58 protein-coding genes and 1 tRNA gene (1 of these 59 running past the window's edge) are annotated in these 56,617 nt (G+C 57.3%); 19 read left to right on the forward strand and 40 right to left on the reverse strand.

All coding sequences use genetic code 11. The features are described 5' to 3' along the window. Positions 1–38: 38 nt before the first annotated feature. From FOM92_RS05635 to FOM92_RS05665, 7 genes are all read right to left on the reverse strand, one after another. The gene (locus FOM92_RS05635; protein WP_143775795.1) at positions 39–740 is read right to left on the reverse strand and encodes an ATP12 family chaperone protein; all 702 of its coding nucleotides are present in this window, start codon (positions 738–740) and stop codon (positions 39–41) included. Further along, positions 737–961, reverse strand: coding sequence for a hypothetical protein (locus FOM92_RS05640; protein WP_143775796.1), 225 nt, complete (start codon positions 959–961; stop codon positions 737–739). The genes FOM92_RS05635 and FOM92_RS05640 overlap by 4 nt, the downstream gene beginning before the upstream one ends. Beyond that, a complete protein-coding gene (locus FOM92_RS05645; RefSeq protein ID WP_143776334.1) occupies positions 958–1,620 on the reverse strand; it encodes an HAD-IA family hydrolase in 663 nt (220 codons plus the stop codon). Before FOM92_RS05645 ends, FOM92_RS05640 begins: the two co-directional genes overlap by 4 nt. A gap of 7 nt (positions 1,621–1,627) precedes the next feature. After that, positions 1,628–2,842, reverse strand: coding sequence for an RluA family pseudouridine synthase (locus FOM92_RS05650; protein ID WP_143775797.1), 1,215 nt, complete (start codon positions 2,840–2,842; stop codon positions 1,628–1,630). Beyond that, the gene (locus tag FOM92_RS05655) at positions 2,839–3,216 is read right to left on the reverse strand and encodes a fluoride efflux transporter FluC (RefSeq protein WP_143775798.1); all 378 of its coding nucleotides are present in this window, start codon (positions 3,214–3,216) and stop codon (positions 2,839–2,841) included. The genes FOM92_RS05650 and FOM92_RS05655 overlap by 4 nt, the downstream gene beginning before the upstream one ends. A gap of 117 nt (positions 3,217–3,333) precedes the next feature. Continuing rightward, complete coding sequence (locus FOM92_RS05660; protein WP_143775799.1) at positions 3,334–4,053, reverse strand: hypothetical protein; 720 nt, start codon at positions 4,051–4,053, stop codon at positions 3,334–3,336. Positions 4,054–4,322: 269 nt separating this feature from the next. After that, positions 4,323–4,844 carry a DUF11 domain-containing protein gene (locus FOM92_RS05665; protein ID WP_170226794.1) on the reverse strand — a complete coding sequence of 174 codons (522 nt, stop codon included), beginning with the start codon at positions 4,842–4,844 and terminating at the stop codon, positions 4,323–4,325. 164 nt (positions 4,845–5,008) lie between these two features. On the opposite strand from FOM92_RS05665, the gene FOM92_RS05670 reads away from it, so the two are divergent. From FOM92_RS05670 to acnA, 4 genes are all read left to right on the forward strand, one after another. Then, positions 5,009–5,245, forward strand: a complete 237-nt coding sequence (locus tag FOM92_RS05670) for a DUF167 domain-containing protein (protein WP_143775801.1) — start codon at positions 5,009–5,011, stop codon at positions 5,243–5,245. 107 nt (positions 5,246–5,352) lie between these two features. Then, the gene (locus tag FOM92_RS05675; protein WP_143775802.1) at positions 5,353–7,545 is read left to right on the forward strand and encodes a putative bifunctional diguanylate cyclase/phosphodiesterase; all 2,193 of its coding nucleotides are present in this window, start codon (positions 5,353–5,355) and stop codon (positions 7,543–7,545) included. Positions 7,546–7,651: 106 nt separating this feature from the next. After that, positions 7,652–7,849 carry a hypothetical protein gene (locus FOM92_RS05680; protein ID WP_143776335.1) on the forward strand — a complete coding sequence of 66 codons (198 nt, stop codon included), beginning with the start codon at positions 7,652–7,654 and terminating at the stop codon, positions 7,847–7,849. Positions 7,850–8,133: 284 nt separating this feature from the next. Further along, positions 8,134–10,809, forward strand: a complete 2,676-nt coding sequence (gene acnA / locus FOM92_RS05685; RefSeq protein ID WP_143775803.1) for an aconitate hydratase AcnA — start codon at positions 8,134–8,136, stop codon at positions 10,807–10,809. Positions 10,810–10,818: 9 nt separating this feature from the next. Here acnA and FOM92_RS05690 read toward each other — a convergent pair whose 3' ends face one another. The 7 genes from FOM92_RS05690 to ribB all read right to left on the reverse strand — a co-directional run bounded on the left by FOM92_RS05690 (position 10,819) and on the right by ribB (position 18,136). Beyond that, complete coding sequence (locus FOM92_RS05690; protein ID WP_143775804.1) at positions 10,819–11,670, reverse strand: HpcH/HpaI aldolase/citrate lyase family protein; 852 nt, start codon at positions 11,668–11,670, stop codon at positions 10,819–10,821. 84 nt (positions 11,671–11,754) lie between these two features. Then, positions 11,755–12,210, reverse strand: a complete 456-nt coding sequence (locus FOM92_RS05695; RefSeq protein WP_143775805.1) for a MaoC family dehydratase — start codon at positions 12,208–12,210, stop codon at positions 11,755–11,757. A gap of 68 nt (positions 12,211–12,278) precedes the next feature. Next, positions 12,279–14,135, reverse strand: a complete 1,857-nt coding sequence (locus tag FOM92_RS05700) for an acetyl/propionyl/methylcrotonyl-CoA carboxylase subunit alpha (protein ID WP_143775806.1) — start codon at positions 14,133–14,135, stop codon at positions 12,279–12,281. Next, on the reverse strand, positions 14,132–14,599 hold the full coding sequence (locus tag FOM92_RS05705; protein WP_143775807.1) for an endonuclease domain-containing protein: 468 nt from the start codon (positions 14,597–14,599) through the stop codon (positions 14,132–14,134). The genes FOM92_RS05700 and FOM92_RS05705 overlap by 4 nt, the downstream gene beginning before the upstream one ends. Positions 14,600–14,768: 169 nt before the next feature. Next, entirely contained in the window at positions 14,769–16,370 is a 1,602-nt protein-coding gene (locus tag FOM92_RS05710; protein ID WP_143775808.1) for a carboxyl transferase domain-containing protein, read from the reverse strand. Between the two features lie 45 nt (positions 16,371–16,415). Beyond that, positions 16,416–16,835: a 6,7-dimethyl-8-ribityllumazine synthase gene (ribH, locus tag FOM92_RS05715; protein ID WP_143775809.1), complete on the reverse strand. Its 420-nt coding sequence runs from the start codon at positions 16,833–16,835 to the stop codon at positions 16,416–16,418. Then, positions 16,835–18,136: a 3,4-dihydroxy-2-butanone-4-phosphate synthase gene (gene ribB / locus FOM92_RS05720; RefSeq protein ID WP_143775810.1), complete on the reverse strand. Its 1,302-nt coding sequence runs from the start codon at positions 18,134–18,136 to the stop codon at positions 16,835–16,837. The genes ribH and ribB overlap by 1 nt, the downstream gene beginning before the upstream one ends. Positions 18,137–18,341: 205 nt before the next feature. On the opposite strand from ribB, the gene FOM92_RS05725 reads away from it, so the two are divergent. Further along, positions 18,342–19,421 (forward strand): DUF2855 family protein, encoded by a 1,080-nt coding sequence (locus FOM92_RS05725; RefSeq protein ID WP_143775811.1) that lies wholly within the window; start codon positions 18,342–18,344, stop codon positions 19,419–19,421. Here the strand turns inward: FOM92_RS05725 and FOM92_RS05730 are convergent. The 13 genes from FOM92_RS05730 to FOM92_RS05790 form a co-directional block, all read right to left on the reverse strand. Further along, positions 19,408–20,709 carry a metal-dependent hydrolase family protein gene (locus FOM92_RS05730; RefSeq protein WP_246087156.1) on the reverse strand — a complete coding sequence of 434 codons (1,302 nt, stop codon included), beginning with the start codon at positions 20,707–20,709 and terminating at the stop codon, positions 19,408–19,410. The genes FOM92_RS05725 and FOM92_RS05730 overlap by 14 nt on opposite strands. A 58-nt stretch (positions 20,710–20,767) precedes the next feature. Further along, positions 20,768–21,565: a TIGR03084 family metal-binding protein gene (locus FOM92_RS05735; RefSeq protein WP_143775813.1), complete on the reverse strand. Its 798-nt coding sequence runs from the start codon at positions 21,563–21,565 to the stop codon at positions 20,768–20,770. Positions 21,566–21,572: 7 nt separating this feature from the next. Continuing rightward, on the reverse strand, positions 21,573–22,838 hold the full coding sequence (locus FOM92_RS05740) for an acyl-CoA dehydrogenase family protein (protein WP_143775814.1): 1,266 nt from the start codon (positions 22,836–22,838) through the stop codon (positions 21,573–21,575). A gap of 132 nt (positions 22,839–22,970) precedes the next feature. Further along, positions 22,971–24,299, reverse strand: a complete 1,329-nt coding sequence (locus tag FOM92_RS05745; protein ID WP_143775815.1) for a phosphotransferase family protein — start codon at positions 24,297–24,299, stop codon at positions 22,971–22,973. Continuing rightward, positions 24,296–24,691 (reverse strand): ribose-phosphate pyrophosphokinase, encoded by a 396-nt coding sequence (locus FOM92_RS05750; protein WP_246087157.1) that lies wholly within the window; start codon positions 24,689–24,691, stop codon positions 24,296–24,298. The genes FOM92_RS05745 and FOM92_RS05750 overlap by 4 nt, the downstream gene beginning before the upstream one ends. Before the next feature lie 8 nt (positions 24,692–24,699). Beyond that, entirely contained in the window at positions 24,700–25,641 is a 942-nt protein-coding gene (locus FOM92_RS05755) for an NAD(P)H-dependent flavin oxidoreductase (protein ID WP_143775816.1), read from the reverse strand. Positions 25,642–25,748: 107 nt separating this feature from the next. After that, positions 25,749–25,823: transfer RNA gene (locus tag FOM92_RS05760), tRNA-Val, on the reverse strand. A 53-nt stretch (positions 25,824–25,876) separates the two neighbouring features. Next, a complete protein-coding gene (locus FOM92_RS05765) occupies positions 25,877–26,521 on the reverse strand; it encodes a TetR/AcrR family transcriptional regulator (RefSeq protein ID WP_143775817.1) in 645 nt (214 codons plus the stop codon). Positions 26,522–26,576: 55 nt separating this feature from the next. Further along, positions 26,577–27,692, reverse strand: a complete 1,116-nt coding sequence (dinB, locus tag FOM92_RS05770) for a DNA polymerase IV (RefSeq protein ID WP_281285563.1) — start codon at positions 27,690–27,692, stop codon at positions 26,577–26,579. A gap of 79 nt (positions 27,693–27,771) precedes the next feature. Beyond that, a complete protein-coding gene (locus tag FOM92_RS05775; protein ID WP_143775818.1) occupies positions 27,772–29,454 on the reverse strand; it encodes a long-chain-fatty-acid--CoA ligase in 1,683 nt (560 codons plus the stop codon). 7 nt (positions 29,455–29,461) lie between these two features. Continuing rightward, positions 29,462–30,559, reverse strand: coding sequence for an MBL fold metallo-hydrolase (locus tag FOM92_RS05780; protein ID WP_143775819.1), 1,098 nt, complete (start codon positions 30,557–30,559; stop codon positions 29,462–29,464). A gap of 235 nt (positions 30,560–30,794) precedes the next feature. Next, a complete protein-coding gene (locus FOM92_RS05785; protein WP_143775820.1) occupies positions 30,795–31,496 on the reverse strand; it encodes a DUF1013 domain-containing protein in 702 nt (233 codons plus the stop codon). A gap of 130 nt (positions 31,497–31,626) precedes the next feature. Beyond that, a complete protein-coding gene (locus FOM92_RS05790) occupies positions 31,627–31,908 on the reverse strand; it encodes a hypothetical protein (protein WP_143775821.1) in 282 nt (93 codons plus the stop codon). A 78-nt stretch (positions 31,909–31,986) separates the two neighbouring features. Between FOM92_RS05790 and FOM92_RS05795 the strand changes: the two genes are divergently transcribed. Continuing rightward, positions 31,987–32,946: an alpha/beta fold hydrolase gene (locus FOM92_RS05795; RefSeq protein ID WP_143775822.1), complete on the forward strand. Its 960-nt coding sequence runs from the start codon at positions 31,987–31,989 to the stop codon at positions 32,944–32,946. 10 nt (positions 32,947–32,956) lie between these two features. On the opposite strand, the gene FOM92_RS05800 is transcribed toward FOM92_RS05795, so the two are convergent. Beyond that, positions 32,957–33,955 carry an NAD(P)H-quinone oxidoreductase gene (locus FOM92_RS05800; protein WP_143775823.1) on the reverse strand — a complete coding sequence of 333 codons (999 nt, stop codon included), beginning with the start codon at positions 33,953–33,955 and terminating at the stop codon, positions 32,957–32,959. A gap of 39 nt (positions 33,956–33,994) precedes the next feature. Here FOM92_RS05800 and FOM92_RS05805 point away from each other — a divergent pair, with 39 nt between their 5' ends. After that, the gene (locus FOM92_RS05805) at positions 33,995–34,228 is read left to right on the forward strand and encodes a DUF1192 domain-containing protein (protein WP_425473366.1); all 234 of its coding nucleotides are present in this window, start codon (positions 33,995–33,997) and stop codon (positions 34,226–34,228) included. Between the two features lie 129 nt (positions 34,229–34,357). Beyond that, positions 34,358–36,697, forward strand: a complete 2,340-nt coding sequence (gene clpA, locus FOM92_RS05810; RefSeq protein WP_143775824.1) for an ATP-dependent Clp protease ATP-binding subunit ClpA — start codon at positions 34,358–34,360, stop codon at positions 36,695–36,697. A gap of 45 nt (positions 36,698–36,742) precedes the next feature. On the opposite strand, the gene recF is transcribed toward clpA, so the two are convergent. After that, the gene (gene recF, locus FOM92_RS05815) at positions 36,743–37,813 is read right to left on the reverse strand and encodes a DNA replication/repair protein RecF (RefSeq protein WP_143775825.1); all 1,071 of its coding nucleotides are present in this window, start codon (positions 37,811–37,813) and stop codon (positions 36,743–36,745) included. Positions 37,814–38,206: 393 nt separating this feature from the next. On the opposite strand from recF, the gene FOM92_RS05820 reads away from it, so the two are divergent. Together FOM92_RS05820 and FOM92_RS05825 are read left to right on the forward strand one after the other, a co-directional pair. Next, complete coding sequence (locus tag FOM92_RS05820) at positions 38,207–38,383, forward strand: PspC domain-containing protein (protein WP_143775826.1); 177 nt, start codon at positions 38,207–38,209, stop codon at positions 38,381–38,383. A gap of 73 nt (positions 38,384–38,456) precedes the next feature. After that, complete coding sequence (locus FOM92_RS05825) at positions 38,457–38,780, forward strand: pilus assembly protein PilZ (protein WP_143775827.1); 324 nt, start codon at positions 38,457–38,459, stop codon at positions 38,778–38,780. A gap of 33 nt (positions 38,781–38,813) precedes the next feature. Here the strand turns inward: FOM92_RS05825 and FOM92_RS05830 are convergent, their stop codons facing one another. Further along, positions 38,814–39,953 carry a beta-ketoacyl-ACP synthase III gene (locus FOM92_RS05830; RefSeq protein ID WP_143775828.1) on the reverse strand — a complete coding sequence of 380 codons (1,140 nt, stop codon included), beginning with the start codon at positions 39,951–39,953 and terminating at the stop codon, positions 38,814–38,816. A gap of 120 nt (positions 39,954–40,073) precedes the next feature. On the opposite strand from FOM92_RS05830, the gene FOM92_RS05835 reads away from it, so the two are divergent. After that, on the forward strand, positions 40,074–40,679 hold the full coding sequence (locus FOM92_RS05835; RefSeq protein WP_143775829.1) for a lysophospholipid acyltransferase family protein: 606 nt from the start codon (positions 40,074–40,076) through the stop codon (positions 40,677–40,679). Beyond that, positions 40,676–41,485 (forward strand): DUF1295 domain-containing protein, encoded by an 810-nt coding sequence (locus FOM92_RS05840; protein WP_143775830.1) that lies wholly within the window; start codon positions 40,676–40,678, stop codon positions 41,483–41,485. Before FOM92_RS05835 ends, FOM92_RS05840 begins: the two co-directional genes overlap by 4 nt. A 3-nt stretch (positions 41,486–41,488) precedes the next feature. On the opposite strand, the gene FOM92_RS05845 is transcribed toward FOM92_RS05840, so the two are convergent. Together FOM92_RS05845 and rimO are read right to left on the reverse strand one after the other, a co-directional pair. Then, positions 41,489–42,706 (reverse strand): cytochrome P450, encoded by a 1,218-nt coding sequence (locus FOM92_RS05845; protein WP_143775831.1) that lies wholly within the window; start codon positions 42,704–42,706, stop codon positions 41,489–41,491. Positions 42,707–42,810: 104 nt separating this feature from the next. Continuing rightward, the gene (gene rimO, locus FOM92_RS05850; RefSeq protein WP_143776339.1) at positions 42,811–44,193 is read right to left on the reverse strand and encodes a 30S ribosomal protein S12 methylthiotransferase RimO; all 1,383 of its coding nucleotides are present in this window, start codon (positions 44,191–44,193) and stop codon (positions 42,811–42,813) included. On the opposite strand from rimO, the gene FOM92_RS05855 reads away from it, so the two are divergent. Together FOM92_RS05855 and FOM92_RS05860 are read left to right on the forward strand one after the other, a co-directional pair. Beyond that, positions 44,177–44,773, forward strand: a complete 597-nt coding sequence (locus FOM92_RS05855) for a hypothetical protein (RefSeq protein ID WP_170226749.1) — start codon at positions 44,177–44,179, stop codon at positions 44,771–44,773. The genes rimO and FOM92_RS05855 overlap by 17 nt on opposite strands. 2 nt (positions 44,774–44,775) lie before the next feature. Continuing rightward, entirely contained in the window at positions 44,776–45,177 is a 402-nt protein-coding gene (locus tag FOM92_RS05860; RefSeq protein WP_143775833.1) for a DUF1761 domain-containing protein, read from the forward strand. A gap of 28 nt (positions 45,178–45,205) precedes the next feature. Here the strand turns inward: FOM92_RS05860 and surE are convergent, their stop codons facing one another. Then, complete coding sequence (gene surE, locus FOM92_RS05865) at positions 45,206–45,973, reverse strand: 5'/3'-nucleotidase SurE (RefSeq protein ID WP_143775834.1); 768 nt, start codon at positions 45,971–45,973, stop codon at positions 45,206–45,208. Further along, entirely contained in the window at positions 45,973–47,253 is a 1,281-nt protein-coding gene (gene serS / locus FOM92_RS05870; protein WP_143775835.1) for a serine--tRNA ligase, read from the reverse strand. Before serS ends, surE begins: the two co-directional genes overlap by 1 nt. Positions 47,254–47,473: 220 nt before the next feature. Between serS and FOM92_RS05875 the strand changes: the two genes are divergently transcribed. From FOM92_RS05875 to FOM92_RS05890, 5 genes are all read left to right on the forward strand, one after another. After that, the gene (locus FOM92_RS05875) at positions 47,474–47,761 is read left to right on the forward strand and encodes a hypothetical protein (protein WP_246087158.1); all 288 of its coding nucleotides are present in this window, start codon (positions 47,474–47,476) and stop codon (positions 47,759–47,761) included. A gap of 33 nt (positions 47,762–47,794) precedes the next feature. Then, on the forward strand, positions 47,795–48,367 hold the full coding sequence (locus FOM92_RS05880; RefSeq protein ID WP_246087159.1) for a hypothetical protein: 573 nt from the start codon (positions 47,795–47,797) through the stop codon (positions 48,365–48,367). 12 nt (positions 48,368–48,379) lie between these two features. After that, a complete protein-coding gene (locus tag FOM92_RS16075) occupies positions 48,380–48,730 on the forward strand; it encodes a hypothetical protein (RefSeq protein WP_246087160.1) in 351 nt (116 codons plus the stop codon). A gap of 394 nt (positions 48,731–49,124) precedes the next feature. After that, complete coding sequence (dksA, locus tag FOM92_RS05885; RefSeq protein ID WP_246087161.1) at positions 49,125–49,490, forward strand: RNA polymerase-binding protein DksA; 366 nt, start codon at positions 49,125–49,127, stop codon at positions 49,488–49,490. 164 nt (positions 49,491–49,654) lie between these two features. Then, complete coding sequence (locus tag FOM92_RS05890; RefSeq protein WP_143775837.1) at positions 49,655–50,041, forward strand: PilZ domain-containing protein; 387 nt, start codon at positions 49,655–49,657, stop codon at positions 50,039–50,041. Positions 50,042–50,043: 2 nt separating this feature from the next. Here the strand turns inward: FOM92_RS05890 and pgl are convergent, their stop codons facing one another. The 6 genes from pgl to FOM92_RS05920 all read right to left on the reverse strand — a co-directional run. Next, the gene (pgl, locus tag FOM92_RS05895; RefSeq protein ID WP_143775838.1) at positions 50,044–50,751 is read right to left on the reverse strand and encodes a 6-phosphogluconolactonase; all 708 of its coding nucleotides are present in this window, start codon (positions 50,749–50,751) and stop codon (positions 50,044–50,046) included. Positions 50,752–50,766: 15 nt separating this feature from the next. Beyond that, positions 50,767–51,381, reverse strand: a complete 615-nt coding sequence (gene eda, locus FOM92_RS05900; RefSeq protein WP_143775839.1) for a bifunctional 4-hydroxy-2-oxoglutarate aldolase/2-dehydro-3-deoxy-phosphogluconate aldolase — start codon at positions 51,379–51,381, stop codon at positions 50,767–50,769. After that, positions 51,378–52,349 carry a glucokinase gene (gene glk, locus FOM92_RS05905; protein WP_143776341.1) on the reverse strand — a complete coding sequence of 324 codons (972 nt, stop codon included), beginning with the start codon at positions 52,347–52,349 and terminating at the stop codon, positions 51,378–51,380. Before glk ends, eda begins: the two co-directional genes overlap by 4 nt. Next, positions 52,349–54,172 carry a phosphogluconate dehydratase gene (edd, locus tag FOM92_RS05910; protein ID WP_143775840.1) on the reverse strand — a complete coding sequence of 608 codons (1,824 nt, stop codon included), beginning with the start codon at positions 54,170–54,172 and terminating at the stop codon, positions 52,349–52,351. The genes glk and edd overlap by 1 nt, the downstream gene beginning before the upstream one ends. Next, positions 54,165–55,610, reverse strand: coding sequence for a glucose-6-phosphate dehydrogenase (zwf, locus tag FOM92_RS05915; protein WP_143775841.1), 1,446 nt, complete (start codon positions 55,608–55,610; stop codon positions 54,165–54,167). The genes edd and zwf overlap by 8 nt, the downstream gene beginning before the upstream one ends. A 99-nt stretch (positions 55,611–55,709) precedes the next feature. Then, on the reverse strand, positions 55,710–56,617 hold the 3' portion of the coding sequence (locus tag FOM92_RS05920) for an ACP S-malonyltransferase (protein ID WP_143775842.1). It continues 127 nt past the right edge of the window; 908 of the gene's 1,035 nt are visible here — the last part of the coding sequence; its start codon lies beyond the right edge, outside the window — the gene reads right to left on this strand; its stop codon occupies positions 55,710–55,712.

Genomic DNA, 56,617 nt, shown 5'->3' on the forward strand with positions numbered 1-56,617 from the left:
TAGCCAGATATGAAAGCTTGAGCGACCTAGGCTTTCACCTATGTTTTTGGTCCGAGAAGGTCCAGAAAACGCACCGCCTGCATAAAATCACTTTCACGGTCGCTTCGGTTTTTCTGTGCCCAGTAATCGGCGCCCCACAACTCTTCTTGCCACAATTCATCAAGGCAGGCCGCATTCCATATTTCTTTGGCAGTCCCCACATTTTCAACCACCGCAAGAGTGGCAATGAGCGAACCAGAAAGATGCGCGAGTTTTGCCATTGCGGCGAGCTCGAATGTCCCGCGCGCAGCCACGACAGCGCGTAACTTTTCAAGCGTCGCCTCGGGTTGGGGTTTGTGAATTATGCCTTCGACCACGACAAAGCTGACATCATAACGCCGACGCGCCCAATCCAGCCAAGGGTCCCAGATTTCGGACTGTCTTTCTGCAAGCGCTTCGCCTTGTGCCGCACGATAGCACATCAAATCTGTCTCGCCATATGCTGCTATGGCTGCGGCAAACGCGTCTCGATCCGGAGCAACGCGATCAATTGCCGCATTTGCAAAGCCGGTCATTGGCATTTGTGTGGGGTCAATATCTTTTTCGACAGACTCCCATTCTACCACCACAGCATCGGCCAACCGCTGTGTAGGCAGCGCCAGTTCGTTGCGGGTCGGGGTTTTAACCGCTCTCCTGTCGAGCCGAATGGCATAGCCATATGTGCCCTGTTCAAGCGTTACTTCTTTCCAAAATCGCTTCATAACTTTGGCGTGCTCTTCCATCGCTTTGACAGAAATACCGGCACCAGCAGAAAATCGACCATACCGACGAGAAACAACAGATATCCGGCCGCCTTCGGGAGGCCAAATACGCCGCGCGCAATAACCGCCAGACCAATAACCAACATCACCGCACCAGTGATGCGGCAGATGTTTATGACCAGAAAGCGGTATTGTGCTTTTGTTTCGTCTTCAGGTGTCATGCGAAATCTCCCAGTAGGGCGGCAAGTTCATCCATGGATTCGGCGATGGCATCGGCACCTGCAGCGCGCAATTCGTCTACAGGGTGATATCCCCAATTTACACCGATCGTGCGTGTACCGGCGGCCCGGCCCATATGAATATCATAAACTGTATCGCCAATAACGACGGCTTGCCCTGCTTCTACACCTGTGTCTGCCAATGCTTGATACACCATAGACGGATGAGGCTTTGAAGGATGGCGGTCTGCAGTCTGCAAAGTAACAAACAGCCCCTTTATAGCATGATGATTCAGGCAGCGTTCGAGCCCACGATCGGATTTTCCTGTCGCAACGCCCAATAACCAGCCGCTTTCATCCATCGATGCCAAAAGCGCGGCCATGCCATCATAAAGCGGCTCATGCTCCAAACCGTTGTTTCGCAAAATGAGATAGGATGCCCGGTAACGATCGGCCATTTCGGAATGCAGCAACGCATCGGAATCGGGCAGTAATACCCGCATGATTTCAACCAGGCTGAGACCAACAATTCGGCGGATGGCATGCCGCGAAGGTGGCACCATTCCCGCTTCCTGAAAGGCATGCTCCATTGCGAGGCAAATGTTAGCCTGACTATCGACCAATGTCCCATCACAGTCGAAAATCGCTAGCTTTCCTGTCACTGTCACGTCACTTCTTTACCATCGGCTTTTTGCGGACAGCCTTTTTGATGACGGGCTTCTTCAACGCGATTTTCTTTGCCGTCGCCAACTGGCTACGCTTTTTGTCCTTTGGCTTTTCCGATACTGTCCCGCGAGAACGACGTTCTCCCTTCCGTTCTTTCCGCGCGGATTTCGCAATATTTGCTGCGAGACGTTTTTTCCCTTCCGCCGTCTCTGAAAATTTTGGCGCATCAAGGACGAGCGCGTCGCCTAGCTCGATGTCAAACCCCAGGTCGGCAAAACTGTCCTGCATGTGCGGCGGCAAATCGGCACGTACGTCAATCTGATGCCCCTGCGGATGATCAATTCGCAAACGGCGCGCGTGCAAATGCATTTTACGGCTGATGGTCCCGGTTAGAAAAGCATCCTTCCCGCCATATTTACCGTCGCCAACGATCGGATGCCCGATGGCCGCCATATGCACGCGCAACTGGTGCGTCCGTCCGGTATAAGGTTGCAATTCCACCCACGCGCATGTGTTGCCCGCTCTTTCGACGATACGGTAACGGGTACGGGCGGACTGACCATTTTGTTCATCGACATGCATCTTCTCGCCGCCGCTGCCCGGCTGTTTGCCAATCGGCAGGTCAATAAATCCATCCGCGATATCCGGGACGCCAACAACCAGAGCCCAATAGACCTTGCGTGCCGTGCGCGACGAAAACGCTTTCGAGAAATGCCCCGCCGACCGCGACGTCCGTGCCAGTAACAATGCCCCTGACGTATCCTTATCCAGTCGATGGACAAGCTTTGGTCGGCTATCCAGCTCGAAAAACAAGGCATCCAATAAACCGTCAACGTGGTTTTCAGTCTTTGTTCCGCCCTGTGTCGCCAATCCTGCCGGCTTGTTTATGACGAGCGCGGCATCGTCCTTATGGATGACCATGGATAGCGCGAATTCCATTTCATCTTCGGTAAGCTCCCGGCGTCTGCGGACTGGCCGCGCATTTGCCGCAGCTGTTGGGTCCGCTGGCGGGACGCGGATCGCCTGCCCTGCCGTTAACCGGTCACCGGGCGTTGCACGCTTGCCGTCCACCCGCAACTGCCCAGTGCGTGACCAACGTGACACGACGTTGAAAGACGCGTCAGGCAGATGCCTCTTGAACCAGCGGTCCAGCCGGATGCCATCATCGTCGGGTTCAACGACAAACTGCCGTATCCCTTTCTCGTCGTTTTTGCTCATGCCCAAAATGCCTTTGCTGCCGTCATTCCGGCAAATAACGCCGCCAATGCAAGAAGCACCGACGCCACCGCATATCCTGCAGCCAATCCCGTATGGCCCTGTTCAATCATCCGAGCCATTTCCAGGCTGAACGCACTGAATGTCGTAAACCCGCCCAGCACCCCGACGCCCACAAACAGGCGTAAAGGTTCAGCCGAACTATCACCCCGAAAGACCCATGCCGCCAATATTCCCATGGCCAGACCGCCTAATATGTTGGCGACAAATGTCGACCATGGCCAACCTTGCCCCGAATAAGGCAATGCCTGTGACAGCCCAAAGCGCAACCCCGCCCCGATGGCGCCGCCCGACATGACAAGAAGGATGGAATACATCCCGCCGCCTTAGCGGGCGAAGGCCAATAAGGGAAGCGGGACAGACGCGGCGGGAATTTGGGTAAAAAATAGGGCGGCACCTCTGCCGCCCCAGGCGCTTCGGTCTGAAAATTCTTTTCAGCGGCCGTTATTGGCCACAATATCTACCGCCGTGCCGCCACCGGATGCCTTGTTAAAGGTGATGAAATAAGCGCCGCCATCATTGTCGCGGGTACCACCCAGCACATGTTCGCCTGCACGGATCTGATGCTCGGCATTGTAGCCCGATTTCCGTGCGCGGGTGTAATAATAGTCGATGACATTTTGCATTGCTGCGGATGTTACAAACGAGACCACTCGGATATCGCAAATGCCACCATCAACACCACCAGCCTCTTTTACGCGACCGCGCGGATAAACCGGAAATTCCGGAGGCATACGATTTGCCCAACCGGCACCATATTGCAGCTTTGCATCGCAGGTGCCTTTGCCACGAGTGACGCCTTGGTCTGCAGCAAGTCCGCCTAATGTAGCGGCGCGACGATCACCGCAATCGGTGCATTCCTCGGCAGCCACAACGGTCGCCTTCGGAGCCCGCATCAATTTAGCGCTATCGAGCGTTTCAATCGATGCGTCACCATTGTAACCGCCATTTGCAGGTGCAGCACCCCCGAGCGGCTTGTCCGACCCTTTGACGCTGTTGACATTGGCATTGTCAGTTAGGTCAGGGTCGACGAGAATTCGGTCGTTCAAAGCCGCGTTGGCTTCAGGGTCGCTGCCCTTTCCAACAAGCTTGTTATCCAGATCCGCAACCGCAACATCATTCGCATTTTCATTGCTGCAGGCAGCTAATGGCAAAGCAAGCGCCATTCCCAGCAAAAGCGGGAATGTGAGGCGTGGAAAAGCACGTTTTATGCGGAATCCTGATTTCTTCATCCTGTAACGCTGCGTCCAGAATTCGGCAAAAGCTAGTCCGAAAGGTGGTTAACAGACGTACCGAGTCGCATTTACCCTACGCTTCTGGCCGCTTTGTGCCAGTGCGGGACAGACGCGATGGAGAAGTTAACGCCGAACGCCATTGCGACGAGGTCACATGCATTAAAATTTCCAGATCAGGGCGGGTTAATCTATTTGACCACACCGCGATAGCTGATCGTCTTTTTTGCCCCGGCGGCGATAGGATCGACAAAGACCCAGCGTACATGTGTCACATCTTCAGGACCTGCGGCTCGCTCAACTTCAGCCGTGCCCGCTGCGTCTTTCGTTTTGACCTTTAGATTGGCCAGCTTTCCCCAAGTAAGGCCCCCATCCACGGATACGTCGGCCCAGCTTTCTGTCGCCGATGTGAAGCGTACAGGAGCGGGCATGGGATTAGTTGCGACAAAACCCGGCACGGGTTCCACTCCGGAATTCTGTACCTGCAACGTGAAAAGCACCTTGTCACCAGGCACTACAACAATATCATTCGGCGTGAACAATTTTACTATTTCGCGACCGTTCGGTCCCACTTCGACTCGTTCAATCTTTACATCACTTGTCAAAGAAATAGGCGAACGAGCCAATTCCTGTGCTGCCAGTTGAACCGGGCTCATTACCACGCCGATTGAAATTGCCGTCAGAGATACAAATCGAAATACGGCTTTCAACATCCTCTTATTCATTGCTTTCCTGTCTTAATCGAATGATTACCAACCGGGTCGTTCCCAGTGTATCTCGGTACAAGGGTGAATGGGTAGCAAAATCTGCATTTCTCTTATGTTAATCTGGTGCCCTCATGTCAGCCACGCCATCGTTTCAAGATATTGTCGCTTTGATGAATTCTGACGGAGAACTGCGCTTACGCGTTATTCCGGGCGCCAAGGTTGAAAAGCTCGGCATCGAAAATGAAACCCTCAAAATCTGGATCCCCGCAGCACCGGAGGATGGCAAGGCAAACAAAGCTGTAATTGCACTCCTCACCCAGAGGCTGAAACTCCCGAACAATGCCGCGACGATCATTTCAGGACAAACAAGCAGGGACAAACGGATAAAAATAACCTTGTCCGAATGATTTTGTCCCCGAAAACCGCCATTTATTAGCGTTATGGTAACCAACCCGGTTTAGGGTGTATTTCTTATGAACCGGTTTCTTTTACCCTTGGCTGATGTGGATTGACGATGGCCGTCGCAAAACTTTTCCGTAGTTTTCCCGGTGTGGGCTCCAGCGATAGCGCACGTTATGGCTCTGTTGCCGTCATCACCGCGGCCGACGCGAACCGCAGGCTGGAGGTTCTGGACGATTTCGAACATGCCGGCATTGGCTGGCTATGGGCAACAGATGCAGATTATCGGCTGATCTATATATCCGAAAATGCTGCGGAAAAGCTGAGCCGTCCGATTGAGGAATTGCTCGCACAGCCATTGACCGCCTTGTTTGAAACCGACAGCAGCACAAGCGGGGAACGTTCCGACAGGTCGCTCAACTTCCAATTGACCGCTCGAAACAAAATTATCGATCAAACTGTCCGCTTTGCCTTGAATTCGGAACAGGATGAAGGGCGTCACACATGGTGGTCGATTTCGGGTCATCCCAAATTTGATAAGTCCGGCCACTTTCAGGGCTATCGGGGCAGTGCGAAAGACATCACGGTCGAATATGAACGCAAACTGGTTGATTCCCGTTTGGCGGAGTTTGACTCGCTTACCGGACTTGCGAACCGCCATCGCATGGACAAGAAACTAGAAAGCATTTTGTCGGCTTACAAATCTGCCAAGCGCAGTTGCACGCTCATCATGCTCGATCTCGACCGGTTCAAACATGTCAACGATACCCTTGGTCACCCTGCGGGCGATGATCTGCTTTGCCAGGTTGCGCGGCGGCTGGAGCGCGTTGTCGGGGCACGTGGCGAAATAGGCCGCTTAGGCGGCGACGAATTCCAGATCATTCTGCCCGACCTTGATGACCGCGGCAAACTGGGTGAACTTGCGAATAAAATTATCCAAATTGTATCCCAACCATACACAATCGAAGACAAGCGCGCGACGATAGGAACCTCGGTCGGTATTGCCATCGCGCCCTATGACGGCATCGACAAACTGGACCTGATCCATAACGCGGACCTTGCACTTTATGCTGCCAAAAATGGTGGGCGTGGGCAGTTCCGTTTTTATTCCGCCGATCTTAAGGATGAAGCTGAAGAACGCCGATTACTGGAAGAAGGTCTGCGCGACGCGCTCGCGAATGAATTGCTGGAACTGCATTATCAGCCAGTCGTTCGCACCGAAGACAATATGGTGGTGACGTTCGAGGCACTGATGAGGTGGGAGCATCCTGAGCGCGGTACCATTGGGCCCGATGTTTTTGTCCCTATTGCAGAGGAATCCGACCTCATAAACCAGATCGGTGCCTGGGCCTTGAACAAGGCATGCCAGGATGCAATGAAATGGCCGAAATCGGTTCGCGTCGCTGTTAATGTTTCTGCTGCCCAATTCGCACATTCAGATTTGATCGAAATCGTCACACATGCGCTTGAATCTTCTGGCCTGGAACCCAATCGCCTTGAACTTGAACTCACGGAAAGCGTGTTCATGGGGGATGGAGAGACGATCGACGATATCTTCCGGGCCCTGAAAGAACTGGGGGTCCGCCTGGCACTTGACGATTTTGGTACCGGCTATTCGTCACTTAGCTATCTGCGTTCGGCTCCGTTCGACAAGATCAAAGTCGACCGTACCTTTGTTGATAGCTGCACGCAAAAAGACCAGAATAGCGCCAAGATCATCGCAGCCATTATTGGCCTTTCGGACGCGTTGGGAATGGAAACTACTGTCGAAGGCGTCGAAGCTTTCGATCAGTTGGAAGTTGTAAAATCCAAGGGTGCTCGGTTCATTCAGGGATGGATCTATTCCAAGGCACTTCCCCAGGAAATGGTTCTGCATCGCCTGAAATGCGGCGATCTTAGCATCGAACCGGATGGCCCTGAACGTCATCGACCTGAACGGCGTTCGGTTTTCCGCCGAATTGGCGTCATCCATGACGATCATCGTTATGATGCGTTGATGCGTAATCTTTCGAAAACCGGCGCGCTTATTGATGGCTTGCTGGGGGTACCGGAAGGTACGGGGCTGGTACTCGATCTCGGTGGCGGTCAACTCGTTGTGTGTACCGTTACCCGGGCGCAGGATGCTATGATTGCAGTCGAGTTTGAAACCCCGCTCGTCAGCGACGGTGCAGGCGGTCTGTGCACCCGCCACCGCGTATCGCCCTATATCTTGGCGGCTGCAAATGTCCCCGGCGTGCCCCAAACGAAACCGCAATTCATTCAGGTCGCCGCAGTGTCCGGACATAGCGTCATGGATTTTCAGGACTGAATGAAAATTCAAGTCCGGTAAAATTGGGCTCCGCGATTGCAGAACAAATAAAGAACATTTATCCTGCGGCTCCGAATCAAGCTAAAGGAGACCCGCCGTGCCCGCTTTGCAGCACGACCACCAACTGCGCGCCGCCGCGAGGGCCATTTATGAAACAGTTTATCCCGGCGAGGAGTGGCCCCCTATAAATTTCGAGGAGGCTGAGCGTTTTGGCACGGTGCATTATCGCAATGCGGTTGCAGCCGCCCAAAATGCATTGGCGCAGCTCCGAAACGACCCCGCGCGCCAGATGATATTGATCTGACCGCTTAGTTCGTCCGAAAAGTATATCTCAGTTGGTAAGGGCTTCACGGCGCCCGGACAGTTAAACCATATCTTCTTTTCCAAACAACTTCTTGGATTAAACTCCCCTTCCCTTTCCTTTCCCTACGCGCTAAGGCGCGCGCAGCAATCGAATCTCCCGCTTTTACGCTGGTTTGGCTGCCCGCTGACAACTGTAATGTAACCTTCGACATGCAATTGTCGAAGGGAGCGGGAGTAGCCGTTCCCCATCCGGCAAAAAGCCCAACATCAAAGGGGTATATATCAATGACTGCAATCGGATTAGACAGCCTGCAAACCCGTACAACGCTCTCAGCTGGTGGTAAAACGGTAGATTATTTCTCCATCAAGAAAGTCGCTGAAAAGCTGGGCGATGTATCCCGCCTGCCTTTTTCGATGAAGGTGTTGCTCGAAAATCTGCTGCGTTTCGAAGACGGCGGGTTCACGGTTTCGGTCCATGATGTTCAGGCACTGATCGATTGGCAAAAAGATCCCAAATCCACTCGCGAAATTCAGTATCGCCCTGCCCGCGTTCTTCTGCAGGATTTCACCGGCGTGCCCTGCGTAGTCGATCTGGCAGCAATGCGCGACGCCATGAATAAACTGGGTGGTGACGCGCAGAAGATCAACCCGCAGGTTCCGGTCCATCTGGTTATCGACCATTCGGTAATGGTCGACGAATTCGGCCACCCCAAAGCCGCAGAGCAGAATGTGGAGATCGAATATCAACGTAACGCAGAGCGTTATGATTTTCTGAAATGGGGATCTAAATCACTCGCCAATTTCAAGGCGGTTCCGCCCGGAACGGGAATTTGCCACCAGGTGAACCTTGAACATATTGCGCAGGCCGTATGGACCTCTGTGACGGACGATGGTGCTACAATTGCATATCCCGATACATGCGTAGGCACCGATAGCCACACAACGATGATCAATGGCCTAGGGGTGCTCGGCTGGGGCGTAGGCGGAATTGAAGCTGAAGCCGCGATGTTGGGCCAGCCTGTTTCGATGCTGATCCCTGAAGTTGTCGGATTCAAACTTACCGGCGCACTGGCGGAAGGCGTTACCGCAACCGACCTGGTGTTGACTGCAACCCAGATGTTGCGCGCAAAGGGCGTTGTTGGTCGGTTCGTCGAATATTATGGCCCGGGCCTTGCTTCGCTCAGCCTAGCTGACCGCGCGACACTTGCAAATATGGCGCCGGAATATGGTGCAACCTGCGGTTTCTTCGGCATCGATGAAAAGACGCTTGACTATCTGCGTCTGACTGGACGCGACGAAGACCAGATCGCGCTGGTCGAGGCATATGCCAAAGAACAAGGCCTGTGGGCTTATGCTGACATGGAAGACCCTGTGTTCACGGATACCTTGTCACTGGATATGGGTACCGTTGTTCCCTCGCTCGCTGGTCCGAAGCGTCCGCAGGACAAAGTGATCCTGACCCAGGTCGACGACGTGTTCAACGGCGACCTGACCAATGTCTACAAACATGAAAGCGCTAAGCGCGTGGCGGTTGAAGGAAAGGCACATGATATCGGCGATGGCGATGTTGTCATTGCTGCAATCACATCGTGCACCAACACGTCAAACCCGTCGGTACTGGTGGCCGCAGGACTTGTAGCCCGTAAAGCCAATGCCTACGGGTTGAGGCCAAAGCCCTGGGTCAAAACATCACTCGCGCCCGGAAGCCAAGTGGTGACCGATTATCTCGACCGCGCCGGTCTGACCGCCGATCTCGATGCGGTTGGTTTCAACTTGGTTGGTTATGGCTGCACCACCTGCATCGGCAATTCTGGTCCGTTGGCAGAGCCAATTTCCAACGCGATCAATTCCAATGATATTGTGGCAGCCTCGGTGATTTCGGGTAACCGCAACTTCGAAGGCCGCGTATCGCCCGACGTGCGCGCTAACTTCCTTGCTTCGCCACCGCTCGTCGTTGCTTATGCCCTGAAAGGCACTGTTACAGAAGATTTCACAACCACCCCGATTGGTCAGGCGACCGACGGGACTGATGTTTACCTGCGCGATATCTGGCCGACTAACCAGGAAGTTCAAGATGTCATGACCGCCAATATCGACCGGTCGATGTTTACCGCACGCTATGCCAAAGTATATGAAGGCGATGCGCATTGGCAGAAAATTCAGGTCGAAGGTTCGGATACATACCAGTGGCGCGCCGGTTCTACCTATGTTGCTAACCCGCCTTATTTCGAAGGGATGAGCATGACGCCGGCCCCAGTGACCGATATTATCGAGGCCAAGCCGCTCGCAATTCTCGGCGATTCCATCACCACGGACCATATTTCGCCCGCAGGTTCGATCAAGGCCGACTCTCCTGCAGGCAAGTTCCTTATGGAACATCAGGTGAGCAAGGCGGATTTCAATAGCTATGGTGCGCGTCGCGGCCATCACGAAGTGATGATGCGCGGTACCTTTGCCAACATCCGTATCAAGAATGAGATGGTTCCCGGCATCGAAGGCGGCATGTCAAGCTATGCAGGCGAAGTTATGCCAATCTACGACGCCGCCATGCGACACAAAGCAGACGGCACGCCGCTCGTGGTCATCGCAGGTAAGGAATATGGCACAGGTTCCAGTCGTGACTGGGCCGCCAAGGGCACCAATTTGCTCGGTGTGCGTGCGGTAATTGTCGAAAGCTTCGAGCGTATCCACCGTTCGAACCTCGTCGGCATGGGCGTGCTCCCGCTTCAGTTCATGGAAGGTCAGGACCGCAACAGCCTTGGCCTGAAAGCTGACGATAGCTTTACCATCACAAGCGTTTCCAGCCTGCAGCCGCGTCAGACTGTAACGGTGCATGTAACCCGCAAGGATGGCTCGACTTTCACCTTCGACACATTGTGCCGGATCGATACCGCGAACGAAATCGAGTATTTCATGAACGGCGGCATCTTGCATTATGTGCTGCGGAAACTCGCGGCTTAATAGAGGCGCCTAGGCCCGGGCAAGGATCGATAGCGCCGCCTTCAAGTGCGGCGCATCGATCATTTTGCCTTCTAGTTGCAACACGCCAGCGCCCGGGTTGGCGGCAAATGCCTCCACGATGGCCTGGGCATGTGCCAATTGCTGCTTCGACGGCGTAAACCCGTCATTGATCGCCTGAACTTGCGATGGATGGATTGCGAGCATTCCGGTGAAGCCGTCTCGCGCAGCACGCGCAACATATCTGCCCAACGCATCCGTATCGCTGATATTTGGAAACACGGTGTCAATCGCAGCAACACCTGCGGCATGTGCCGCAAACAGCGTAAGCGAGCGAACCAGTTCATATGGGGCGGTGTAACTGCCGTCAGGCTCTCGCGACGTGGCCGCACCGACGGCAGCAGGCAAATCTTCTGCCCCCCAACTGACGCCGACCAGCCAGGGCGCGACTTCACGCAAACTGCCCAAATCGAATACGGCACCGGGCGTTTCGGTGGCGATGGGCAAAATGGGTGGTGCTTCGCCGTCGGGATTATCCGCAACTGCGGCCGCTTCAGCGCGCAACCAATTTACCGATCGGGCTCCCTCCGCCTTCGGAAGTACAATACCATCTGGCAAAAATGGCAAAACTGATGCGAGATCATCATGCGTCAGATGACTGTCTTGCGGATTGACGCGGACAAATACGGGGACAGGTCGGTCACCAGACAAATACTCGGCTGTCGCTTCTCTAGCAGAGACTTTCCGGTCAAGAGCGACTGAATCTTCCAGATCTATGATGATTGCATCAGCGCCGCTACCCGACGCTTTGGCAAAACGTTCGGGCCGGTCACCGGGGACAAAAAGGAGAGAGCGGAGCTTCATGCGGTTGAGCCTTATATTTATCACCAATGCCGGCCTTTTCGAAAATTGCTTCTACTAGGGCTTTCGCTTGGCCGGTTCTGATAGTTACGCGCTTTCGTCCTTCTTTAACAGAGCCGCCCGCTCGCAACTGCATACAACCTCGTCACGCTGGTTCAGACAACGATGAAGGAAGGTAACTACCCCGGCATCTGGTCGGGACTTGCTTTCTTTCAAACCAACGACTTCCGTTTCCGCGCGCAGTGTATCCCCGATAAAGACGGGCTTTGGCATGACCAACTTGTCATAACCGAGATTAGCCACCAGCGTACCCAGCGTCGTGTCGCCCACCGAAAGTCCGACCATCAGGCTGAAAGTGAAGGTACCATTGACCAAAATCTGCCCGAATTCGCTTGCGCGCGCAGCTTCTGCGTCAATATGCAATGGTTGCGGATTGTGGGTCATAACCGAAAACAGCAGATTATCCGTTTCGGTTACGGTCCGGTGGATTTCGTGCGCGATCGTATCGCCGATCTGCCATTGGTTGAAATATTTGCCTGCCATCGCCTTATCCCTATGCTGTCCTATCAAACTTGTTTCAGCATCTTACTTCTCTGCAGTCGCCCGTTCGTTCACTCGGCCAATTCTATCCGCGCCAACAGAGCTTCGACTTGTACCTGCGCGCCCACTTCGCAGTTTAGCTCTGCCACCATTCCGTCAAATGGGGCTGTAAGGCTATGCTCCATCTTCATCGCTTCTAAGGTAAGCAGTTTCTGGCCCTTGGCGACGCGATCACCCGCGGCAACATCGACCGCGATGATACGGCCTGGCATTGGGGAAAGAATTACGCCGTCGCCGACCCCTCCCACGCCAGATCCTCGCGGTTCAGCTAGGACGTACCGGCGTGCGAACCCATCTACAAAGGACAAGACATCGGCCGCCGGATAATCTTCTGCCACTTCTGAAAAGAGCACGTCGTGTATTACGCCGCTATCGTCCTTTATGCGTGCTTCGGCCTGCGAAGAAGCATTTAGACGGAAACCTAACGCCGCACTGACCGGACTTTGCCCCGGACTTGCGCACAGCAAGGCCGCTGCTTCGCGCAGTTCTTCCGGCTCGGGCTCCGGTGGCGTGACGAGGGCGTCGACTGCGCGTGCGATGAGGCCTGTGTCGACATCACCGGCGGCGAATTCTGGCAAATCCAGCAGCCTACCCAAAAATCCAGCGTTGGTTTTCACCGGCCAGACTTCGGTACCGTCAATGCCGTTTCTTAACTCGGCTGAAGCTTCGTCGCGGTTTGAGCCGCGGGCAATCAGTTTGGCGATCATGGGGTCGTAGAAGGGGGAGACTTCGCCGCCTTCGGTCACTCCGGTATCGACCCGCAAGTCTTCGGGAAATACCAGATGATCGAGCGTGCCGATGGACGGCAGAAACCCGGTGGCCGGATTTTCGGCATAGAGCCTTGCCTCCATCGCCCAACCGTTGATGCTTAGCTCATCCTGCCGCTTTGGCAGTGCTTCGCCACTGGCAACCCGCAACTGCCATTCCACCAAGTCCACGCCGGTGATCTCCTCCGTCACCGGATGTTCGACCTGCAGCCGTGTGTTCATTTCCATGAACCAGATGCGATCCGCACGCAGGCCTTCGGATGCATCGGCGATAAACTCGATCGTGCCAGCGCCCACATAGTCGACCGCCTTGGCCGCCCGGACCGCTGCCGCGCATAGCTGCTCGCGCGTCTCCTCGTCCATTCCCGGCGCAGGTGCCTCTTCGATGACCTTCTGGTGACGGCGCTGCAACGAACAATCGCGCTCGAACAGATGGACGATATTGCCCTGCATATCGCCAAATACCTGAACCTCGATATGGCGGGGTCGCTGGATACATTTTTCGATCAGGACATGGGCATTGCCGAAGGATGCACTTGCCTCACGCTGGCACGAAAGAAGAGCGTCGGCAAATTCCGAAGGCGCATCGACCTTGCGCATCCCCTTCCCGCCGCCGCCTGCAACGGCCTTGATGAGAACGGGATAACCGATATCGTCCGCCTGCCGGGCGAGGAATGCCGGGTCCTGATTTTCACCCATATAACCGGGGGTCACAGGAACGCCTGCCTCGGCCATCAGCTTTTTCGCCGCATCCTTCAGCCCCATGGCTGTAATGCTCGCCGGTTTGGGCCCTACCCAGACGAGACCTGCATCCATGACGCTCTGCGCGAATTCGGCATTTTCCGACAAAAAGCCGTACCCGGGATGGATCGCTTCCGCACCGGTCGCCTTTGCAGCAGCAATGATCTGCGCGCCCACAAGATAACTTTCCCGCGCAGGCGACAGACCAATGTGCACAGCCTCATCGGCCTGCTGCACATGAAGCGCCGTTGCATCCGCATCCGAATATACTGCAACAGTGCGAATACCCAAAGCACGTGCCGTTCGAATAATGCGGCAGGCAATTTCGCCGCGGTTTGCGATGAGGAGCGATTTGATCATAAATCCTCCCCAACATGGGGAGGGGGACCATCCGAAGGATGGTGGAGGGGCACGTGCAGGGCCTCATGCCCTCGCCGTTCAGCCAACTTAGCTACCCTCTGCTCACAAATCTGAATTATTCGCAAAACCGCATCTTCCAAACTACCCAAAACCGCGCTGACAGGCACCCGCAAGGTTGCCACACCCTGTGACCGCAGGAAATGACTTCGCGCCGCACCGGCCTTTGCGGCAACAAGACCATCATGTGAACGTCCGTCAACTTCAATGGCGAGCTTGGCCGCAGCACAATAGAAATCTAGGACGTACCTACCCGCCGGATGTTGCCGGCGATATTTGAATCCGCCAGGGCGCTTGCGCAACTCGCACCACAATATTGTCTCGGGCAAGCTCATCTCGCTCCGCAATTTGCGAGCGCGTTTGAGCGTGTCAGTGGGACCAGTTATCAAATCGTTCCTCCCCAGCATGGGGAGTGAGACCACCGAAGTTGGAGGAAAGGCACCTTTAGGATTACCGGCCCCTTCAACTTCGCGCGACTCCTCCCGTGCCCCTCCACCATGCTTCGCATGGTCCCCCTCCCCGTTCCGGGGAGGATTTGGGTGTGGTGTGCGTTTGGAAGGGATTTGATCATCGAACTCACATCCGGAACACCCCGAAGCGGGGTGCCTCCTCGACTGGGGCGTTGAGGGCTGCTGCAAAGGCCAGCCCCAGTACGTCCCTGGTTTGCGCCGGATCGATTATCCCATCGTCCCACAGACGGGCGGTCGCGTAATAGGGATTTCCTTCGTCTTCATATTTTTGGCGGATCGGTGCCTTAAAGGCTTCGGCTTCTTCGGGTGACCATTTGTCCGCGTCACGATGCACCGTCGCCAATACCGACGCCGCTTGTTCGCCGCCCATCACGCTGATCCGGGCATTGGGCCAGGAAAAAAGGAAGCGCGGGCTGTAGGCCCGGCCACACATGCCGTAATTGCCGGCACCAAAACTTCCGCCGATCAAAACAGTGACTTTGGGAACGCTCGCGGTCGCTACGGCTGTGACAAGCTTCGCGCCATGCTTTGCAATACCTTCTGCCTCATATTTGCCGCCAACCATGAAGCCGCTGATATTTTGCAGGAACAGCAAGGGAATCCGGCGCTGGCAGGCAAGTTCGATGAAATGCGCGCCCTTCACTGCACTTTCCGAGAATAATACGCCATTATTGGCAAGGATCGCCACCGGCATTCCCCAGATATGGGCAAAACCACATACCAGTGTCGTGCCATAAAGCGCCTTGAATTCATGAAATTCGCTGCCGTCGACGATGCGCGCTATTACTTCGTGCACATCATAGGGTGCACGCACATCTTCGGGGATAATCCCGTATAATTCCTGGGCATCAAATTTAGGCGGGCGTGGATCCCGCAAATCAATATCTGGCTGATGAACCCTGCCCAGATGACTAATGATATCCCGGACAATCGTCAGCGCATGTTCGTCATTTTCGGCCACATGATCGACAACGCCTGATTTGCGGCCATGCAAATCACCACCGCCGAGATTTTCGGCACTGATTTCCTCACCCGTGGCCGCTTTGACAAGCGGTGGCCCCGCCAGAAAGATTGTGCCCTGATTGCGGACGATAACCGTTTCGTCCGACATGGCCGGAACATAGGCACCACCCGCGGTGCAGCTGCCCATGACACAGGCGATCTGCGGGATGCCCTTGGCGCTCATATTCGCCTGATTGAAAAATATCCGCCCGAAATGCTCACGGTCCGGGAAAACTTCGTCCTGGTGCGGCAGGTTCGCGCCGCCGCTATCGACCAGATATATGCAGGGCAAGCGGTTCGCCTCGGCAATCTCCTGCGCACGCAGATGTTTCTTGACCGTCAACGGGTAATAGGTGCCGCCCTTGACCGTCGCATCGTTGCACACAATCATGCACTGGCGACCTGAAACACGCCCGATACCGCAAATCAGACCGGCGGCGGGGACCTCATCACCATATAGGCCATTTGCCACCAATTGGCCGATTTCCAGAAACGGGGAACCGGGATCCAAAAGACGTTCGACCCGATCTCTGGGCAAAAGCTTGCCGCGCGCCGTATGGCGTTCCCGCGACTTTTCATTACCGCCCAAGGCTGCTTCGGCCACTTTGGCCCAAAGCGCATCTTTCAAGGCGCGGTTATGGTCGCTCCGTTTGCGGAATTCCTCGGCTTCGAGATTGATCTGGCTGGATAAAGTGGGTGCGGTCATAACGCGGCTTACCCTGCCAGAAAATTTGGTGCAATTGAAACTATATTACGCAAACCGTCCCTGTAATTCATAGAGCGCGAGCGCCGCTTTTGCGGCTTCCCCGCCCTTGTCCTTTTGCTTGGGATCGGCGCGTACCAGGGCCTGCTGCTCGTTTTCGACGGTCAATATGCCATTTCCGATCGCAATTCCGTCCATGGTCAGCGCCATGATGCCGCGCGCACTTTCGCCGGCGACGATTTCAAAATGATATGTCTCGCCGCGGATCACGACACCGATGGCGACGAAACCGTCATATTGATGACTTTCGGCGGCCATTGCGATCGTGCCCGGAATTTCCAGAGCGCCCGGAACGGTAACCACTTCAACCTCATGCCCTGCAGATTTCAGTGCCGCCTTGGCGCCAGCCACGAGCATATCGTTCAAATGATCGTAAAAACGCGCTTCAACTATAAGAAATTTTGCCATTATTCGCCTCCGGTGCCAGGTATCGGCCGCTCGCCAACAATGGACAAACCATAGCCTTCAAGTCCGACTAATGTGTGATGTGTGTTTGTGAGCAGGATCATATCCTGCACACCCAATTCGGTCAGTATCTGTGCCCCGCCGCCATAATCGCGCAATTCTTCGACTTCAGGGGCTCCGGCTTGTTTGCCTTCGGCGCGCAACTGCATGAAACGGGTGACAATACCCTTCATCGGCTTGTTAATGACCACAACAACGCCAGCACCTTCCGCGGCGATTGCTTCCATAGACCGCGACAACAATCCTGCCCGCTCATTTTCTTCGCCGAATACATCCACGAACATCGACATGGTATGCATCCGCACCAATGTAGGTTTGGAAGGATCGACATGACCTTTGACCAAGGCCATCGTTTCGTCGCCTGTCGCCTTGTTATAGAATGTCATCGCCGTCCATTCACCGCCCCAACGGCTGTTGAACCGCATCTCTGCGCGTTTTTCGACCAGATGATCATGCTTGCGGCGATATGCAATAAGGTCCCTGATGGTGCCCATCTTCAGTCCGTGCAGCCGTGCGAACGACACCAGATCATCCATCCGGGCCATGGTGCCGTCATCTTTCATGATCTCGCAAATGACGCTGGAGGGATTAAGTCCGGCCAGACGTGAAATGTCACAGCCGGCCTCGGTATGGCCTGCCCTTACCAGCACACCACCTTCGCGTGCGATTAACGGGAATACGTGCCCGGGCGTTACGATGTCGTCACGGCCTTTGGAAGCGTCAATTGCCACAGAAACCGTACGCGCGCGATCCGCGGCACTGATGCCCGTCGTTACACCTTCCCGCGCTTCGATCGACGTTGTGAAGGCCGTCTCATGACGCGTGCCGTTCGCACGGCTCATCAGGTCGAGCCCCAATTGCTCCACCCGCTCTTTCGTAAGGGTAAGGCAAATCAGCCCGCGACCGTGCGTTGCCATGAAGTTGATGGCATCCGGAGTCGCCATTTGCGCCGGGATGATTAGGTCGCCTTCATTTTCCCGGTCTTCATCGTCGACAAGGATATACATACGGCCATTACGCGCTTCCTCGATGATTTCCTCGATCGGCACCAAGGTGGGCGTATCGTCATTGGAAAAGAGATAGCTTTCCAGTTTGCGCAACGTATCTGCGGTCGGATTCCAATCCGGCTGATCAAGGTCACGGAGCGTGTTTGCATGAAGACCGGCCGCGCGGGCCAGACCAGAACGCGAAAGGCCGCCCTCATGGACGAGCGTGCGAAGTTTGGTGATAAGTTGTGTAGACATGATTCGCTGATTTCACATTGCAATGTGATTGTCAAAAGATAGATTCACATTCTGACGCAAGCAAGCAGGTCAATGGTCGAAATTGTTGCCCTGCCCCAACAGCTTGCCACACAAAAGCTTACCTTGCGGACGGCGAGAATTCGGGCTTAGAACATCTGCAAATCACATGTAAGTGATAGCCAACAATATATTCAGGAGAAGAAAAGTGGCATCGACGGTCTGGGTAAAGAAGACATCATTGGCCGAACACCAAATTCACGAGGAGGAACTGCCTCCACTGGGTAATGGTGAGGTCCGCCTCAAGATCGAGAGCTTTTCCATCACCGCGAACAACATCACCTATGCGGTGATTGGCGACATGTTCGGCTACTGGAATTTCTTCCCAGCCCAAGGTGATTTCGGCGTCGTACCCATGTGGGGTCATGCCATCGTGGAAGAATCCCTTCACCCCGAAATCGCCGTTGGCGAACGCGTTTATGGATACCTGCCTATGGGCAGCCACCTCGATGTACTACCCGGTAAAGTCAGCAGCGGCGGATTTACGGACATGGCCGCCCATCGCCAGCCGATGAGCCCGATCTACAATCAATATTCCCGTCTGAACGCAGATCCCGAACATGATCCGGCCAAAGAAGATGAGCGCATGCTCTTCGGCCCGTTGTTCAAGACCGGCTTTCTGATTGAATCGATGTTCCGCCGTGAAGACTGGTTTGGCGCCAAAAACCTTATCATGACGAGTGCGTCATCAAAGACAGCCATGGGATTGGCGAGCGTCGCGAAAGATCTTTCGCCAGATATCAGGCGGATCGGCCTGACATCAAAAGGCAATGTTCCATTTGTCGAGAAAAGCGGCCTTTATGACCAGACCCTTGCTTATGAAGACGTCGGCAATCTGGATCAGGTCCCGTCCGTCTCCGTCGACTTTGCGGGCAATAGCCCTTTGCTCCATCAAATACATGCCGTGCTTGGGGAGCATCTGAAATATAGCTGCCTCGTGGGGGCAACCCATGTCGATGCCCGTGGAATCAGCGGCGGCGGGTCTGAAATCGCGGGACCAAAGCCGATCCTGTTCTTCGCACCTGATCATGCCGTCGCCGCGGTTCAGGAACTGGGGCCAAAAGGCTTTGGCGAGGCTGTGGCCAAAAGCTGGAAAAGCTTTCTGGATGCGGTCGATGGCGTCCTTACATTTGACAAACGTCAGGGGCTAGAAAATGCCGCGGACAGCTTTGTCGAAACATTGGAAGGACGCACGGACCCGAATAAGGGGATCATCATTCATCCTTGAAGACTTTGCCGTCCTTCATCACAAATTTCACAGCTTTTAACACCGTAACGTCGACCGTAGGGTCGCCATCAACGGCAATAAGGTCGGCGGCCTTGCCCGGTTCGAGACTGCCGACTTCTTTTTCAACGCCCAGCAATGTGGCGGCATTGACGGTGGCCGCTTGAATGGCGGCGCTGGCGGGCATGCCATGCTTCACCATCAGCTCAAATTCGTCCGCATTGCGGCCGTGCTTGGAAACGCCCGCATCGGTTCCAAAGGCGATCTTCACCCCTGCGGGATAGGCTTTGGCAAGGCTTTTTCCGGTCACACCAATGCGCCATTTCACCTTCGCCAGCACGTCGGGCGGATATGCATTCGGGTTGGCGGCCAGGCGTTCGATATATCCATTTACCGTCGACAGGGTCGGCACATAATAGGCGCCCGATGCCTTGAACAGCTTGATGCTCATATCGTCCAGCATCGTGCCATGTTCAATGGAGTCCGCGCCCGCAGCCAGAGCCGCATTGATGCCGTCTTCGCCATGCGCGTGCACCGCCATTTTCTTTCCGTAGAGGTGCGCCGTATCGACCAGTGCCTTAACCTCGTCGTCAAACAACTGGCGACCAAGACCGGCCCCGATCCGGCTGTTCACGCCGCCTGTGGTCGCTATCTTGATAACATCAACGCCCCGGCGGATTTGTTTGCGCACAGCCTGACGACAGCTTTCGACGCCATCGCACAGATTTTCCTGACCGATGCTGCCATGCAGGTCTTCCGACAAGGACAAGGTCGCGTCCATATGGCCGCTCGTCGTTGAAATCGAACGGCCGGCGTCAATGATACGCGGCCCGGGAAGTTCGCCCGCCGCGACCGCGTCGCGCAGCGCAAGCGTCGCTCCGCTGCCGTCGCCCAGGTTGCGCACGGTCGTAAAGCCCGCCATCAACGTTTTCTTTGCATTTCCCGCGGCGCGATATGCAGCTCGTGCCGGGCTATCCGTGACGGCCTCGATCAGCGCCGCATTGCCACCTGCATCACTGTCGAGATGGACATGGCTATCGATCAGGCCGGGCAGCACGAATTTCTGTTTCAGATCGATGATCTTGGCGCCATCGGGTCCGGCTTGATGACCGCTCAGAACCTCGGCAACGCGGCCGTTCCGAATGATAAGCGTGGACGCGCCACGCGGCGCGCTACCGGGTTTGTCCAGCAATTGTCCTGCGTGGATAACCGTCACCTGCTCGGGCGTTTGAGCCGCAAGGGCTATGGGCAATGCCAGAAACGAAAGACCAATTGCGGTAGCTATTTTCACGCTGCACTCTCCTCTTTTCTGCATTCCTTCTAAGCCGTTGCCACATATGAGCAAGACACTAACGCATGTTCCTGCGCCGAACTCCGGGGCCGGGTGGATCTTGCGGGGGGCCGGCGAAGCATTGCGCGACGGCCATCCATCGTTCCGCTATTTCACCCGTGACGGATAAACCGGTATCGGCGACGTTCCGGCATTGCGTTACCACCTGGCAAAAGTCCGTTGCACTTCCTTCGATTAGGCCGCTGTCCGAAGTCTCCCCATATTCCCACAACGCACCCGAAGGCGCAGTAAGTTTAAGGCGCGGCATCGGCCCGGGCGGGTCCAGCCGGCGGTTCTTCCAGGTCCACTGCCAAGTGTTGACGCCCAGACGCACGATGTTACCAATCCGGTCGCCGTCTTTGCGGTCCACACCCAGAACATCATAGATTGCCTGCGCATGGGCCCAGCTTTCCATGAGGCGCGCGGTTACCGAACTCAGGGCGCTCATATCCGGCCCGACCCACTTCAGCCGCTGCTTGGGGTCGGCAATGGCAAAATGGTCCGCCATGACCTTGGCGCGCGCAATCCACGTCTGCCGCAATTGCTGTCCCGAAAGATTGCCGAGATAGGCGGCCTCAAAGTCAGGCAACCGCCCGCCCCGGATACCCGCTGCCATCTGCTTCAGAAAATCGGTAAAGGCGGACTCGTCTTCGATCGACAGATCCGCGGCAATGTTCCAGACATGGAGGTGGCGGATAATATTGTTGATCGTCCAGTCCTTGAACAAGGTAACGGACTCAAACTCGCCGTCGGAAAGCGGTTCGAGCAGCGCATTCAGCGCCAAACTTTCGTCGTAAAAATCCTGTGCCTGTTGCATTGCGCTTCTACCCCATAAACCCGAACATATGCCCCGCGACTTTGCGCATCTGAATTTCCTCTGCGCCTTCGGTAATGCGATAGCGGCGGTGATGGCGATAGATATGCTCAAAGGGTTTGTGACGCGAATATCCGATGCCGCCATGGACCTGCATTGCGAAATCAGCGGCGTTGCACACCAGGCGGTTGGCCTTGTAGTTGCACATGCTGACCTTGTCGGACAGACGAACGGCCACTTCCGGCTTGGACATGCTGTCCATCTCAGCAGCCGTTTTGTAGATGAGCAGGCGGAGCATTTCCGCGTCGGTCTGCAACTCCACAAGCGGAAACTGGATTGCCTGATTTACGGCAAGTGCTTTGCCAAAGGGCTTTCGTTCCCGCGCATATTTGACCGCCTCATCGATACAATATTGTGCCGCCCCTAAGGACGACGCTGCCTGGCGGATCCGATTTTCATGCACAAAATGCTGCGCCACGGCGAGGCCATTGTCCAGCTCCCCCAAAATCGCACTTTCGGGAACCCAAACGTCGGTATAGCGCACCTTCGGATGATCCGTGGGCATGTTAAACGTCCACATATATTCGCCAATTTCAAAACCGGCCGCATCTGTCGGCACGATGAAACAGGTAATCCCCCGCGCCTTGCCGTCGTCGCCGCTTGTGCGGGCAAATGTCATGACATGGGACGTATAAGGCAGGCCCGTTGTCCACATCTTGTTTCCGTTGATGCAAAAACCCGGCACGCCATCGCGCACCTCGGGTACGGCACGCGTATCCATATGGGTTGCATCACTGCCATGATGTTCTTCGGTCAGACCGAAACTCCACCCCATTTTGCCTTCGAGCATCGGCGGAATGAAATCACGCTTTTGCTGCTCGGTCCCAAAATCCCTGAGCATCAATACCTGAACAAGGTTGCCGACAATGCTGCTTTCATTTTGCAGATCGTTATGAAGGCCTAAGCCCTTATGGGCCAGATGATGCCGAATGACGGCCATCGCCAGATTGCTTCCATCCTGCCCTCCAAACTCCTTTGGAATGGCATAACGATAATGCCCCGCACGATCCGCAACTTGCCGCATTTCCGCCAATAAAGCCCACCAGTCCGCGCGAGGATGTCCATCATTGTCCCAGTCCGTTCGGGCATGTTCACGGCGATGATCGAAAAAGCGGATATTGTCGTCGCGATTTTCGATAGGCTTGATTTCGCGTTCAATAAATTCGTCAAGGGTGGCGAGATATTCGGTGATTTCCGTCGGTATTTCAAAAATCATAATGCTCTCCCCTATATTACCGACGCACTAAGCCTGCATCACCCCGCAAATATCCGCCTGTTTCGGATCGCAGGCCAATGTGACCTACGTTACAGGTCCACTAATGCAATTCAAGCGTATTTAATTGCACGATTAAACCCACTGCTGGATTGCCTTTGCGAGCGCGGAGTATTTCGGCTGGTCAGCCATCAGCTTGCGTAAGGATTGCTGCCGTAACCGGTCAAAAAGCCCCGGTGTGGCCAGGCTCATGGCACCTGAGCGCAACTGTTCGGACAGCCGCTTGTCGTGGACCGAAACGGGTTGTTCGGCTTCGCGTCGCAACATGCCTAAGGCATTTAAGGCAACCGACGCCATAAAACGGTCCCTGCCTTGCGCGTTCGGTTTTATGTCGCTCTCAATCCAGCTCGCTATCGCGGCGAGCATTTCTGCGGCCGATGGCTCTCCATTACCCGTCGCATGCTGCGGAGTGTCCAGATTGACTGGACCACGTTCCTGGTCAGGAACAAATTCCTCCAGCAACATCAAAAGGTCGACTTCCGTTTCCGACGCGCGCCGTCCAATCACCGCACGCTCAAGCCCGGCATCCAGACCTTTGCGCCAGATATCGGCCATCTGCAGACAGCATACACCCCACCATAAGGTGGCGTAGATCAGCCACCAGCGGAAACGATCCGGTTCGACAGCGACACCGCTTGCCAGTTCATATTCGGACCAAAATTCTTCAAGGGAACCGAGACCGAATGCAGGACGATCTATGTGTCCGAAGCGCCAGCTATTGATGCAGCCAAATGCCAGATCCTGATGACGGTCGCCCAAATGTGCAAGTTCCCAATCCAGCACCCCCGCCAGACCGTCGGCGTCGGCCATGATATTGCCCATGCGAAAATCGCCATGGAGAAGAACGGGATCAACCGCCGCCGGACAATGCTCCTCAAGCCAGCATATTGCGAGCGCCATAACCGGGCGGTCACCGCCGAAAGACAAAAAGCGTTCTTTCAGCTCCGAGAGCAGACTGCGCGACGATGTAACGGGAAGTGCAGGCAGGTTGCCGATGGGTATCTTGTGAATCTTCGCAAGTTCGCGCGCAAGATCGGACAGCAATGTCGGCGCTGGCGCGGCCAGTATCTTTGCCGGATTCACTTCCGCATCAATCCGCCGCATGAGATATCCGGTTCCCAAATCGTCATCGGGGGTGATTTCCGCGACTATTTCAGGTGCTTTAACGCCCGCTGCATAGGCAGCGCGGACGACCGCAGCCTCTGCATCATGGCCATATGCCCGGCCTGCCATCATTTCAGCAGATCGCGACAATCTCAGGACATAGCCGGATCCTGCATGATCGAAGGACCAGCTTTCCATATTCGCGCCACCCGAAAGACGCTTCAGATTTTCGACACTGCCGCCACCATTTATTCCACGCTGGACAAAGCGAGACATCTTGGCCGGGAAATCCGCACTCATTTTCTGCGATCCTTCCAGTAGGAGAAAACCTGCCGCTGAAGTTTTGCTATGTAAACCTGAGCATCCGGACCGGTCCACTGACCCTGATAATCTTCACGGCCGACCCACCAGCCTTGCCCCGGCAACCCATCACCTTCACGAACCACGAGAACCGCAAGAGCGGGAGCGCCTTCTTCTGCATTCAACTTATCAATCCGGTCCAATGTCTTGCAAACGGCGCGCATTTTTGGACGTGTGAAGCGAAATCCGAGGTTGAGGAGCAGTTCGGAATAACTGATTGCGCGTCCTTCCTTCGCGCAATTTTCCAAGAGCGCTTTTATCCGGGCCACATCGTGCAGCGCCGAAATATCAGCGGACGGATCGCTCAGAAAATCTTCAAGGATCGGGTCCAACTTTCCTCCTACAGATAGGTCTTGGCCATCTGCCCCATGATGGCGTGAAACTCCGATACGACCTCGTCAATAATGGCCTTGGCCGGTTTCACCTCGTCAATGCGTCCGGCAACCTGACCCGACAAAGCAATCGCGGCTTCCATGTTACCGCCGAAATAGAGGTCCAGCACACCACGCATTTCACCCATGATATTGTCCGTGGGCTCAAGATCCAGTTTTGTCGTCCGTTCCGTTCGTAACGCTCTTAATGCCGGACCGGGACCATGCCGGTTCAGGAACAGCGTGTCCGTTTCCTTCGCGGCAATTATTGCATCTTTCCAGTTCTGGTGGACCGGAGATTCCGCGGCGCTGACCATACGGGTTCCCATCTGAACACCTTCGGCACCAAGGGCGAAGGCGGCTGCCATCGTGCGTCCGCAGACCATTCCGCCGGCAGCGATGATCGGGACGTCAACTTTGCTGCGGATCAACGGCAAAAGTACCATCAGGGCGACATCTTTGGGGTTTTTGAAACCACCACCTTCGCCGCCCTCAACCACCAGCCCGTCGACCCCGGCTTCGATCGCCTTCAATGCACCGGCAAGCGTCGGAACGACGTGGAAAACTGTCAAACCTGCCGCCTTTAGCGGGCCGCAATATTTGTTGGGATCTCCGGCAGAGGTCGTGACAAATTTCACGCCCTGATCGACGACGAAGTCCACTATTCCAGGATCGCGAACAAAGGCCTGGGCGATGTTCACGCCGAATGGTTTGTCGGTCAGCTCGCGCATTTTGACGATTTCCGCGCGGACCTCTTCCAGTTGGCCGGATGAGGTTTCGATAATTCCCAGACCACCGGCATTGGAGACTGCCGACGCCAGTTGGGCACGGGCGATCCATCCCATAGGAGCCTGAATAATCGGATATTCGACGCCCAGTAATTCTGTGATGCGGTTGCTGATCTTGGTCATGCGGCTCTCCTCTTTGAAGAGGCATAAGGCCCGCGTTCCGATTGGCAAGTACGTGTTTAATCAAGCGACTAAATTTATGCCTATCAATGTGAAAAAGATTGGAAAAATGGTGGGCGATACAAGGTTCGAACTTGTGGCCCCACCCGTGTGAAGGGTGTGCTCTACCACTGAGCTAATCGCCCGGTCCTTCTGGACTGGTGGGTGCTTTGCCAGAGCGTTGGCGGGTTGACAAGGATTAGGAGACGATTTTGAAATGAGGTTCTTTTGTTACCCTGGCCGACGCCTGGGCACCGAGCCCATTGAAGATGGCGTCGATGATCCGGGACAGTTTTTCGACGCGTAACTTATTGACTCCAATATATATTATCGCCTCCGGATTGGTATAGCAGTGCACCATCTGGTTAATCAGCGACACAGCCTCGTCAATGGACAGGCCGGTGAAATAGCCCTGCTCCATCGCCTCGGCGACGATCAGCGCGAGATAATGGTCGCCAAGGTCGACATAGCCGCGCACGACTTCAAAATATTGCTGCCCGATTTCGAGATAGCTTTTGAGCAGTTCGGGCTCCGCCTCATATTTTTCGACCATCACAACGAACCGGCGGGCGAAATATTCGTACATCTTGTCCCGCACCGGAAGGTCGGATTCGGTGACCTCGACCATGATGCGCACCTTTTCATCGAAAAAGCGCTCGGCCACGGCCTCCAGCAGCGCCTCTTTGCTGTCGAAAAAGCGGTAGAGATTGGAAGGCGACATGCCCGCCGCAGCAGCCAGGTCCGACATGGAAATATCGACCGCGCCGCGCTTGCGGATCAGGTCATCGACGACTTCAAGCAACTCGGCTCTTCCAGCCTCAATATCGGTTTGGGGGCGGGCCATGGGGGGATCCTGTATTAGCGGTGCATAACAGTTTTGTGATATATGTCGGGAATCTTCAATCTTCAATGCTGTCGAAGGCAAAACGTTGTTGCGCAGAGTCGGATTCCGCACCACCCCCGTCGTCGACCAGACTGCCCAGCGTCAGCCCCAACAAACGGATCCCCATTTCCGCCGGTAATATCTGGTCCAGCAGGGCATGGCCGACCCTCGCAAACTCGGCGCGGTCGGCCAATATATGCGGGACGGTGCGCGAACGGGTGATGGTACGGAAATCGGAATAGCGCGCCTTCAGGACAAGGGTCTTGCCCTTCGCCTGATAGCGTTCGATCCGGTCCCACACGATGTCGATAATTTCGTCGAGCGCCTCGCGCAGTTCATCCTCGCTGCGCTTGTCGTCAAAATAGGTGAGCTCTCCGCCCAGGGATTTGCGTACGCTGTTGGCGTTGACCGGCCGGTCATCAATCCCCCGCGCCGCCTTGTATAGATAGCTGCCCCAACTGCCGAAATGATGCGCCAGCCATGCCTCGTCCTTTTGCGCGAGGTCGGCGCCTGTATGCACGCCCAGTTTCGCCATCTTTTCCGCTGTGCGCGGACCCACACCATGAAAGCGCCGCACCGGCAGGCCAGCGACAAATCCGGGTCCCTGTTCCGGCAATATGACGCAAAGCCCGTCGGGCTTGTTCTGGTCACTTGCCAGCTTGGCGATAAATTTGTTGTAGCTGACCCCTGCACTCGCCGTCAGGCCGGTTTCGGCACGGATCGCGGCACGGATGGCCTTGGCAATCTTGACGGCCGAGCCAATGCCCTGCTTGTCATGGGTGACATCCAGATAGGCCTCGTCCAGCGACAAGGGCTGGATCATGTCGGTATGCCGGGCAAAGATATCCCGGATTTGCCGCGACACCGCCCGATAGGCTTCAAAACGGGGTTTTACGAAAATCAGGTCCGGGCACTGCCGCTGCGCCGTGATGGAGGGCATGGCCGACCGCACGCCAAAGGCCCGCGCCTCATAACTCGCAGCCGCGACCACGCCCCGCTTTGAAGACCCGCCCACCGCAACAGGCTTGCCCCGCAATTCCGGATTATCCCGCTGCTCCACGCTCGCGAAAAAGGCATCCATGTCGACATGGATGATCTTGCGGACAGGCGGCGGGACGTCGGGATCGGACACCCTTTTGGATTATGGGGAAGTTTTGGGGATTGCTATCGGAATTCTTAGGTGGGTGATTTTTCGCTGGAAGGAAGACCCCCTAACCCCCAATCTCCGCCCGCAAAGCCTTCCGGTCGAGCTTCCCGATCATCGTCTTCGGCAAAGCCTCCCGCACCACAACGGACTGCACCCGTTCGTGCTTGCCCAATTGCGGGTTCAGCCATTTGGTCAGGGTTTCGCCGTCTTCCGTAGCACCATCCTGCAGGGTCACATAGGCGCGCGGCATTTCGCCGTGATAGGGGTCGGGAACGCCAATCACCAGCGCCTCTTTGACCGAGGGGTGCTTGTACAGCACATCTTCGACCTGGCTCGGAAAAACCTTGAATCCGCCGACCGCGATCATGTCTTTGAGACGGTCGACGATATGGATGAAGCCATCCTCGTCAATCGTCGCCACATCGCCGGTGCGCAGATATTTTCCGACAAATACTTCGGCATCGGCATCCGGCCGGTTCCAATAGCCGCACATGACCTGTGGCCCTGCAAAGACCAGTTCGCCCGGTTCGCCTTCGGGGGCGGCTTTGGTGGGGTCTTCCTTGTCGAGCAGTTTCACATCGGTGCCGGGAATCGGCTGCCCGATGCTGCCCAGTTTGTTGAGGCCCTCATAGGGATTGCACGACACGACGCCGGAGCTTTCAGTAAGGCCATAGCCCTCAATCACCACCGCACCGCTGCGTTCTTCAAACCGGGCTTTCAGCTCGGCCGCCAATGGTGCGCCACCGGAAATACACGCCCGCAGGCTGGTGAAATCGGTTTTGGAGATATCCGGGCAATCCAGCAGTGCCTGATACATGGTCGGCACACCGGGCAAGGATGTGACCTGCGTCCGGTTTACCGCAGCCAGCGCCGCCTTCGCCTCGAACCGTGGCAACATGACAATTTCGCCGCCATTGAAAATGGTCCGGTTCAAAACCGTCGCATTTGCAAAGACATGGAAGAAAGGCAGCACACCCAAAATCCGGTCCTCGGCCGGATTGTCGGGCTCGTTGATACGGCTGTGCGGGTCCAGCATGTTGATCTGCCGCGCATTGGCGGTGATATTCTGGTGGCTTAGCATGGCGCCCTTGGGCACGCCGGTTGTCCCGCCTGTATATTGCAGCTGGGCAATGTCTTTTTCAGGGTTGCAGGGCTGCGCCACATAATCGCCGGCATTGGCCGTCAATTCGGCGTAGGAGGTGATGCGGCTGTCTGCCGGTATGGGGGCGATATCCTTGCGCTTGAACAGTCGGTAGGCCCAGCTTTTAGCACGGGGCAACGCCTCGGCCACGCTGCCGACGACCAGTTCCTTCAGGTTCGATTTATCGAGCACCTTGATCGCGGTCGGCAAGAGCGCCGCTGCCGAAACGGTGAACAGGATCGACGTCCCGCTGTCGGCCACCTGGTGCGCCAGTTCATCGACCGAATAGAGCGGCGAAAAATTGACCACCGTCGCACCGGCCGCCAGCGCGCCATAATAAGCGGCGATATAATGGGGTACATTGGGCAGGAACAGACCGATATGGTCGCCCTTCCCTATCCCCTTATTCTGCAATCCTTTTGCCACGCGCCGGACGCTTGTCGCCATTTCGGCATAGCTATATTTGCGGCCCATAAAGTCCGCCAGTGCCGCCTTGCCCATCCGCTCGGCAGATTGGAAAAACATGTCGTGCAGGGCCAGCGGCGCAAAATGCTGGTCCCATTTGGCGGGGTGGAGATAGTGGCTTTGCCAGATGCTGGTGGTCATGGGTTACTTATGCCGCGTGATACCAGCCAACGCCATCGCGGATTTCGCATTTTATGCGCCCCGTGAAATGTAGATGCCGCAAATGCGCCTGCGCCTCGCCTGTGGCCAGACCGTAGACACTGTCGTCAATTTCGCGGTCAAACAGCAGGCCAAAGGTATCAACCGCCCGCATTTCCCTGTCCCGCAATGCGATCTCCAGCTTTTCCAGCCGTTCATGATGTCCCGACGCCAGCTTGTCGAGGCGGACATGGACGCCGGTGAAGGGCTCCCCATGCGCCGGCAGCACCAGCATATCGGCAGGCAGGGCGGCGCGGAATTTGGCAATGGATGCCAGCCATTCGCCCAGCGGGTCGGCCTGTGGTTCGCTGTCCATGACCGAAACGTTCGATGTAATGCGCGGCAGAATCTGGTCGCCGGCGATAATCATGCCGTTGTGGAAATCGACGAGGCTCGCATGTTCGGGCGTATGCCCGCCGCCGGTGATGACGGTCCAGTCGCGCTGGCCAATGCGGACAACCTGCCCGTCATCCAGCCGGACATGCCCGGTCGGCAGGCGGGACACCGCGCGGGCAAATTTACCCCAACCGCCTTTACGCACCTGCTCGATCCGTTCCTCGTCATAGCCGGCAAAACGGCGGCTGTTCAGCACCTCTTCGGGCGGTTCATCCAGCTCTTCATTGGTCAGCATCCGGACCATCAGCCATTCCGTCCGGTTCATCCAGATCGGCACCTTGAACTTGTTGGCCAGCCATCCGGCGCAGCCCGCATGATCGGGATGGAAATGCGTCACAAAAATGCGGGTCATGCGCCGGTCCGACAGCACGCCCGCAAACATCGCTTTCCAATGCTCGATCGTCCCCGGCATGAACAGCCCGGTATCGGCAATCGCATAGCCGTCACCGTCATCCAATATCCATAAATTGATATGCGCCAGATTGCCGGGCACCGGCATCCGCGTCCAACCCAGATCGGGCGCCAGCGGATAAATCTCGCCATATTGCGGGGCATGGTCGCCCAGGGGATAGGTCAATCCCTTGAGTTCCTTTGCTTCAAAGCCATGATCGGCCAGGGAAGCGTCATAAGCGGGGGGTGTTTTGGGTGCCATGGCACTGCCGTGCCTTAATCATGCGGTTAAGGCAATGCTGACGTTAGGGAAGGTTGCCGGATCTAAGATAAATGCGCCGCAATCAAGCATCCGTCACCCTGTACTTGTTTCAGGGTGACGGGAGCGGGATTATAAATTTTTGGTACTGAGTCCGAGATGGCTACTCCATATCCTCTCCCCTGCACGGGAGGGGTTACGGAGCCTTATCCGCCGAGCCTTGCGGCCCTAAGAACGCTTACTCGCCCGCTTTTTTGAACAGCGTGTCGGCTGTCAGTTCCGGCTTTGCTGCGGTGTCGTCTTCACCGTTCAGCGCGGCTTCCGCCTTGCGGGCGGCTTCGGTGCGTTCGGCGCGCAGTTCTTCGATCAGGGCTTCGCGGTCGGTGCCAAGACGGGCATCGTCGGCGGCGCTGTTATCGATGCCGGCCTTCTTGGCTGCACGGCTGACAATGGCGTCCAGTTCGCGCTGCGATGTCAGGCCAAGGGTTACCGGATCCTTTGGCTGGATTTCGGCGATGTTCCAGTGGCTGCGTTCCCGGATGGCGGTAATCGTGTTGCGTGTCGTACCGATCAGCTTGCAGATCGCACCATCCGAAATTTCGGGGTGGTTGCGCAAGAGCCAGGCGATGCCATCGGGCTTGTCCTGACGCTTCGAAACCGGCGTGTAGCGTGGCCCCTTGGTGCGACGCACCTGCTCGGGACCTTTGCTCATCTTCAGGACATAATCTTCGTCAGCCTGGCCTTTTTCGATTTCTTCCATCGACAGTTCGCCGGCATGGACAGGATCGCGTCCGGTATATTTCGAACCGGTCATATCATCGGCCATTGCCTGCACTTCGAGGATGTGAATTCCGCAGAATTCCGCAATCTGCGAGAAGCTCAGGCCGGTGTTGTCAACAAGCCATGCGGCTGTTGCATGAGGCATCAAAGGGGTGGCCATCTACTCTACTCCAATAATAAGGGCCGCCCCTTACCGGAGCGGCCTGAATGTGTTGGGACGCGGTTTAGGCCAAATTGACGGCGGCGTCTAGTCGCTGTTTTGCGGCCTGCCGCTTCCGTTCCGCCAACAGTCAGCGCTGGACGGGAAACACACGCAGCCGTGGCTTGCCGACATCAAGGCCCGAAAGGCCGGTCACCGAATAGGCAATGGAGATATCGTTGCAGGGATTGTCGTTGGGCCATTTGCACCGCCGCGCGCTCAGTTTTTCGCCTTCGCCGCCGCTCCATTCCTGATCCTTGGTGGCCGGACCGTTGAATATTTCTTCCATGTCCTCCCACCGCTGCGCGCCGCGTCCCTTGCGCACTTCGACATGGCTGTTGTTCTCCGAAATTCTCAGCAAAGGATAACTCATAGGATATCTCCCCCATCGCTTCGCTTGCTTTACGCCCGTCTTTGCAGCATTTCAACGCCACGAGGGGAGAGACGGACGATGAAAAGATTCCTGAAGTGGCTGGCGATTCTGATCGTGCTTGCGGTCGCGGCGCTCTTTATCTGGGGCTATGCACCGGACACCGATGCGGCCGAGATGAAGGCAAAATATGGTGGCGAAACATCGCGCTATGTCGAACTGGAGCCCGGATTGACCGTCCATTACCGTGATCAGGGGAAAGCGGACGGCCGTGTGGTCGTGCTGATCCACGGGTCGAACGCCTCGCTGCACACATGGGAGCCCTGGGTAGCCATTTTGGGCAAGGATTACCGGATCGTCTCGCTCGACCTGCCAGGACATGGCCTGACCGGAAGCCATCCGGGCGGCGTGTATGACTATCCTGTCTTTGTCGATGTCGTCGACAAGCTGATGACGCGGCTCGATATTCCCAAGGCCGTAATCGGCGGAAACTCTATGGGTGGCGGCACAGCGTGGATGTTTGCCCTTGCCCATCCCGACAAGACCGAAGCGGTCCTGCTTGTCGATGCGGCAGGTGCACCGCAATGGCAGGCGCGCAAGGTGCCCATCGGTTTCCGGCTGGCGCGGATGCCGGTGGTCAAGGAACTGGCTCGCTTTATCGCCCCGCGCAGCATGTTTGAATCAAGCATCAAGACATCGATGAGCGTCCAGTCCAAAATCGACGACGCGCTTGTGGACCGTTATTGGGAACTGAACCGCTATCCCGGCAATCGGGAGGCGACCATGAAGCGATTCTCCCTGCCGCATAACAACCGGCAGGCGAGCAAGGAAAAGCTTGCCGCCATCAAGGTACCGACGCTGATTCTATGGGGCGAGGAAGACAATCTGATCCCCGTAAAATCGGCGAACTGGTTTGCCGAAGCCATTCCGGGGTCGAAGCTGATCGTCTATCCCGCGGTCGGCCATATTCCGATGGAGGAAATCCCGGAAAAGAGCGCTGCGGATGTGAAGCTGTGGCTCGACGCGCTGCCGACGCCTTAAGGGTCAGGACCTAGATTTCGAGCACGATTTTGCCGACATGGTCGCCTGATTCCATATAGGCATGGGCGGCCGCGGCTTCCTTCAAGGGGAAGATGCGGTTCATCTCGGGGCGGAGCGCGCCGTCGGTTACCATCGGCCAGACGGACTGGTAGATTTCCTGCGCCAGCAAGGCCTTGAACGCGGCGGAACGGGGGCGCAGGGTCGATCCGGTCAGCGTCAGGCGGCGCATCATCACCTGCGCCATGTTTATTTCCGCAACCATGCCGCCCTGCACGGCAATGGTGACGTGACGCCCGTCCTCGCGCAGGCATTGCAGGTTCCGGGGAACGTAACTGCCCGCGACCATGTCGAGCACCATATGCACCCCTGCGCCGCCGGTGATGGCCTTTACCTCTTCGACAAAATCCGTGCTGCTATAGTTGATGGCATGGTCTGCGCCGATGGCCTTGGCCGCATCGCATTTCGCGTCGGACCCGCAGGTAACGATAACCTTCAGTCCGAACAGCTTGCCCAGCTTGATCGCCATGGTCCCGATACCGCTGGTCCCGCCATGGACCAGGATCGTCTCGCCATCACAGGCATAGCCGCGCTCGAACACATTATGCCAGACGGTCATCAGCGTCTCTGGCAAGGCCGCCGCCTCTGCCATACTGAGCGACGCGGCAACGGGCAGGCACTGGTCGTGGCGGGCGATGCAATATTCGGCATAGCCCCCGCCCGAGACGAGCGCGCAATATCGGCTGCCGATCTCGCTGGCATCGACATCCGGACCGGTGGCGACGACGGTTCCCGACACCTCCAGCCCCGGCAGGTCGCTCGCGCCCGGAGGAGGCGGATAAAGTCCCTTGCGCTGGACAACATCGGGGCGGTTGACGCCGGCATAGGCGACCTTCAGCAGCACCTCGCCGGGACCGGGGACCGGCACCGGACGGTCGCAGGGCTTCAGTACCTCGGGGCCACCCGGCGTGGAAATCTCGATCGCGGTCATAATTTGTGGCAAATCTGCCATGTCAGTCCCCATTTCCGCCCCTTTTTCGGCGGGAACTTATTGACAGCAACCGCTCTCCAGTCAACACTGCTCACCATGGATAGCGACGAGAATTTACCGCTGCGCCGTGACGACCCCCTGACCCTGCTGGTCCGGCAGGATCTCGACCCGCTTTCGGTCGACGAGCTGGAAGCGCGGATAGCCGCCCTAAAGGCCGAGATCACGAGGTGCGAGGGCAAAATCGCCTTCGCCACCAGTCACCGCAGCGCCGCCGATGCATTATTTAAAAAATGAAAAACCATGGCACAGCATGAATTTTTCACGCTTTTGCCGTTAACTTCAGAAATGCAGTTGAAAGCACAAAAGACGAAACCGATATAAAGTAAACGGACCCCAGCGACCCCCAGTTTAAGGAACAAAACCATGCCATCATTTGCGGAATCGCTGGAAGCAACGCTTCACAATGCGCTCAAGCATGCCGGCGACCGCGCCCATGAATATGCGACTCTGGAGCATCTTCTGCTTGCGCTGATCGACGATGCCGACGCCGCCAAGGTGATGCAGGCCTGCGGTGTCGATCTGGGCGAACTGTCCGACGTCGTCATAACCTATCTCGACAGCGAGCTCGAAAGCCTGCGCGTCGAAGGCAAGGTCGACCCTTCCCCCACCAGCGGATTCCAGCGGGTGGTGCAGCGGGCGATTCTGCACGTCCAAAGCTCCGGCAAGGATGTCGTGACCGGCGCCAACGTGCTGGTCGCGCTTTTCTCCGAACGGGAAAGTTACGCGGTATATTTCCTGCAGCAACAGGATATGAGCCGCCTCGATGCTGTGTCCTATATCAGCCACGGCATTGGCAAGGATGGCAAGTTGGCCGAACCGCGCCAGGTGCAGGGTAGCGAGCAAAAGGGCGAAGAACCCGAAGACAACAAGTCGAAAAAGGACAAGAAAGAAGGTGCGCTGGAACAGTTCACCGTCAATTTGAACGAAAAGGCGATGCAGGGCCGGATCGATCCGCTGATCGGTCGTTCGGCTGAGGTGGACCGCACGGTCCAGATCCTGTGCCGCCGGTCCAAGAACAACCCGCTTTATGTGGGTGAACCCGGTGTGGGCAAAACCGCCATTGCCGAAGGGCTTGCACGGCGTATCGTTGAAAAGCAGGTTCCCGAAGTGCTGCTACCGGCTGTCATCTATTCGCTCGACATGGGCGCATTGCTGGCCGGCACACGCTATCGCGGCGATTTTGAAGAGCGTTTGAAGGCTGTTGTATCGGAGCTTGAAAAGCTGCCCGATGCGATCCTGTTCATTGACGAAATCCACACCGTCATCGGTGCCGGTGCAACCAGCGGCGGCGCGATGGATGCGTCGAACCTGCTGAAACCGGCTTTGTCGGGCGGCACGATCCGGTGCATCGGGTCCACGACCTACAAGGAATTCCGCAACCATTTCGAAAAGGACCGCGCCCTGCTGCGCCGGTTCCAGAAAATCGATGTGAACGAGCCGACAATTGACGACACGATCAAGATTCTGGCCGGTCTGCGCAGCGCCTTTGAAGACCATCATAAAGTCAAATACACGCCCGACGCGCTGAAAGCCGCCGTGGAACTGTCGGCGCGCTACATCAACGACCGCAAATTGCCGGACAAGGCGATCGACGTCATTGACGAGGTAGGTGCCATGCAGATGCTGGTTGCGCCGTCCAAGCGCCGCAAGCTGATCACCGCGCGCGAGATTGAGGCCGTTATCGCCACAATCGCCCGCATCCCGCCGAAAAATGTGTCGACCGACGACAAGACCGCTTTGGGCACGCTCGAAGCCGATCTGAAGCGCGTGGTCTTCGGGCAGGACAAGGCGATCGAAGTGCTCGCCAGCGCGATCAAGCTGTCGCGTGCCGGTTTGCGCGATGGCGACAAGCCGATTGGCAACTATCTGTTCTCCGGCCCCACCGGCGTCGGCAAGACCGAAGTCGCACGGCAACTGGCCACGATCATGGGCATCCCGCTCAAGCGGTTTGACATGAGCGAATATATGGAACGGCATTCGGTATCGCGCCTGATCGGTGCGCCTCCGGGCTATGTCGGCTTTGACCAGGGCGGTCTGCTGACCGATGCGGTTGACCAGAATCCGCACTGTGTCCTGTTGCTCGATGAAATTGAAAAGGCCCATCCGGACCTGTTCAACATCCTGCTGCAGGTGATGGATAATGGCCGCTTGACCGACCATCATGGCAAGACCGTGGATTTCCGCAATGTCATCCTGATCATGACGACCAACGCCGGCGCGAGCGATATGGCGAAGGAAGGTATCGGTTTCGGCAATAATATCAGCAAGGAAGATGCCGGCGACGAAGCAGTCAAGAAGCTGTTCGCCCCCGAATTCCGCAACCGCCTCGATGCGCAGGTGCCGTTCGGTTATCTGCCGACAGAGGTTGTGGCACGTGTGGTCGACAAGTTCATCCTGCAGCTCGAGCTGCAACTGGCCGACCAGAATGTCCATATCAAGCTGGATGACGAGGCACGTTCCTGGTTGACCGAGCGTGGTTACGACAAACTCTACGGCGCCCGCCCGATGGGCCGCCTGATCCAGGAAAAGATCAAGCAGCCGCTGGCCGAAGAACTGCTGTTCGGAAAACTGGTGCATGGCGGCGAAGTCGCGGTCCACATGAAAGACGGCGCCCCCGCCTTCGAAATAACCCCCGCCCCGCCCAAGGCCACCAAGCCAAAGGCACCCAAAAAGGCAACGGGCAAGGCCAGCAAGGCAAAGTAACCGGCATTGAGGAGAGTCCCTGAAAGGACAGTCCCCAAGCTCGTTTCAGCCTCCGCCGTCCCTGCCCGGCACCGCCACCAGATGTGCGGCGGGGCCTATCGCGTCGAACAGGGCGGCTTCTGTTCCAGTCATCCACACCTGGGCGCCGGTTTCACCCAATCGGGCAAATAAAGCTGCGCGGCGGTCGGGATCGAGGTGGGCGGCCACTTCGTCCAAGAGCAATATGGGTGGCGCGCCACGCTGTTCGGACACCAGCGCGGCATGCGCGAGGATCAGTGACAGCATCAACGCCTTCTGCTCGCCGGTGGAGCAGCGGTCTGCGGGCTGGCCATTGGCGCGGTTGTGGACGATCAGGTCGGCCCGGTGGGGGCCGGTCAGGGTCCGCCCTGCCCCGGCATCCTTGCGCCGTGCCGCGCGCCACCCTGCCTTCAAATCTTCAGCCGAAACCGGCCCATCCATCGCCAGAATGATTTCAGGAACCGGAAAAGGGTGCGTCGGCGCATGTTCCAATTGTCCGGCCAGCGCCTGCAACATCCGCGCCCGTGCCGCGATGATCGCCGCACCGGACTCCGCCATTTGGGCCTCGATCGCATCCAGCCAGAGGGGGTCGGGGCCCTCGGGCGCAGTCAGGATGCGGTTGCGTTGCTGCACCGCCTTTTCATAGCGGCTGCTGTTGCGCGCATGATCTGGCTCGAGCGCAAGGACCAGCCGGTCCAGAAAACGTCGCCGCGCCCCGGCACCATCGACAAACAGCCTGTCCATCGCCGGGGTCAGCCAGATCGCCGAAATCCACTCTGCCAGATTGTTGATCGTGGCATTTGCGCCGTTGATGCGCACCTTGCGCCGCTCCGGCTGGGCGGCATCTATTCCGGTACCGATAACCGTCCCGTCGATTTCGGCCGAAACCGAAAAACCGCCACTCCCCTGGCTATAGGCCATTTCGGAAAGCGCAGCGCGGCGCAGGCCCCGCCCGGGCACCAGAAGGGACACCGCTTCCAATATATTTGTTTTACCGGCCCCGTTCGCACCATGCAGGGCAATGAAGGGCGCCTGCGGCACCAATGACAGATGCACATGATTGCGAAATTCGGTCAGGGTCAATCGGGAAAGGGCCATCTGCCGTTTCTGCTATATCATGATAGCCCCGGGTCAACCCGATTATTTGGTGAAATTTCCATCCCAAATATTGGGATATTTCACCAATTTATGAAATGTTACAACACTGACGATTGCTTCATAATTCGCTTATCTATCTGTATTACATATATTTTTCAAAACTGGCACACCCCGTGCAAAGTAGTGTGCATAGCCGGAATGGTCCGGCAGATTAAAAAGGAACTTAAAATGACACAGTCTTCGCGTAACCAAATCGTCTCGGTCTTTGCAGCAGTTGTATGCGCATTCATCACCATCGGACTGAGCGTTGCACCCGCCGTTGCTCCCGTCGCAAGCCTCGTTGCTTAAGACGGGACAACCCACCCACATCATCTTGTTTAGGGAGTTTTAAAAATGGCACGTTTGGTTCTGGATAAAGCCAATAAGAAGATCCTCGGCGTATGCGCAGGATTGGCAAATTGGTCCGGGATTGACCCGATGATCGTACGCCTGATCTTTGCGGTTGCCACCTTGATCGGCTTTGGTTCTCCGATCCTGATCTACATCCTGCTGGCCATGGTCCTGGATTGATCGCCACCTGACTTAAAGAACGCCTCTTGCTGCCGTTAAGGTTAATAGAATTCCATCGAGCAGGAGGCAGCCATTGGCTGGAGACGAACATCTCTTCAACTCGCGCCTGTTCCGACGGGACGAGGTCCGCATCGCCGGAGAAGTCCGGGAAAGGGGCGGAGCGAAGCAGAAAATATCCGTGATCGATTTGTCCCAGGCAGGTTTCCGGATGCACTGCGTTTTCCTGATACCCAAGGATCGCACCATTTTCCTGACCATGCCCGGTCTGGAAGCAATGGAAGCCCGGATCGCCTGGCATCAGGACGATTATTATGGCTGCGCGTTCGCGCGGAAATTATACCCCGCCGTCTTCGAGCATATCATCAAGACAAATCCGGCGCTGGCCTTGCACCGCTGACATCAGCGCCGGACGGAAAATAGCAACGGGTGCTCAGGCAACTTTGCGCACAAACACTGTGCCGGCAGAATAGCCCGCACCAAAAGAACAGATCAGCCCCACATCCCCTGCCGCAAGATCCGCATTATGCTTGTGGAAAGCGATAATCGAACCGGCACTTGATGTGTTGGCATAGGTATCGAGCACGGTGGGGCTTTCATCCTCGCTTGCCTCATGTCCCAGCACCTTGTGTGCGATCAGACGGTTCATGCCGGTATTCGCCTGATGCAGCCACATGCGGCGCAAATCCGATCCGGAAAGCCCCAAAGTTTCGGCATGCTCCAGGATCATCTGGCCGACCATCGGCACCACTTCCTTGAATACCTTGCGCCCTTCCTGCACAAAAAGCTTGTCGTTGCGCGGGCCGCTTTGATCCACCGGGCCGTTACCATGCGCCCGGTTGAGGAAACCGAAATTGTTGCGGATATTGTTGGAAAACTGCGTTTTGAGGCGGGTACCGAGAATTTCCCAATGCCGGGCTGGCGCAATATCGCGCGCCTCGACCAATATTGCCGTTGCAACATCGCCGAAAATGAAGTGGCTGTCACGATCGCGCCAGTTCAAATGGCCCGATGTGATTTCCGGATTAACCACCAGCACCGATTTCGCGTTGCCGCTTCGGATATAGTCAGCCGCGGTCTGGATACCGAAGGTCGCCGACGAACAGGCGACATTCATGTCAAAGCCAAAGCCGCGCTGCATCCCCAATTCATGCTGGATTTCGACCGCCATCGCGGGATAGGCGCGCTGCATATTGGACGCCGCGCACAGCACGGCATCAACATCCGCAACGTCGCGTCCGGCGGCGGCCAAAGCCTCGCGACAGGCGGCGACGCCGATCTCCGCCATGATTGAAACCTGTTCGTTGGACCGTTCGGGATAGCGCGGCTCCATGATGTCGGGATCCAGAATCGCGCGCTTGTCCATGACGTGGCGCGATTTGATACCGCTCGCCTTTTCCACAAATTCGACCGAGCTGTAGGTCAGCGGTTCAGCGTCGGGATTGGCCGCATTATAGCGGTCCACATAGGCGTTGAAGCTGGCAACCAGTTCTTCATTACTGATCGTGTCGGTCGGTGTGAACAAACCCGTTGAGGATATAACCGGTATTGCAGCCTGAGCGCTTTGCGACATTATTTTTCCCGCTTGTATGTTGTCATTGCGTCCGGATGCCTAGCGCCTGCGTATCTTCGAAACAAGCCGTTTGCACGAGGCGGTAACTTCGTTAAGCAGAGACCCGGGGGGAGGACAGGAATGTCATTTGAAGAACGGAAGCCAAGCTGGATTTCCCGGCTGTTCCGAAAAGCACTGGTCGGAATATACCGGCGCAACGGCTGGCACGCGCACGGCGTCGTGCCGGAACCACGGAAATTCGTGCTCATCGCCGCGCCGCACACGTCGAACTGGGACTTTGTCTATTTTCTTGGCCTGACCGACGAACTGGGTATCCGGCCACATTTCATGGCCAAAAGCTCGCTATTCCGCTGGCCGTGGAAAAATTTCATGCTCGACATGGGCGGGGTGCCTGTCGACCGGTCGTCGAGCAAGAATTATGTGCAGCAGATGATCGATGAATTCCATCGGCGGACCGAATTCATGCTGACCATCGCGCCCGAAGGAACGCGCGATACGGTCAAGGCGTGGAAGACGGGTTTCTACCATATCGCGATGGGTGCAGGCGTGCCTCTGGTGGTCGGCATGATGGACTATGCCTCCAAATCCGGCGGGTTGGGACCGGCGATCTGGCCGACGGGCGACTATAAGGCCGACATGGCCAAAGTCGCCGAAATCTATTCCAAGGTGACGCCCAAGCACCCTGCAAAGGGGATGACAGCGGTTTTGGCGAAGGACGAAGAATGACAGACGTGGTTTCTACTCTTGCCCTGAACGGCGTGGCGCTGATGGCCGCGATCCTGCTGCTATGGGCCTATTCGGTGCGGATCCGGGATGTGTCCTTCATCGATGCCTTCTGGGCATTCGGCATGGTCGTGCTGGCATGGGCGACCTGGGCGCAGTCCGCCAACCCCGGCGCGCGGTCGAGCCTGATCCTGGCTCTCACGACGCTCTGGGGGATGCGGTTGACGATCCACCTCTGGATTCGCTGGCGCGCACATGGCGAAGACCCGCGCTACACCAAGATCATGGCCAGCCGGATGGAGAAAAAGGGCTGGAGCTGGGCGAAGACGTCGCTGATCGCAGTGTTTCTGACGCAGGCGCCGCTGCTGTTCATCACCTGCCTTCCCGCGCAGCTCGGCATCTGGGCGAGCGAGGGCGGACGCACCGTCATCGGCCCGCTGGGCGCCATTGGCGCGGGCATAGCGCTGATCGGCATCGCCTTTGAAACAATCGGCGATGCGCAGCTAAACGCCTTCCGCAAGGACCCTGCGAACAAGGGCAAGGTGCTCGACACCGGCCTGTGGCGCTATACCCGCCACCCCAATTATTTCGGCGATGCCTGCACCTGGTGGGGCATCTGGCTGATTGCGGCAGAGACAGGGATTCCCGGCTGGATCAGCATCATCGGCCCGCTGTTCCTGACCTTCACCCTTACCAAATGGTCGGGCAAGCCGCTGCTGGAATATGGCATGAAGAAAACGCGCCCGGGCTATGCGGACTATGTGGCCCGCACATCCGGATTCTTCCCGCTGCCGCCCAAAAAAGGATAAAGGCTATTTCACCAGCCAGATTTCGCCATATCCGTTAAAGGCAGGCGCAATCTTGTGCTTCACCTCCCGCCCCGGCGCGAAGGCGAGGTTTGGGAAGCGTTCGAACAGCATCGGCAGCGCAATCTTCGCCTGCGCCTTGCCGAGCCCGGCGCCTAGGCAATAATGCGCGCCGCCGCCAAAGGCGAAGTGCTGGATATTCGGACGCTCGATATCAAATTTCAGCGGATCGGGATTAACGGCCGGATCGAAATGCACGCCAAAGAGCGACATGTGGATCGTATCCCCCTGCTTCACCTGTTTGTCGGCAACCTGCATATCCTGATGCGCACTGCGCAGGACTTGCGTGACCGGTGGTTCAACACGCAGGATTTCGTCCATCGCATTGTCGTGTAGGTCCGGCCGCGTCCGGAATTTGGCGAGTTGGTCCGGATTTTTCAGCAACTGCACCACCCCTGCCCCCAGCATGTCGGTGGTGGTCGAATTGCCCGCGATCAGCAGCAAGCGGATCAACAGCACGATATCCTGCGTGGTCAGCGTATCGCCCTCCTCCTCGGCCTGCGCCAGTCGGGTAATGAGGTCATCGCTGGGGTTGGTACGTCGCAGGTCGACTTCGCGGGCAAGATAATCGGCCAGAACCGTCGTCGATTCTTCATATAGGGCCGTCTGCTCCGGCGTGCGGAAGGGATTGAGCGCCTGCATACAACCCAGCGACCAGCGGCGGAAATCCTTGCGATCGGCGGGATTGATGCCCAGCAATTCCGCCATCACCGTAGTCGGCAGCGGCGATCCGAAAAGCTGCACAAAGTCAAATTCGCCCTCGGCTGCCTCAATATCCGCGATCAGGTCACGCGCAATCTGCTCAATCCGGGGCAGCAGGGCATCCACCGACCGCTTGTTGAACGCCTGCAATACCAGCGTCCGCTGCCGCTTATGCTCGGGATCGTCGAGCATCAGGATCGACAGTTCCTTGCTGTTGTTGCCGTAGAGCGTTTTGGAAAAACTGCCGTCATTGGCCTTGCGCGGGTCGGCGTTCAATTCACGATTCTTGATCAGCTCCGACACTTCTGCGCCGCGCGTCAGGAAATAACGGCCCAGTTGCTGGTCATGATGCACAGGGTCCGCCGCGCGCAGCCGGTCAAGCGGCACCCAGGGCGTTTCACGATAGGTCGGATCCAAGGCCGAGAGCTGGTAGCCGGTGGGAAGCGGTGTATCGTCGGACATGAGGGTCTTTCGCTTGTCGGGTTTCGTTCCGACTATCGCAGATATTTTTGCGCGGCAAGCGGTGTGTGGTCGTCAGGGGACAGTCCCGAGCCCGATATGGTCCCCTACCCCGCAATCACCCCGAACAGGTCATGCTCATCCGCGTCCTCGATTGCGACGGCAACGATATCGCCTGCCTTTACGCTGTCCGCAACGTCGCGCAGATAGACATGGCCGTCAATTTCGGGTGCATCGGCCTGGCTTCGGCCGGTGGCGCCGATGCTGCCATCTTCGTCGGGTTCGCCGACTTCATCGATGATGACCGGCAAGGTGCGGCCCACCTTGGCCGCAAGCTTTGCCGCGCTGATGGCGGCGGTTTTCGCCATGATCCGCTGGAAACGTTCTTCCTTAATCTCTTCCGGCACGGGATTCGGCAGGGCGTTGGCCTGCGCGCCTTCGACCGGTTCAAACCGGAACGCACCCACGCGGTCAAGCTGGGCTTCATCCAGCCAGTCGAGCAGATACTCGAAATCCGCCTCGGTTTCGCCGGGAAAGCCGACGACGAAGCTGGACCGGATGGCGATGTCGGGTGCGATGCTGCGCCATTTGCGGATGCGTTCAAGCACCTTGGCTTCATTGGCCGGCCGCTTCATCGCCTTCAGGACATTGGGGGCGGCATGCTGGAACGGAATATCGAGATAAGGCGTCAGCAACCCTTCGGCCATCAACGGGATTACGTCATCCACATGCGGATAGGGATAGACATAATGCAGGCGGACCCAAGGGGCGACGCCTTCACTGGTCCGCAATGTGCCGAGTTCCCGGGCAAGATCGGTCATATGTGCGCGGACTTCACGGCCCTTCCACTCCCGGCTTTCGTGGCGCGTATCGACGCCATAGGCCGACGTATCCTGGCTAATGACCAGCAATTCCTTGGTCCCGGCGGACACAAGCTTTTCCGCCTCCCGCAATACGGCGTCAATCCGGCGGCTGGCCAGTTTGCCGCGCAGCGACGGGATGATGCAAAAGGCGCAGCTATGGTTGCAGCCTTCGGAAATTTTCAGATAGCTATAATGGCGGGGCGTCAGTTTCAGGCCGCCTTCGGGCACCAGATCGACAAAGGCCCCGCGCGCAGGCGGCGCTGCGGCGTGGACAGCGGTGACCACATCTTCATATTGATGCGCGCCGGTAATCGCCAGAACATCGGGAAAGCGGGCGCGGATCGCCTCGGCCTCGTTACCCATGCAGCCCGTGACAATCACCCGGCCATTTTCGGCAATCGCTTCGCCAATTGCCTCAAGACTTTCTTCCTTGGCGGAATCGAGAAAACCGCAGGTATTGACCAGCACCACGTCCGCACCCGCATAATCGGGCGAAAGACCATAACCGTCCGCCCGCAGCTTCGTCAGGATACGCTCGCTATCGACCAATGCCTTGGGACAGCCAAGGGAGACCATGCCCACCTTGGGCGCTGCTTTGATTTGAGTTGCCATGATGGCGCCGCGCATAGCGGGTTTATGCGCGCTTGTCACGGCGCCAGTACAATGGCATCCGGTGCAGGTTTTCGAAGAAGAAGCAGCCATGTTGAAAATTGAATTCACAAAGGGATCGGACCGGGACTGGATTGTGGCGACCCGCGATGATGGTTCGGTGGAAAAGCTGAGTTTCCCGAAAAAGGGACTCACGGTGCACGATGCTGTGCACTTCTTTGTCGAACGCGATCTTTCCTTGCATGATGCATTTTGGGGCAAAGTGGAAAAGGGTTCAAATCCCGAAGAAATTCAGGTTCTGGCCAAAGCGGGGGGCCATGCCAGCGCGACACGGGCTGAACAACCCGACGATAGTATTATCGAGCTGTTGCAGGCCGAGCGGCTGGTCGAATGCTTTGAAGCCGACGCCTGGGGACAGCCTGCTGACGCAGAATCCTTTTTGGAGATTGCAAAAGCCGCATGCGAATCCGCGCTGGTTCCGATGCCCGAGATGGATGCGGCAAAGGTGGAGCAGATACGCGAGAATATCGCAGCTTTTCATGCTGACTGGATTAAGGCACCTGCGGGGTATACAAGCTGCCTCCATTGGAGGAGGTAATCATGGCAAACGCAAATTTGCTGGCGATATTGGTCGCCGCAGCAGCGGGCTTTCTGGTGGGTGGAATTTGGTATGGTCCGTTATTCGGCAAAGCCTGGATGAATGAAAACGGCTTTACCGAGGAAGAGTTGAAAAAGGCCAATATGCTCAAAATCTATGGGCTGACTTTCGCATTTTCGGTGCTGTTGGCGGTATTTCTGGGGCATTTGCTGGCGGCGGTTCAGGCCGGCACACGGGCTACGATGATGATTTCGACGGGCATTGCGCTTGGCTATATCGCGCCTGCCATCGGCACCAACTATCTGTTTTCACGCAAGTCGGGAAAGCTGTTTGCGATTGATGCCGGATATTGGGTGGTGTTCTACGCCGCGATGGGGCTGGTATTCGTATTTCTGGGTAGTTGATGACGGTTGGGGCCTGGCCCCAACCTAGTCACCCCCCATAAGCCTGATGCAAGGCCGCAAGCGACTCGCGGTGCGTGAGGTCGAGTTGCAGTGGCGTGACGGCGATATAGCCGTCTTCGATCACCTCAAGATCGGTATCATGTCCCGATGTGTGCACCATGCCGTGCAACCCGAACCAGTAATAATCATAACCGCGCGGGTCGGTGCCTTTGACGATCGAGCCGCGGCTATAATCATGGAAACCCTGCCGCGCGACCTGAATGCCTTTGACATCCTGTGGAAGGCGCGCGGGGAAGTTGATGTTGATCAAAGTGCGCGGCGTGGCCGGCATGTCCAGCAGAGGCCGCAATACGCGTTCCCCCCATGCCTCAGCCGCGGAAAAAGGCACACTGTCGGCCATGCCTTCCTTGCTGTAGACCTGGCTCATTGCAATTGAGCGCACGCCTGCAAGCGCGCCTTCCATCGCGGCCGACACTGTGCCGGAATAGGTGATGTCGTCACCCAGATTGGCACCCCGATTGACGCCGGACAGGATCAGGTCCGGCTTGGCATCCTTCATGATCACGCCCAGGCCAAGCATCACCGAATCTGTTGGGGTTCCCGAAACCGAATAATGCTTTTCCCCATGCTGCCGGATACGGACCGGACGGGTCAGCGTCAGCGAATGGCCAGCGCCCGAATTTTCTTCAGCCGGGGCGACAATCCAGACATCGTCGCTTATGCTGCGCGCAATCTGTTCAAGCACCTTCAGCCCCGGCGCATTCACGCCGTCGTCATTCGTAAGCAAAACACGCATCAGGCCATTGGCTCCAGTCGGGTGACACCACCCATATAGGGCAGCAAGGCGGCAGGAATAGTGACGCTTCCATCGGCTTGCTGGTAATTTTCAATAATAGCCACCAGCGTCCGGCCAACGGCAAGACCGGAACCGTTCAGCGTGTGGACAAAGGCCGTCGCCTTGCTGTCGGCGGGACGATAGCGTGTATTCATGCGGCGGGCCTGAAAATCGCCGCAGTTGGAGCAGCTCGAAATCTCCCGATACAGCCCCTGCCCCGGCAACCAGACCTCGAGATCATAGGTTTTGCGCGCGCCAAAACCCATGTCGCCCGTGCATAGCAATAATTTGCGATAGGGTAGTTCCAACGCCTGCAAGATTGACTCGGCTGCGGACGTCATTCGCTCATGCTCTGAAGCACTGTCTTCCGGGCGAACAATTGAAACCAGCTCGACCTTTTCGAACTGGTGCTGACGGATAAGACCTTTGGTATCTTTACCCGCTGCCCCCGCCTCTGAACGGAAGCATAATGTATGCGCGGTCAGGCGGATCGGCAATAGATTGTCGTTCAAAATCTCTCCAGCCACACTGCTGGTCAGTGAGACTTCCGCCGTCGGAATAAGCCATCGCCCATCCGTTGTACGGAACGAATCGTCGGCAAATTTGGGTAGCTTGTCGGTGCCGTACATGGCGGCGTCATTTACAAGAACCGGAGTATTGCACTCGCTATAGCCGTTAACCTGCGTTTGATGGTCGAGCATAAACTGTCCGATTGCGCGGTTCAATCGCGCCATTTGCCCGCGCATGAACGTAAATCTTGCGCCGGACATGGCGACGCCGGTTTCAAAGTCCAGTCCCAATGCCGGGCCGAGATCGGCATGGTCTCTGGGTTCAAAATCAAAATTTCGTTGCTGCCCCCAGCGAAGCTGCTCGACATTTTCGGACTCATCGGCACCGTCGGGCACATCGTCCGAGGGCAAATTCGGCAAAGTGGCCAGCGCGGTCTCCAATTCCGACGCCAAAGCGCGTTCCTGCTCCTCCATTTGGGGCATGCTGTCTTTCAGCGACGCGACTTCGGCCTTCAGCGCCTCGGCCGTGGCGGTATCGCCCTTGCCCATAGCGGCACCTATGGCTTTCGACGCCTCGTTCCGCCGGGCCTGCGCGGCCTGCATTTCGGTCTGGATCGCCCGTCGTTTTTCGTCCAGCGCCAGCAAGGACGCCGACACGGCAGCCGCCCCGCGCCGTTTTAGCGCCGCATCAAAAGCTTCGGGATTTTCGCGTATATATTTCAAGTCGTGCATGGCGGCAGGCTATGCCGACGCGCCCGAGGTTTCGCAACGAAAAAGGGTGTGGTGCTGCGGACTGACCCCAACACCCCCACATAAAAAAGGGCGGCTCCGAGAACCGCCCTTTCACCAGATACAAGGCAGCACCCCCTATGCTGCGATTGTATCCTTGGATTTCTTGGCTGCGCGGCGGCGTGCGAACAGGCCGGCGGCTGCGGCACCGAAGAGCAGGACCATGGGCGGAGCCGGAACATCGGTGCCGCCGGTGGAGCCGCCCGTCGATCCACCGCTCGACGAAGACGACGAGCTGGAAGATGAAGAGGAGCTGCTGCTCGAGGTTGATGCGCCCGACGATGTTCCGCCGAACGAAGAAGATGTGCTGCCACCAAAGCTCGACGAACCGCTCGAGGAAGACGAGCTGGACGACGACGAACTGGAGGACGATGAGCTGCCCGAAGAACCGCTGGAGCCCGAGCTGCCCGACGAACCGCTCGAACCGTTGCTGCCGCCCGAACCGCCATAGCTGGACGAACCATGACCGCCCGATCCGCCCGGCTTGCCGGAGCTGCCGCCCGAAGAAGAGCTGCTGCTTGACGAAGAGCTGGAAGACGAGGACGAGCTGGACGACGAAGACGAGGACGAACTGGTCACGGCGCCGCTTGAGGTGCTGACATTACCCGACGAGGTTGAAACACCGCCGGTCGAAGTGGAGACGCCGCCAGTGGAGGTCGACACGCCACCTGTCGAGGTGCTGATACCGCCGGTAGACGTTGAAACACCGCCGGTGGAGGTCGATACGCCGCCGGTCGAGGTGGATGACGAGGTGCTGACACCGCCGGTCGATGTCGATACGCCGCCCGATGTGCTGGACGTGCTGGACCCGCCTGTGGAGGTGCTGGAGCCGCCGGTCGACGTGCTCGAACCACCGGTCGAGGTGCTCGAACCGCCCGAAGAGGTCGAGCTGCTGATGCCGCCAGTGCTGCTGGAGGTGGAGGAAATGACTACGGTGCCGCTGCTTCCGCCGCCACCGCCGGAGAAGCCGCCGAAGAAGCCGCCACCGAATCCGCCGCCAAAGCCGCCCGATCCGCCAATGATGACAGGAACGCCGCCGCTGCTGCCGCCTTCATAAGGCGCAGGTGGCATGAAAGGCACGGGAATGGGAGGCATGCCCTGGCTGGCGACTGTAACGACGCTCGGCGTGCAGGTGCTGGTCGTTGTGGTGCGAACGACCTTGCGAACGCGCTTCACCTTACGGACAGGCGTATGGTGCGCGATCTTGCGTACCTTGTGCTTTTTCTTGGCAACCTTGTGCACCTGCGCAGGGGGCGTATCGGCGACTTGCATCGCGCCGCCGCCAATCAGTGCACCGCCGCACGTGCAGGCACATAATTTCGCTAAAGCCATGCGTACTGACATAATCTCGACCTTCTTCAGCATTGGGGCTGGGAACGGGATCCAAACTCCAGATCCTTATTCACGCCTCCTGATGTAGCGAGAAAGGCAGAACTATTGGTTAAGCTCAATTGCATTAACCCTGTTTAACGGCACCGCTTTGTGAAAAATGCGGAATTTCAGTGGGGAAAAGACAAAGCGTCCCGAACTGGAACTGTTTACAACTGGACTATTTACAGCCCGGAGCCATTTCCACAGCTTTTGGGAGGCCAAATTGCGGTTCGGCAATTTGCCGCTTGTGCGCCCATAACCCCGAGTCTATATCGCCGCCCGAGAGTTGTATTCATGCGGGTCCCCGGGTTCCCGCCCGGGCCGCAAGAGGTGGAGATTACATAATGGGCGCAAGCGCCAAGCCTCAAGATAATAGCAGTGAAACCAGTGGCTTAGATATTGATCTAGACCCGTCATATGTGCCCTCGGACGACGAGCCATTTATGAATGACAAACAGCTGAAGTTCTTTGAACGGCAGCTGATCGACTGGAAGAACAGCATCCTTGCCGAAGCGCAGGGTACTTTGAACCAGTTACAGGACGGTCCGATCCGTGAACCCGATCTCAACGACCGGGCATCAAGCGAGACGGACTGGAGCATCGAACTGCGCACCCGCGACCGTCAGCGCAAGCTGATTTCCAAGATTGATGCCGCTTTGCGCCGCATTACCGAAGGGGAATATGGCTATTGCCAGGTCACCGGGGAGCCTATCTCGCTGGCCCGCCTGCGCGCCCGTCCCATCGCAACGATGACGCTGGAGGCACAGGAACGGCACGAGCGGCAGGAACGGGTATCGCGCGACGATTGATATCGTCCGCACTCGTCCCAATCCTATCCAATTGGTTGGCCTTTTTGGTTAACGGCTTCTTGGCTTACGCCTAGAAAATCGGTGCCTGTTAACCTTTTGGCTACATTTTGGTGCCAGTAATATCGTGTAACAAAAGTGGTAACTTAGCCTGCTGGGTACGCGAAATGAACGATCTTCTGAATATGGACAATCCTGCGTCAGCCAAACGCGGGGCCAATCGCGACAGCCTTCTTTTGAAGGCAGTTTTGCGGTTTGCCAATGTCAGTGAAGATCGTGAAGTCCGTATCCGTAACCTTTCGGCAGGTGGCCTGATGGCCGAAGCCCCCATGCGCGTGGCGCGTGGCGAACCGGTGGAAATCCATCTGCGCAGCATTGGCTGGATCAGCGGCCATGTGGCATGGGTGACCGAAGGCCGCATCGGCATCGCCTTCGACCATCCCATCAACCCCAAGGATGCACGCAAACCCGTCGGCCAGGCCGAGCTGGATATGCCTAACTATCTGAAAAAGTTAAACGAGCCGAACGCGCCCAACAAATATCGCCGTCTCTGAATTCAGGCGTCCAGACAGTAGACATCGACTGGCACGGTAATCTTTTCGAGAACCTTGCCCACCGGATAGGCCGACTTCGCGCCATCCTCTATCGCCTGCTCCAGCACTCCGCGCTTTTTCGCGCCGGAGATCACCAGCATCGTCGTCCGCGCCGACGCAATCGCCGCCGCGGTCAATGTGACGCGGTTGACCGGCGCCTCTTCCGGTAATGGATCGGGGGCAACGCCCACAGCGCGGACATCCTTGCCGCCATTCAGTGCGTCATCAAGGTCGGGTCCGGGGAAAATCGACGCGGTATGCCCGTCCGCACCCATGCCCAGCCAGACAAGATCAGGCGGCCAGTGCAGGTCGGCAAGCCGCGCATTTGCGGCATTCCCTGCCAGTTTGTAATCCGCCGCATCGCTGGTGATCGGCAGGACGCGGGCGCCCTTGGGAATGAATATCTTTGCGATCATCGCCACATTGGACAAGGGGTTGTCGACAGGAACCAGCCGGTCATCGGTCGGGATAATCGTCACACTTTTCCAACGGATTTTTGCTTCGGCGAGCTTTTCCAATATGGGCCGGGGCGTCGATCCGCCGGGGAAGGCCACCAGTGCCTGACCACGCGCATCAAGCGCGCTTTCGATAATGAAACTGATATCGCCGACGACCGCATCAATCAAATCCTCGGCGGCATCAAATTCCCACCATTCAATCTCTTCGGCCATCTGCTTGTTACTCCATCATGTGCGTAGCGCGGCGGCGGCGCGCGCTGCGGCCTCTATCGCCACAACATCCGGTGTCCCTTTACCAACAAGCCAGCTTCCGCCAACACATAAAATTTCAGAAACCGCCAACCAATCGGCAGCAGTTTCCTGCTTTATCCCGCCTGTGGGGCAGAATTTGCACTGGCCAAAAGGACCAATGAGCGATTTCAGCGCCGGAAGCCCGCCATTCGCCTCTGCCGGGAAGAATTTGAAATGTTTGAGGCCGAGATCCATACCGCGCATGATGTCACCCGCATTGGCGATTCCCGGCAGGAACGGTATGCCCTTTGCAACCGCCGCTTTGCCGAGATTTTCGGTCAGGCCCGGCGACACGATAAATTCGGAACCGGCCGCAATCGCGCTTTCCAGCCCGGGGATATCGACAACTGTCCCTGCCCCCACAATCGCACCGGGCACCTTCTTCATCTCGGCAATAACATCCAGCGCCGCGGCAGTGCGCAAGGTGACTTCCAATACGCGCAGTCCGCCTGCGACCAACGCTTCGGCGACCGGACGGGCATGGGCGACATCTTCGATGACCAGCACCGGGATAACAGGCGCGGTGCGCATGATGGTTTCGATTGCGTTCACTGCGCATACTCCTGTGCATAGGCCGCCGCCGCGCCAAACAGGCCGGGTTGCGGATGGGTAATAAGTTTTACCGGAATTCCGGCCATCAATGATTCGAAACGCCCTTTGGCACGGAACCGTTCGGCAAAGCCGGAGCGGACAATGATATCCTTGATGCGAAGACCAAGACCGCCCGCGATCACGACACCGGCAAAGCCGCCTTGCGCCAGCGTGATATCGCCCGCGACGCTGCCCAGCGACAAGCAGAATCGATCGACGGCAGCGGCGGCAAGGCTGTCGTCGCCAGACATGCCCAATTGCCAGAGTTGCTTGTCGTCCAGTTGCTGCACCGGCCGCCCTTCCAATGCAGCCAGGGCTTCGTAGATTTCCACCAGCCCGGGGCCCGATACAACACGCTCTGCCGAAACCCGGCGATACCGTTTGCGCAACCGTTCGAGCAGTGCATCTTCGATACTGTCGAGCGGCGCGAAATCGATATGCCCGCCTTCGGTCGCCTGCACATGGTAGGAATCGCCCTTGCGCCACACATGCGCCACACCCAGTCCGGTTCCGGGGCCAATGATGCTGATCGTGCCGCTCTCGGCCAACGGCTGTTCGGGTCCGGTCAGGTGCAGGAAATGTTCCGCACCGGCCTGTGCTACCGCATGACCAACCGCGCCGAAATCGTTGACTATGACAAAGCTGTCCACGTTAAGCTTTTCGCAAACCAGTGAGCGCCGGATGATCCAGGGATTGTTGGTAAGCTTGATGACATCGGCATCGACGGGCCCGGCAATCGCAATGGCTGCGGCGCGTGGCAATGTCTTTCCGGTGATCCGGCCAAAATCTTCCCAGGCGGTTTGGAAACTCGCATGTTCGGCGGTTTTCAAGGTGACCGCCTCGCCCAGTGAAATGACCCGCCCGCCGGATACCTCGGCAATGGCAAAGCGGGCATGGGTGCCGCCAATATCGACCGAAACAATCTCCATCACAGACCTGCCGCCGCCAGCATCGCCGAACCGCCCTTCTCTGCCTCATCCGCCGAACCGCGCATCAGCGCGAACAGTTCGCGTCCTGTGCCGACATGTACCGCGGGCATGGGCACCGCCATACGGCCAGCCCATTCCGCTTCATCGACCAGCACATCAAGCGCGCCGTCAAGCGCGCACAGCCGGACCACATCACCGTCCTGCAATTTGGCAATGGCGCCGCCGCGTGCGGCTTCCGGACTGAGATGGATAGCCGCCGGAACCTTGCCCGACGCACCCGACATGCGGCCATCGGTCACAAGCGCCACCTTGAACCCCTTGTCCTGCAGCACGCCCAGTGGCGGCGTCAGCTTGTGCAGTTCGGGCATGCCATTGGCGGCTGGCCCCTGGAACCGGATCACGACAATAACATCGCGGTCCAGTTCACCCGCCTTGAACGCGGCGAGTGCATCATTCTGGTCATGGAAAACACGGACTGGCGCCTCAATCGTCCACCGCGCCGGATCAACCGCGCTGGTTTTGAACGTCGCGCGTCCGAGATTGCCGGTAACCAGCCGCATCCCGCCATCCGGGCTGAACGGATTGGACGGTGGCCGCAGCATCGATTCGTCGGCGCTCGCCGCGGGTGCATCCCGCCAGACCAGCTTTTCATCCTGCAGGAACGGTTCCTGGCCATAAGCGGTCAGGTCATCTGCCGCGACGGTCATGATATCACGGTGCAGCAGTCCGGCGTCCAGCAATTCGCGGATGACATAACCCATGCCGCCTGCCGCATGAAAATGGTTCACGTCGCCCGATCCGTTGGGATAAACGCGCGCGATCAACGGCACCACCGACGACAACTGGTCAAGGTCTTCCCAATCAATCAAGATGCCCGCCGCACGCGCGATGGCGGGAATATGGAGGGCATGGTTGGTTGAACCGCCCGTGGCCAGCAACCCGGCACATGCATTCACAATCGCCTTTTCATCCACGCAGAGACCCAGTGGACGATAATCATCCCCGTCCCAGCCAATCTCGGCCAGACGATGCACCGCCGCACGCGTCAGTTCCGTACGCAATTTGGTGCCCGGATTGATGAAGGCGGCACCGGGGATGTGCAGCCCCATGACTTCCATCATCATCTGGTTGGAATTGGCCGTTCCGTAGAAGGTACAGGTTCCCGCACCATGATAGGATGCGGCCTCGGCCTCCAGCAATTCTTCACGCCCGACTTTGCCTTCGGCATAAAGCTGGCGGACACGTTGCTTTTCCTTGTTGGCAAGGCCGGACGGCATGGGGCCGGCGGGCACCAGGATCGTCGGCAAATGGCCAAAGCGCAACGCGCCAATCAAAAGTCCGGGAACAATCTTATCGCAGATGCCAAGCATCGCGACGCTTTCGAACATTCCGTGGCTCAGGCCGACGGCGGCGGCCATGGCGATGACATCGCGGCTGAACAGCGACAATTCCATCGAGTCCTGCCCTTGCGTCACACCGTCGCACATCGCGGGTGTTGCGCCTGCAACCTGCGCCGTGGCACCGACTTCGCGGGCAAAAATCTTCATCTGCTCAGGATAGCGCCCATAGGGCTGATGCGCGGAAAGCATGTCATTATAGGCGCTGATGATACCGATATTCATCGCCTTGCCGCTGCGGATCGCGGCCTTGTCTTCACCGCTTGCCGCAAATCCATGCGCCAGATTGCCACAGCTCAAGGTCGGACGGTTCACGCCCGCATCCCGTTGGCGCGCGATCAGGTCCAGATAGGCGGTTCGGCCGGGCTTCGACCGTTCGATAACGCGCGCGGTGACCGCTTCGAAAGTGGCGTTCAGCTTACTCATGCCAGCTTACTCCATCCCGTTCGGCAAGCGCGATGGCGGCATTTGGCCCCCAGCTACCCGCGCCATAATTTTTCGGCTTCAATCCGGTACTCTTCCAAAGATCCCTAATCGCATCGACCCATTTCCATTGCGCCTCCACCTCGTCACGGCGGACGAACAGGGTCTGGTCGCCTTCGATCAGATCGAGCAGCAGCCGTTCATAGGCGATACGGCGACGTGATCCGGCGAAAGCGGTGGTGAGCGAAAGGTCGAGCGGCACCTCGCGCAGGGTAACACCGCCGCGATCCAGACCGGGTTCCTTCGCCATTACCAGCAGGCGCACATATTCCTCCGGCTGCAACCGGATAATCAGTGTATTGGCCTCCAGCCGTCCGCCGCGCGCGCCGAACACATTATGCGGCACCGGCTTGAACTGGATGACAATCTCGCTCCGCCGTTCGGGCAGACGCTTTCCGGTGCGCAGGAAAAAGGGCACGCCCTGCCAGCGCCAGTTATCGACATAGGCCTTAATCGCGACAAAGGTTTCGGTGTCGGACGGCTTGCCAAGATCGGCCTCATAGCTTTTCACCGCTTCGCCTTTGACCGCGCCGTCGCCATATTGGCCGGTCACGACATCGCCCTCGGCAACAGGGCGCAGGGCGCGCAGCACTTTCACCTTTTCATCACGGATAGCCGTTGCGTCGAGATTGGCGGGCGGCTCCATCGCGGTAAGCGCCACAAGTTGCAGCATATGGTTCTGCACCATATCGCGCAGGGCGCCGGTATCGTCATAAAAGCCTGCGCGTCCTTCAAGGCCAACGGTTTCGCTGACGGTGATCTGGACATGCTCGATAGCATTGGCGTTCCACAAGGGTTCGAACAGCATGTTGGCAAAGCGCAGCGCCATCAGGTTCTGCACCGTTTCCTTGCCCAGATAATGGTCGATGCGGAAGGTCCGCTTTTCAGGGAATACCGCGTTCACCGCGTCGTTGATCTGGCAGCTGCTGGCCAGATCATTGCCCAGCGGCTTTTCAAGGCCGATGCGTACATTGTCGCCCGCAAGCCCGGCGCTGTGCAGTCCTTTGATGGTGGGCTCGAACAGCGATGGTGCGGTTGACAGGAATATCGACAGGCCGCCGGAAATATCACCGATCTTGTCGGCCAGCGCTGCAAACCCCTCCGGCTGCGATGCATCCAGCGCCTGATAATGAAGGCGCTGCAAAAAGGCGTCAATCATCCCTTCCGCCTTGCGGTCTTCGGGCAGAAATTCGCACAACGCGGTGCGGGCAAATTCGCGAAACTCGGCGTCGCTATAGGCGCTGCGCGCCGTGCCGAAAATGCGCAAGGCGGGATCGATCAGTTCGTCGGCATGCAGCGCATAAAGTGAAGGCAGCAACATCCGACGGGAAAGATCGCCGGTCGCACCGAATAATAAGAGGGTCGAACTATGCTCGCTCATGCAGCCTATCTCCAACAATCGGCGTCCTGCGCGTCGATTACGCGCTTTCCCTTAGCTTGCCGACCCCTCGCGTCTAGCGCTTATTCGTATGCACCGCCCTTAACGGACCACCTGCGCCCGCTGTTCCGCAATGCCCATCGACAAAATGACCGGATTTTCGGATTGCCGCGCCTGAAAATCCGCCTTTCCGGACAGGCTGCGCCATTGGGACGCGATCAGTGCCTGTGCCGTAGGCGCCCCCAAGGTGGTTCCAGGGCCGAGAACGATGATCTTGTCCGGCGCGAACTCCGCCGCTGCGACCTGGACGGCGCGGGTAAAGTCATAGGTACGGTTCAGTTGCGCGCCCAGAGTATAATCATAAATTGCCGCAGGATCGAATGCCCTGGGCGACCAGACCCTGCCCTGCCCGTCTACTGCCGAAAGCGTGCCGCTGCCGAAATCGGCGAGCGGATTGGCAGCGCGGGCCATTTGCGGGATATGGTCGAGCAACGGGCTATGGAACGCCGCATGGTGCATCAGGCGCATCGGGAAGCGGTCGTCCTTCGGCAGACGCTCCGACAACCATTTAAGCCCTTTGTCATCCGCCGCGAACACGACCATGCCGCCCAAATGGATCGAAATATGCACTTCCATGTCAGATGATGACGAAGATTCTTTGCATATCTCTCTGATTAGATTTTCTTTTTCCGGATCGATGTTCCAGTCTGCATCGACAATCGGCCACACAATCTGTCCACCCACGCCATGCTGGTGCATCATGCCGCCCATGGTGTTCACCAGCCGCGCGCCACCTTCGAAATCCAGTATTCCGGCGCAGGCCAGTGCCAGATACCAACCCATCGAATTGCCGGTGACCGCGACAATATCATAGCGTTCCCGGTCAATCGCCGCGAAGTCGGCCAGAGCGCAAGCGTAGATCAGCAAGGATGCGTTATCGCCGGTCATATGCACCGAAGGCGCATATTTATCGGCACCGTCCAGTTCGGAGATCGGGATCTGTCCCAGCG

It is taken from the genome of Sphingorhabdus contaminans (assembly GCF_007280415.1).
Classification (GTDB): Bacteria; Pseudomonadota; Alphaproteobacteria; order Sphingomonadales; family Sphingomonadaceae; genus Sphingorhabdus_B; species Sphingorhabdus_B contaminans.

What these genes read in the sequence shown, in the direction of transcription:
- FOM92_RS05635 (WP_143775795.1), bottom strand. Translation starts at nt 740, where the DNA reads ATGAAGCGATTTTGGAAAGAAGTAACGCTTGAACAGGGCACATATGGC.
- FOM92_RS05640 (WP_143775796.1), bottom strand. Translation starts at nt 961, where the DNA reads ATGACACCTGAAGACGAAACAAAAGCACAATACCGCTTTCTGGTCATA.
- FOM92_RS05650 (WP_143775797.1), bottom strand. Translation starts at nt 2,842, where the DNA reads ATGAGCAAAAACGACGAGAAAGGGATACGGCAGTTTGTCGTTGAACCC.
- FOM92_RS05655 (WP_143775798.1), bottom strand. Translation starts at nt 3,216, where the DNA reads ATGTATTCCATCCTTCTTGTCATGTCGGGCGGCGCCATCGGGGCGGGG.
- FOM92_RS05665 (WP_170226794.1), bottom strand. Translation starts at nt 4,844, where the DNA reads ATGTTGAAAGCCGTATTTCGATTTGTATCTCTGACGGCAATTTCAATC.
- FOM92_RS05670 (WP_143775801.1), top strand. Translation starts at nt 5,009, where the DNA reads ATGAATTCTGACGGAGAACTGCGCTTACGCGTTATTCCGGGCGCCAAG.
- FOM92_RS05675 (WP_143775802.1), top strand. Translation starts at nt 5,353, where the DNA reads ATGGCCGTCGCAAAACTTTTCCGTAGTTTTCCCGGTGTGGGCTCCAGC.
- acnA (WP_143775803.1), top strand. Translation starts at nt 8,134, where the DNA reads ATGACTGCAATCGGATTAGACAGCCTGCAAACCCGTACAACGCTCTCA.
- FOM92_RS05690 (WP_143775804.1), bottom strand. Translation starts at nt 11,670, where the DNA reads ATGAAGCTCCGCTCTCTCCTTTTTGTCCCCGGTGACCGGCCCGAACGT.
- FOM92_RS05695 (WP_143775805.1), bottom strand. Translation starts at nt 12,210, where the DNA reads ATGGCAGGCAAATATTTCAACCAATGGCAGATCGGCGATACGATCGCG.
- FOM92_RS05700 (WP_143775806.1), bottom strand. Translation starts at nt 14,135, where the DNA reads ATGATCAAATCGCTCCTCATCGCAAACCGCGGCGAAATTGCCTGCCGC.
- FOM92_RS05705 (WP_143775807.1), bottom strand. Translation starts at nt 14,599, where the DNA reads ATGCTGGGGAGGAACGATTTGATAACTGGTCCCACTGACACGCTCAAA.
- FOM92_RS05710 (WP_143775808.1), bottom strand. Translation starts at nt 16,370, where the DNA reads ATGACCGCACCCACTTTATCCAGCCAGATCAATCTCGAAGCCGAGGAA.
- ribH (WP_143775809.1), bottom strand. Translation starts at nt 16,835, where the DNA reads ATGGCAAAATTTCTTATAGTTGAAGCGCGTTTTTACGATCATTTGAAC.
- ribB (WP_143775810.1), bottom strand. Translation starts at nt 18,136, where the DNA reads ATGTCTACACAACTTATCACCAAACTTCGCACGCTCGTCCATGAGGGC.
- FOM92_RS05735 (WP_143775813.1), bottom strand. Translation starts at nt 21,565, where the DNA reads ATGCAACAGGCACAGGATTTTTACGACGAAAGTTTGGCGCTGAATGCG.
- FOM92_RS05740 (WP_143775814.1), bottom strand. Translation starts at nt 22,838, where the DNA reads ATGATTTTTGAAATACCGACGGAAATCACCGAATATCTCGCCACCCTT.
- FOM92_RS05745 (WP_143775815.1), bottom strand. Translation starts at nt 24,299, where the DNA reads ATGAGTGCGGATTTCCCGGCCAAGATGTCTCGCTTTGTCCAGCGTGGA.
- FOM92_RS05755 (WP_143775816.1), bottom strand. Translation starts at nt 25,641, where the DNA reads ATGACCAAGATCAGCAACCGCATCACAGAATTACTGGGCGTCGAATAT.
- FOM92_RS05765 (WP_143775817.1), bottom strand. Translation starts at nt 26,521, where the DNA reads ATGGCCCGCCCCCAAACCGATATTGAGGCTGGAAGAGCCGAGTTGCTT.
- FOM92_RS05775 (WP_143775818.1), bottom strand. Translation starts at nt 29,454, where the DNA reads ATGACCACCAGCATCTGGCAAAGCCACTATCTCCACCCCGCCAAATGG.
- FOM92_RS05780 (WP_143775819.1), bottom strand. Translation starts at nt 30,559, where the DNA reads ATGGCACCCAAAACACCCCCCGCTTATGACGCTTCCCTGGCCGATCAT.
- FOM92_RS05785 (WP_143775820.1), bottom strand. Translation starts at nt 31,496, where the DNA reads ATGGCCACCCCTTTGATGCCTCATGCAACAGCCGCATGGCTTGTTGAC.
- FOM92_RS05790 (WP_143775821.1), bottom strand. Translation starts at nt 31,908, where the DNA reads ATGAGTTATCCTTTGCTGAGAATTTCGGAGAACAACAGCCATGTCGAA.
- FOM92_RS05795 (WP_143775822.1), top strand. Translation starts at nt 31,987, where the DNA reads ATGAAAAGATTCCTGAAGTGGCTGGCGATTCTGATCGTGCTTGCGGTC.
- FOM92_RS05800 (WP_143775823.1), bottom strand. Translation starts at nt 33,955, where the DNA reads ATGGCAGATTTGCCACAAATTATGACCGCGATCGAGATTTCCACGCCG.
- clpA (WP_143775824.1), top strand. Translation starts at nt 34,358, where the DNA reads ATGCCATCATTTGCGGAATCGCTGGAAGCAACGCTTCACAATGCGCTC.
- recF (WP_143775825.1), bottom strand. Translation starts at nt 37,813, where the DNA reads ATGGCCCTTTCCCGATTGACCCTGACCGAATTTCGCAATCATGTGCAT.
- FOM92_RS05820 (WP_143775826.1), top strand. Translation starts at nt 38,207, where the DNA reads ATGGCACGTTTGGTTCTGGATAAAGCCAATAAGAAGATCCTCGGCGTA.
- FOM92_RS05830 (WP_143775828.1), bottom strand. Translation starts at nt 39,953, where the DNA reads ATGTCGCAAAGCGCTCAGGCTGCAATACCGGTTATATCCTCAACGGGT.
- FOM92_RS05835 (WP_143775829.1), top strand. Translation starts at nt 40,074, where the DNA reads ATGTCATTTGAAGAACGGAAGCCAAGCTGGATTTCCCGGCTGTTCCGA.
- FOM92_RS05840 (WP_143775830.1), top strand. Translation starts at nt 40,676, where the DNA reads ATGACAGACGTGGTTTCTACTCTTGCCCTGAACGGCGTGGCGCTGATG.
- FOM92_RS05845 (WP_143775831.1), bottom strand. Translation starts at nt 42,706, where the DNA reads ATGTCCGACGATACACCGCTTCCCACCGGCTACCAGCTCTCGGCCTTG.
- FOM92_RS05855 (WP_170226749.1), top strand. Translation starts at nt 44,177, where the DNA reads ATGATGGCGCCGCGCATAGCGGGTTTATGCGCGCTTGTCACGGCGCCA.
- rimO (WP_143776339.1), bottom strand. Translation starts at nt 44,193, where the DNA reads ATGCGCGGCGCCATCATGGCAACTCAAATCAAAGCAGCGCCCAAGGTG.
- FOM92_RS05860 (WP_143775833.1), top strand. Translation starts at nt 44,776, where the DNA reads ATGGCAAACGCAAATTTGCTGGCGATATTGGTCGCCGCAGCAGCGGGC.
- surE (WP_143775834.1), bottom strand. Translation starts at nt 45,973, where the DNA reads ATGCGTGTTTTGCTTACGAATGACGACGGCGTGAATGCGCCGGGGCTG.
- serS (WP_143775835.1), bottom strand. Translation starts at nt 47,253, where the DNA reads ATGCACGACTTGAAATATATACGCGAAAATCCCGAAGCTTTTGATGCG.
- FOM92_RS05875 (WP_246087158.1), top strand. Translation starts at nt 47,474, where the DNA reads ATGGGCGGAGCCGGAACATCGGTGCCGCCGGTGGAGCCGCCCGTCGAT.
- FOM92_RS16075 (WP_246087160.1), top strand. Translation starts at nt 48,380, where the DNA reads ATGAAAGGCACGGGAATGGGAGGCATGCCCTGGCTGGCGACTGTAACG.
- dksA (WP_246087161.1), top strand. Translation starts at nt 49,125, where the DNA reads ATGAATGACAAACAGCTGAAGTTCTTTGAACGGCAGCTGATCGACTGG.
- FOM92_RS05890 (WP_143775837.1), top strand. Translation starts at nt 49,655, where the DNA reads ATGAACGATCTTCTGAATATGGACAATCCTGCGTCAGCCAAACGCGGG.
- pgl (WP_143775838.1), bottom strand. Translation starts at nt 50,751, where the DNA reads ATGGCCGAAGAGATTGAATGGTGGGAATTTGATGCCGCCGAGGATTTG.
- glk (WP_143776341.1), bottom strand. Translation starts at nt 52,349, where the DNA reads ATGGAGATTGTTTCGGTCGATATTGGCGGCACCCATGCCCGCTTTGCC.
- edd (WP_143775840.1), bottom strand. Translation starts at nt 54,172, where the DNA reads ATGAGTAAGCTGAACGCCACTTTCGAAGCGGTCACCGCGCGCGTTATC.
- zwf (WP_143775841.1), bottom strand. Translation starts at nt 55,610, where the DNA reads ATGAGCGAGCATAGTTCGACCCTCTTATTATTCGGTGCGACCGGCGAT.